Origin of the sequence: Ectopseudomonas khazarica (assembly GCF_004521985.1) — a bacterium.
GTDB lineage: Bacteria > Pseudomonadota > Gammaproteobacteria > Pseudomonadales > Pseudomonadaceae > Aquipseudomonas > Aquipseudomonas khazarica.
The window spans coordinates 113,227-170,897 of record NZ_SBHZ01000003.1; the positions used below are offsets into that span (position 1 = coordinate 113,227).

The 57,671-nt window shown below is 64.7% G+C and carries 47 protein-coding genes (2 of these 47 only partly in view); 32 read left to right on the plus strand and 15 right to left on the minus strand.

What is annotated here, in order from left to right:
- The 4 genes from crcB to ftsK form a co-directional block, all read right to left on the minus strand.
- Positions 1-250, minus strand: partial view of a fluoride efflux transporter CrcB gene (gene crcB, locus EPK82_RS04310; protein WP_037055922.1) — the 5' portion only. It extends 131 nt beyond the left edge of the window; 250 of the gene's 381 nt are visible here — the first part of the coding sequence; the start codon lies at positions 248-250; the stop codon falls past the left edge of the window.
- Positions 247-1,572, minus strand: coding sequence for a replication-associated recombination protein A (locus EPK82_RS04315; protein WP_134675871.1), 1,326 nt, complete (start codon positions 1,570-1,572; stop codon positions 247-249). Before EPK82_RS04315 ends, crcB begins: the two co-directional genes overlap by 4 nt.
- 3 nt (positions 1,573-1,575) lie before the next feature.
- Positions 1,576-2,202, minus strand: a complete 627-nt coding sequence (gene lolA, locus EPK82_RS04320) for an outer membrane lipoprotein chaperone LolA (protein WP_037055916.1) — start codon at positions 2,200-2,202, stop codon at positions 1,576-1,578.
- 124 nt (positions 2,203-2,326) lie between these two features.
- Positions 2,327-4,735, minus strand: a complete 2,409-nt coding sequence (gene ftsK / locus EPK82_RS04325) for a DNA translocase FtsK (protein WP_371923254.1) — start codon at positions 4,733-4,735, stop codon at positions 2,327-2,329.
- Between the two features lie 194 nt (positions 4,736-4,929).
- Here ftsK and trxB point away from each other — a divergent pair, with 194 nt between their 5' ends.
- The 4 genes from trxB to infA all read left to right on the plus strand — a co-directional run bounded on the left by trxB (position 4,930) and on the right by infA (position 7,734).
- A complete protein-coding gene (gene trxB, locus EPK82_RS04330) occupies positions 4,930-5,880 on the plus strand; it encodes a thioredoxin-disulfide reductase (protein WP_037055914.1) in 951 nt (316 codons plus the stop codon).
- A gap of 54 nt (positions 5,881-5,934) precedes the next feature.
- Positions 5,935-6,615, plus strand: coding sequence for a leucyl/phenylalanyl-tRNA--protein transferase (gene aat, locus EPK82_RS04335; protein ID WP_134675872.1), 681 nt, complete (start codon positions 5,935-5,937; stop codon positions 6,613-6,615).
- 54 nt (positions 6,616-6,669) lie between these two features.
- Positions 6,670-7,377, plus strand: a complete 708-nt coding sequence (locus EPK82_RS04340; protein WP_037055910.1) for an arginyltransferase — start codon at positions 6,670-6,672, stop codon at positions 7,375-7,377.
- A 138-nt stretch (positions 7,378-7,515) separates the two neighbouring features.
- The gene (gene infA / locus EPK82_RS04345; RefSeq protein WP_002553999.1) at positions 7,516-7,734 is read left to right on the plus strand and encodes a translation initiation factor IF-1; all 219 of its coding nucleotides are present in this window, start codon (positions 7,516-7,518) and stop codon (positions 7,732-7,734) included.
- A 93-nt stretch (positions 7,735-7,827) separates the two neighbouring features.
- Here the strand turns inward: infA and clpA are convergent, their stop codons facing one another.
- Positions 7,828-10,098: an ATP-dependent Clp protease ATP-binding subunit ClpA gene (gene clpA, locus EPK82_RS04350; RefSeq protein WP_037055908.1), complete on the minus strand. Its 2,271-nt coding sequence runs from the start codon at positions 10,096-10,098 to the stop codon at positions 7,828-7,830.
- A gap of 29 nt (positions 10,099-10,127) precedes the next feature.
- Positions 10,128-10,490 carry an ATP-dependent Clp protease adapter ClpS gene (gene clpS, locus EPK82_RS04355; RefSeq protein ID WP_037055907.1) on the minus strand — a complete coding sequence of 121 codons (363 nt, stop codon included), beginning with the start codon at positions 10,488-10,490 and terminating at the stop codon, positions 10,128-10,130.
- A gap of 231 nt (positions 10,491-10,721) precedes the next feature.
- Between clpS and cspD the strand changes: the two genes are divergently transcribed.
- Positions 10,722-10,991 carry a cold shock domain-containing protein CspD gene (gene cspD, locus EPK82_RS04360; protein WP_037055906.1) on the plus strand — a complete coding sequence of 90 codons (270 nt, stop codon included), beginning with the start codon at positions 10,722-10,724 and terminating at the stop codon, positions 10,989-10,991.
- A 74-nt stretch (positions 10,992-11,065) separates the two neighbouring features.
- Here the strand turns inward: cspD and icd are convergent, their stop codons facing one another.
- Entirely contained in the window at positions 11,066-12,322 is a 1,257-nt protein-coding gene (icd, locus tag EPK82_RS04365; protein WP_134675873.1) for an NADP-dependent isocitrate dehydrogenase, read from the minus strand.
- 360 nt (positions 12,323-12,682) lie between these two features.
- Between icd and EPK82_RS04370 the strand changes: the two genes are divergently transcribed.
- The 13 genes from EPK82_RS04370 (at position 12,683) to EPK82_RS04430 (ending at position 27,956) form a co-directional block, all read left to right on the plus strand.
- Positions 12,683-14,911: an NADP-dependent isocitrate dehydrogenase gene (locus EPK82_RS04370; RefSeq protein WP_134675874.1), complete on the plus strand. Its 2,229-nt coding sequence runs from the start codon at positions 12,683-12,685 to the stop codon at positions 14,909-14,911.
- 96 nt (positions 14,912-15,007) lie between these two features.
- Positions 15,008-15,448: an NUDIX hydrolase gene (locus EPK82_RS04375; protein ID WP_134675875.1), complete on the plus strand. Its 441-nt coding sequence runs from the start codon at positions 15,008-15,010 to the stop codon at positions 15,446-15,448.
- Between the two features lie 109 nt (positions 15,449-15,557).
- Positions 15,558-16,670 (plus strand): tRNA 2-thiouridine(34) synthase MnmA, encoded by a 1,113-nt coding sequence (gene mnmA / locus EPK82_RS04380; protein ID WP_134675876.1) that lies wholly within the window; start codon positions 15,558-15,560, stop codon positions 16,668-16,670.
- Positions 16,667-17,287, plus strand: coding sequence for a high frequency lysogenization protein HflD (gene hflD, locus EPK82_RS04385; RefSeq protein ID WP_134675877.1), 621 nt, complete (start codon positions 16,667-16,669; stop codon positions 17,285-17,287). Before mnmA ends, hflD begins: the two co-directional genes overlap by 4 nt.
- A gap of 2 nt (positions 17,288-17,289) precedes the next feature.
- Complete coding sequence (locus EPK82_RS04390) at positions 17,290-18,153, plus strand: DMT family transporter (RefSeq protein ID WP_134675878.1); 864 nt, start codon at positions 17,290-17,292, stop codon at positions 18,151-18,153.
- Between the two features lie 149 nt (positions 18,154-18,302).
- On the plus strand, positions 18,303-19,673 hold the full coding sequence (gene purB / locus EPK82_RS04395; RefSeq protein ID WP_134675879.1) for an adenylosuccinate lyase: 1,371 nt from the start codon (positions 18,303-18,305) through the stop codon (positions 19,671-19,673).
- Between the two features lie 78 nt (positions 19,674-19,751).
- Positions 19,752-20,918 (plus strand): ribosomal protein uL16 3-hydroxylase, encoded by a 1,167-nt coding sequence (locus EPK82_RS04400; protein ID WP_134675880.1) that lies wholly within the window; start codon positions 19,752-19,754, stop codon positions 20,916-20,918.
- Entirely contained in the window at positions 20,911-21,336 is a 426-nt protein-coding gene (locus EPK82_RS04405; RefSeq protein ID WP_037055889.1) for a GNAT family N-acetyltransferase, read from the plus strand. Before EPK82_RS04400 ends, EPK82_RS04405 begins: the two co-directional genes overlap by 8 nt.
- Positions 21,337-21,344: 8 nt before the next feature.
- On the plus strand, positions 21,345-21,986 hold the full coding sequence (locus EPK82_RS04410; protein ID WP_037055887.1) for a DUF7931 domain-containing protein: 642 nt from the start codon (positions 21,345-21,347) through the stop codon (positions 21,984-21,986).
- The gene (locus tag EPK82_RS04415) at positions 21,983-22,792 is read left to right on the plus strand and encodes a secretin N-terminal domain-containing protein (protein WP_134675881.1); all 810 of its coding nucleotides are present in this window, start codon (positions 21,983-21,985) and stop codon (positions 22,790-22,792) included. Before EPK82_RS04410 ends, EPK82_RS04415 begins: the two co-directional genes overlap by 4 nt.
- A gap of 559 nt (positions 22,793-23,351) precedes the next feature.
- Positions 23,352-24,947 carry an isocitrate lyase gene (locus tag EPK82_RS04420; protein WP_037055884.1) on the plus strand — a complete coding sequence of 532 codons (1,596 nt, stop codon included), beginning with the start codon at positions 23,352-23,354 and terminating at the stop codon, positions 24,945-24,947.
- 226 nt (positions 24,948-25,173) lie between these two features.
- A complete protein-coding gene (locus EPK82_RS04425) occupies positions 25,174-27,177 on the plus strand; it encodes a PhoX family protein (RefSeq protein ID WP_134675882.1) in 2,004 nt (667 codons plus the stop codon).
- A gap of 122 nt (positions 27,178-27,299) precedes the next feature.
- Complete coding sequence (locus tag EPK82_RS04430) at positions 27,300-27,956, plus strand: hypothetical protein (RefSeq protein ID WP_134675883.1); 657 nt, start codon at positions 27,300-27,302, stop codon at positions 27,954-27,956.
- Between the two features lie 26 nt (positions 27,957-27,982).
- Here EPK82_RS04430 and EPK82_RS04435 read toward each other — a convergent pair whose 3' ends face one another.
- Positions 27,983-29,380 (minus strand): pectin acetylesterase-family hydrolase, encoded by a 1,398-nt coding sequence (locus tag EPK82_RS04435; protein WP_037055878.1) that lies wholly within the window; start codon positions 29,378-29,380, stop codon positions 27,983-27,985.
- Between the two features lie 585 nt (positions 29,381-29,965).
- Here EPK82_RS04435 and EPK82_RS04440 point away from each other — a divergent pair.
- The 13 genes from EPK82_RS04440 (at position 29,966) to nuoN (ending at position 44,840) form a co-directional block, all read left to right on the plus strand.
- Positions 29,966-30,379 (plus strand): NADH-quinone oxidoreductase subunit A, encoded by a 414-nt coding sequence (locus tag EPK82_RS04440; RefSeq protein ID WP_037055877.1) that lies wholly within the window; start codon positions 29,966-29,968, stop codon positions 30,377-30,379.
- A 10-nt stretch (positions 30,380-30,389) separates the two neighbouring features.
- The gene (locus tag EPK82_RS04445; RefSeq protein WP_036999426.1) at positions 30,390-31,067 is read left to right on the plus strand and encodes a NuoB/complex I 20 kDa subunit family protein; all 678 of its coding nucleotides are present in this window, start codon (positions 30,390-30,392) and stop codon (positions 31,065-31,067) included.
- A gap of 63 nt (positions 31,068-31,130) precedes the next feature.
- The gene (nuoC, locus tag EPK82_RS04450) at positions 31,131-32,912 is read left to right on the plus strand and encodes an NADH-quinone oxidoreductase subunit C/D (protein ID WP_037055874.1); all 1,782 of its coding nucleotides are present in this window, start codon (positions 31,131-31,133) and stop codon (positions 32,910-32,912) included.
- On the plus strand, positions 32,909-33,409 hold the full coding sequence (gene nuoE, locus EPK82_RS04455) for an NADH-quinone oxidoreductase subunit NuoE (RefSeq protein ID WP_175252955.1): 501 nt from the start codon (positions 32,909-32,911) through the stop codon (positions 33,407-33,409). Before nuoC ends, nuoE begins: the two co-directional genes overlap by 4 nt.
- Positions 33,406-34,752 carry an NADH-quinone oxidoreductase subunit NuoF gene (nuoF, locus tag EPK82_RS04460; protein ID WP_134675884.1) on the plus strand — a complete coding sequence of 449 codons (1,347 nt, stop codon included), beginning with the start codon at positions 33,406-33,408 and terminating at the stop codon, positions 34,750-34,752. Before nuoE ends, nuoF begins: the two co-directional genes overlap by 4 nt.
- A 58-nt stretch (positions 34,753-34,810) precedes the next feature.
- A complete protein-coding gene (gene nuoG / locus EPK82_RS04465; protein WP_134675885.1) occupies positions 34,811-37,519 on the plus strand; it encodes an NADH-quinone oxidoreductase subunit NuoG in 2,709 nt (902 codons plus the stop codon).
- A complete protein-coding gene (nuoH, locus tag EPK82_RS04470; protein ID WP_037055871.1) occupies positions 37,516-38,508 on the plus strand; it encodes an NADH-quinone oxidoreductase subunit NuoH in 993 nt (330 codons plus the stop codon). Before nuoG ends, nuoH begins: the two co-directional genes overlap by 4 nt.
- Positions 38,509-38,519: 11 nt before the next feature.
- Positions 38,520-39,068: an NADH-quinone oxidoreductase subunit NuoI gene (nuoI, locus tag EPK82_RS04475; protein ID WP_037055870.1), complete on the plus strand. Its 549-nt coding sequence runs from the start codon at positions 38,520-38,522 to the stop codon at positions 39,066-39,068.
- Between the two features lie 64 nt (positions 39,069-39,132).
- Positions 39,133-39,642 carry an NADH-quinone oxidoreductase subunit J gene (gene nuoJ, locus EPK82_RS04480; protein WP_037055868.1) on the plus strand — a complete coding sequence of 170 codons (510 nt, stop codon included), beginning with the start codon at positions 39,133-39,135 and terminating at the stop codon, positions 39,640-39,642.
- Entirely contained in the window at positions 39,639-39,947 is a 309-nt protein-coding gene (gene nuoK / locus EPK82_RS04485; protein WP_037055867.1) for an NADH-quinone oxidoreductase subunit NuoK, read from the plus strand. The genes nuoJ and nuoK overlap by 4 nt, the downstream gene beginning before the upstream one ends.
- Positions 39,944-41,794 carry an NADH-quinone oxidoreductase subunit L gene (gene nuoL / locus EPK82_RS04490; protein ID WP_134675886.1) on the plus strand — a complete coding sequence of 617 codons (1,851 nt, stop codon included), beginning with the start codon at positions 39,944-39,946 and terminating at the stop codon, positions 41,792-41,794. The genes nuoK and nuoL overlap by 4 nt, the downstream gene beginning before the upstream one ends.
- A 13-nt stretch (positions 41,795-41,807) precedes the next feature.
- Positions 41,808-43,337 carry an NADH-quinone oxidoreductase subunit M gene (gene nuoM / locus EPK82_RS04495; RefSeq protein WP_037055864.1) on the plus strand — a complete coding sequence of 510 codons (1,530 nt, stop codon included), beginning with the start codon at positions 41,808-41,810 and terminating at the stop codon, positions 43,335-43,337.
- Positions 43,338-43,355: 18 nt separating this feature from the next.
- On the plus strand, positions 43,356-44,840 hold the full coding sequence (nuoN, locus tag EPK82_RS04500) for an NADH-quinone oxidoreductase subunit NuoN (protein WP_047590452.1): 1,485 nt from the start codon (positions 43,356-43,358) through the stop codon (positions 44,838-44,840).
- Positions 44,841-44,933: 93 nt separating this feature from the next.
- Here the strand turns inward: nuoN and tam are convergent, their stop codons facing one another.
- On the minus strand, positions 44,934-45,695 hold the full coding sequence (tam, locus tag EPK82_RS04505; RefSeq protein WP_134675887.1) for a trans-aconitate 2-methyltransferase: 762 nt from the start codon (positions 45,693-45,695) through the stop codon (positions 44,934-44,936).
- A 321-nt stretch (positions 45,696-46,016) separates the two neighbouring features.
- Here tam and EPK82_RS04510 point away from each other — a divergent pair, with 321 nt between their 5' ends.
- Positions 46,017-47,024 carry a TRAP transporter substrate-binding protein gene (locus tag EPK82_RS04510; RefSeq protein ID WP_037055859.1) on the plus strand — a complete coding sequence of 336 codons (1,008 nt, stop codon included), beginning with the start codon at positions 46,017-46,019 and terminating at the stop codon, positions 47,022-47,024.
- Positions 47,025-47,072: 48 nt separating this feature from the next.
- Here the strand turns inward: EPK82_RS04510 and EPK82_RS04515 are convergent, their stop codons facing one another.
- The 6 genes from EPK82_RS04515 to EPK82_RS04540 all read right to left on the minus strand — a co-directional run.
- Positions 47,073-48,566 (minus strand): efflux transporter outer membrane subunit, encoded by a 1,494-nt coding sequence (locus EPK82_RS04515; RefSeq protein ID WP_279634966.1) that lies wholly within the window; start codon positions 48,564-48,566, stop codon positions 47,073-47,075.
- A complete protein-coding gene (locus EPK82_RS04520; RefSeq protein ID WP_134675888.1) occupies positions 48,563-51,667 on the minus strand; it encodes a multidrug efflux RND transporter permease subunit in 3,105 nt (1,034 codons plus the stop codon). The genes EPK82_RS04515 and EPK82_RS04520 overlap by 4 nt, the downstream gene beginning before the upstream one ends.
- Positions 51,668-51,800: 133 nt before the next feature.
- The gene (locus EPK82_RS04525; protein ID WP_134675889.1) at positions 51,801-54,893 is read right to left on the minus strand and encodes an MdtB/MuxB family multidrug efflux RND transporter permease subunit; all 3,093 of its coding nucleotides are present in this window, start codon (positions 54,891-54,893) and stop codon (positions 51,801-51,803) included.
- On the minus strand, positions 54,890-56,119 hold the full coding sequence (locus tag EPK82_RS04530) for an MdtA/MuxA family multidrug efflux RND transporter periplasmic adaptor subunit (RefSeq protein WP_134675890.1): 1,230 nt from the start codon (positions 56,117-56,119) through the stop codon (positions 54,890-54,892). The genes EPK82_RS04525 and EPK82_RS04530 overlap by 4 nt, the downstream gene beginning before the upstream one ends.
- Positions 56,120-56,331: 212 nt before the next feature.
- A complete protein-coding gene (tpx, locus tag EPK82_RS04535; protein ID WP_134675891.1) occupies positions 56,332-56,832 on the minus strand; it encodes a thiol peroxidase in 501 nt (166 codons plus the stop codon).
- 163 nt (positions 56,833-56,995) lie between these two features.
- Positions 56,996-57,671, minus strand: the final stretch of a protein-coding gene (locus tag EPK82_RS04540; RefSeq protein WP_134675892.1) for a translocation/assembly module TamB domain-containing protein. 3,002 nt of this gene lie beyond the right edge of the window; only the last 676 of its 3,678 coding nucleotides appear in the window; its start codon lies off the right edge, out of view — the gene reads right to left on this strand; the stop codon is at positions 56,996-56,998.

Here is a 57,671-nt window from a genome sequence, read left to right on the forward strand (position 1 = left end):
AGGACGAAAACGTGGTGAAGCCACCCAGCACGCCGGTGATCAGCCCGGTGCGCAGCTCCAGTGGCAGATCGGTACGGGTGAGGAACAGGCCGGACAGCAGACCGATCAACAGGCAACCCAGCACGTTGACGGTGAGCGTGGCCAGGTAGAAGTGCCGCGGCCAGTTGCCGGCGACCCAGCTGGCCACCAGAAAGCGCATCAGCGAACCGACAGCCCCCCCTGCCGCCACGGCAAGCGCCACACGAATCATCTCTTTCTCCTTTGTCGGGTGCTGCTGGAATCCAGGCTGCGCAGGTGCTTGAGCTTCTCGCGAATCTTCGACTCCAGGCCTCGCGGCACCGGCTGGTAATACTCGCGCGGCTCCATTTCATCCGGGAAATACACTTCGCCAGCGGCGTAGGCATTGGGCTCATCGTGGGCGTAGCGATATTCCTCGCCATAACCGAGCTGCTGCATCAGCTTGGTCGGCGCATTGCGCAGGTGCAGTGGCACCTCCAGCGAGCCGAACTCGGCGACATCCTGCTTGGCTGCCTTGATCCCCAGATACACCGCGTTGCTCTTGGCTGCGCAGGCGAGGTAAGTCACCGCCTGCGCCAGCGCCAGGTCGCCCTCGGGACTGCCCAGGCGCTTGACCGCATCCCAGGCGGCCAGACACAACGGCAACGCACGCGGGTCGGCATTCCCGATGTCTTCGCTGGCCATGGCGACAATGCGCCGGCAGATGTAGGCCGGGTCGCAGCCGCCGTCGAGCATGCGCGCCAACCAATACAGCGCGCCATCGGGGCTGGAGCCGCGGACGGACTTGTGCAGCGCGCTGATCTGGTCGTAGAAGGCTTCGCCGCCCTTGTCGAAACGCCGGCGGGTATCGCCCAGCAGGTTGTGCAGCGAGACCACGGCGATCTCGCCACCATCCTCGGCCAGGTCGGCGGCGTTCTCGAGGAAGTTGAGCAGGCGCCGACCATCGCCATCGGCGGCGGCCATGAGCATGGCGAAGCTTTCCTCGGGCAGGCTCAGGTGACGCTCGCCCAGGCCTTTCGGGTCGCTCAGCGCACGCGTCACCAACTTGCGCATGGCTGCCTCGTCGAGGCTCTTGAGCACGTAGACGCGGGCGCGCGACAGCAGCGCGTTGTTCAGTTCGAACGAAGGGTTCTCGGTGGTGGCGCCGATGAAGATCAGCGTGCCGTCTTCGACGTAGGGCAGGAAGGCATCCTGCTGGCTCTTGTTGAAACGGTGCACCTCATCGACGAAAAGGATGGTGCGACGGCCATATTGCGCGGCATGCTGCTGCGCCACCTCGACCGCCTGGCGAATCTCCTTGACCCCGGAGAGCACCGCCGAGATGGTCTCGAAATGAGCATCGCTGACCTTGGCCAGCAGGCGCGCCAGGGTGGTCTTGCCTACCCCCGGCGGCCCCCAGAAGATCATCGAATGCAAGGCACCCTGTTCCAGCGCTTCACGCAGCGGCTTGCCAGGCCCCAGCACATGCTCCTGGCCGACGTATTCATCCAGGCTGGTAGCACGCAAACGCGCAGCCAGGGGCTGCGCGACGGGTTGGCGAGCGAACAGGTCCACCACTTACTCCTGGATGACGTCCGCACCTTGCGGGATGTCGAAGCTGAACAGACCGTCGTCGACCGGCTCGTTCATCTTCACATTGAGGAACAGGATATTGGTGCGCTGACCAATGCTGTCGATCAGTTGCATGTCGTTGAGCACGCGGTTGCGGAACGACAGGCGCAGGCTGTCGAACAGGCTGTCCTTGGCCTTGGGCTTGAGGATGAAGTCGACCACGTTGCCGCCTTCCTTGTAGTCGATATCGAAGTTCTCGCGAATCTGCGACACGTCACCTGAGAGCAGCAGCGCCGGGGTGTGGGTCAGGCGCTGGTCGAGGGTCTGCACGGTCACCTGCTCCAGGTCCGGGTCGTACAGCCAGACCTTCTTGCCGTTGGACACCAGCAGCTGCTCCATCGGCTGGTCGGTATGCCAGCGGAACAGCCCCGGGCGCTTGAGCACCAGTTGCCCGGCGGTTTCCTGCAGCTGGGTGCCGCTGGCATCGAGCGTCAGTTGCGAAAAGCGCGCACTGATGGTCTGTGCCTGGTTGAGCAGCTCGGTCAGGCGCTGGGTGGCCGCCTCTTCGTCAGCCTGGGCAGTCAGTAGGGTAAAACTCAGAACAGCCAGCATCAGCAGGCGAATAACACGCATAGGAACCCCTTTAGTCCGTGTGAGGATGGCGAGGTGACTCCGCACCTCGCATTGCTCGGCCGCATGAACGACCGTGGAATCTTGTAGACCGCGAATCGGGCGGTTTGTCCGTGAGATGCCGAAGTCAGTCGCGCGACGGTCCGGGCGCGATGACCTCGCGCGAGCCGTTGGTGTTCATCGAGCTGACCACGCCGGCCATCTCCATCGCCTCGATCATCCGCGCGGCGCGGTTGTAGCCGATCTTCAGCTTGCGCTGCACTGCAGAGATGGAAGCACGACGGCTTTCCAGCACGAAGTTGACGGCTTCGTCGTACAGCGGATCTTCCTCGCTGCCCTCACCGCCTTCGCCACCACCGCCTTCGAAGCCGCTGCCACCGCCCTCCTCGACGCCCGCGAGGATGTCCTCGATGTAGTCGGGCGAGCCGCGCTGCTTCCAGGCCTCGACCACACGGTGCACTTCATCGTCGGAGACGAAGGCGCCATGCACGCGGATCGGCAGGCCGGTGCCGGGCGGCAGATAGAGCATGTCACCATGCCCCAGCAGCTGCTCGGCGCCACCCTGGTCGAGAATGGTGCGCGAGTCGATCTTGCTCGACACCTGGAACGCCATGCGGGTCGGAATGTTGGCCTTGATCAGACCGGTGATCACGTCCACCGAAGGGCGCTGGGTCGCCAGGATCAGGTGAATGCCCGCGGCCCGCGCCTTCTGGGCGATACGCGCGATCAGCTCTTCCACCTTCTTGCCGACGATCATCATCATGTCGGCGAATTCGTCGACCACCACCACGATGGTGGGCAGCGGCTTGAGCAGCGGCGGCTCGTCTTCCATGCTTTCGCGACGGAACAGTGGATCGGTCAGCGGCGTGCCGGCTTCGATGCCGTCCTTGACCTTGCGGTTGAAGCCCGCCAGGTTGCGCACGCCCATCGCCGCCATCAGCTTGTAACGGCGCTCCATCTCGGCCACCGACCAGCGCAGCGCATTGGCGGCCTCCTTCATGTCGGTCACGACCGGGCACAGCAGGTGCGGAATGCCTTCGTAGATCGACAGCTCGAGCATCTTCGGGTCGATCATGATCATCCGCGCCTCTTCCGGCGTGGACTTGAACAGGACCGACAGGATCATCGCGTTGACCCCCACCGACTTACCGGAACCCGTGGTACCGGCCACCAGCAGGTGCGGCATCTTGGCCAGGTCGGCGATCACCGGACGTCCGCCGATGTCGTGCCCGAGGGCCAGGGTGACCGGCGACTTGGCATCGTCGTACTCGCTCGACGACAGCACTTCGGAGAAGCGCACGATCTGCCGGTCTTCATTGGGTATCTCGATGCCCACGGTGGTCTTGCCGGGAATCACCTCGACCACGCGTACGCTGACCATGGCCATCGAGCGCGCCAGGTCCTTGGCCAGGTTGGAGATGCGGCTGACCTTGACGCCGGCAGCGGGCTGAATTTCGAAACGGGTGATCACCGGGCCCGGATGCACGGACTCCACCACCACCTCGACGCCGAATTCCTTGAGCTTGATTTCCAGCAGGCGCGACATGGCCTCGAGCGACTCGGGCGAATACTGCTTCTGCTTCTTCTCGGCGACATCGAGGATGGAAATCGGCGGCAGGCTACCCTCGATGGCGCTATCGACGAACAGCGGCGCCTGTTTCTCCTTGAGCACGCGCTTGCTCGGCTCCGCCGCCTTGGGCGGCGCAGGCGGCGTGATCACCGGTGCCGGGCGCTTGTCGCGCTCGCTCATGTGCTTGCTCAGCGACTCTTCGCGTTCGAGCAGGCGCTCCTTGACCTTGGCCTGTTCGCGGCGGTCAGCGACCACGGGCGCGGCCACCTCGATGACGCGGTCGTCCAGTTCACGCAGTTGCGCGACCATCTGCTTGCGCTCGCTGCGGGCATTCCACCAGCCGGTGATGGCGCCATGGATGAGTTCGATCAGATCGAGGGTGATCTTGCCGGTCAGGTCCATCACGCGGAACCAGGACAGGTCGGTGAACACCGTCAGGCCGAAGAGGAACAGGGCCAGGAATACCAGGGTGCTGCCTTGCACGTTCAGCGCATGCACGGCCAGATCGCCCAGGCTGGCGCCCAGCATGCCGCCACCGGAGCCCTGCATGCCGGCATCCGCCGCGAAATGGATGTCACCGAGCGCGGCGCCAGAGAGAATCAGGAACACCAGGCCGATGCTGTGCCAAGAAAACAGCCAGCCATTCCAGTGCCAGGGTTGGTTACGGGTGCGGAACACCTGCCAGGTCTTGGCCGCCAGCAGCAACGGGAAGATGTAGGCGAAATAGCCCAGCGCACCGAACAGCGCACTGGAGAGCCAGGCGCCAATGCTGCCACCTGCGTTGATGATGCGCTCGACCTGCACGCTGTTGTCCCAGGCCGGATCGGCGGCGTTGTAGGTCAACAGTGCCATCAGCAGGTACAGGCACATAGCGCCCAGGGCGATCAAGGCGCCTTCCTTCAGTCGATACTGAAGTTTCTGACGCCAATCGATAGTCTGGGTGGTGGAATTCTTCAAAACAGCCATTTCCTGCGCCCTGGGCGCGTCCATCTGATGATTGATCGCGGAAGCGGCCTATTGTAGGGCCTGCCTGGCGCTCAGGCCAATTGCCAAGCTCCCGCACTTGCCCTGCTTCGGTGTAGCATAGCCGCCAGCAGCTTCCATGCGGCTCAATTGGAGCACGCATTCTCTTTTGTGACAAAGGCTTATGGGGTTTTTTTATGAGCGAAGTCAAGCATTCACGCGTGATCATCCTGGGTTCCGGCCCTGCCGGTTATAGCGCCGCCGTGTACGCCGCGCGCGCCAATCTCAAACCCGTGGTCATTACCGGCATCCAGCCTGGCGGTCAGCTCACCACCACCACCGAAGTGGACAACTGGCCGGGTGACGTCGAAGGCCTTACCGGCCCGGCCCTGATGGAGCGCATGCAGAAGCATGCCGAGCGCTTCGACACCGAGATCATCTACGACCATATCCACACCGCAGAGTTGCAGAGCCGTCCCTTCGTTCTCAAGGGTGACAGCGGCACCTATAGCTGCGACGCGCTGATCATCGCCACCGGCGCCAGCGCCCAGTACCTCGGCCTGCCGTCGGAAGAGGCATTCTCCGGCAAGGGCGTTTCCGCCTGCGCGACCTGCGACGGCTTCTTCTACCGCAACCAGGTGGTCGCAGTGATCGGCGGCGGCAACACCGCTGTGGAAGAGGCACTGTACCTGTCGAACATCGCCAAGGAAGTGCACCTGGTGCACCGCCGTGACAAGCTGCGCTCGGAGAAGATCCTGCAGGACAAGCTGTTCGACAAGGTCGAGAACGGCAACATGCGCCTGCACTGGAACCACACCCTCGACGAAGTGCTGGGCGACCAGACCGGCGTGACCGGCGTACGCCTGAAGAGCACCCAGGACGGCAGCACCCAGGACCTGGCCCTGGCCGGCGTGTTCATCGCCATCGGCCACAAGCCGAACACCGAGCTGTTCGTCGGCCAGCTGGACATGCATGACGGCTACCTGAAGATCAAGGGCGGCAGCGAGGGCAACGCCACTGCCACCAGCATCGAGGGCGTGTTCGCCGCCGGCGACGTGGCCGACCACGTCTACCGCCAGGCCATCACTTCGGCCGGTGCTGGCTGCATGGCCGCGCTGGACGTCGAGAAGTTCCTCGACAGCAACTGATGGCACCAGGGCGAGCACCCCGCTCGCCCTCCCCTGCCCCGCGGACGGACGCGCATGCTGACCTGGCTGCAACGTGATTCCCTGCAGTTCCCGCCACTGGCCAAGGCCATGCGCGAACCGAACGGCCTGCTGGCTGCGGGCGGCGACCTCAGCGCCGACCGCTTGATCAGCGCCTATCGCCACGGCTGCTTCCCCTGGTTCCAGGACGGCCAGCCGATCCTCTGGTGGTCACCGGACCCGCGCACCGCGCTGTTCCCCAACGAACTGCATGTTTCGCGCAGCCTGGCCAAGTTGCTGCGTCAGCAACGCTACCGCGTCAGCTTCGACCAGGATTTCGCCGCTGTGATCAACGCCTGCGCAGGGCCACGCAGCTACGCCGACGGCACCTGGATCACCCAGGGCATGCAGGATGCCTACCTGCAGTTGCATCAGCGCGGCATCGCCCACTCGGTCGAGGTCTGGCTCGACGACGAGCTGGTCGGCGGCCTCTATGGCCTGGCCATGGGACAACTGTTCTTTGGCGAATCCATGTTCAGCCGCGCCGACAACGCCTCGAAAGTCGGTTTCGCCACCCTGGTGGGCAAGTTGCATGAATGGGGCTTCGCGCTCATCGACTGCCAGATGCCCACGCAGCACCTGCACAACTTCGGCGCCAGGGCCATACCGCGCGCCACGTTCGCCGAATACCTGCAGCGCCACCTCGACCTGCCCAGTGCAGCGGACTGGCTCGCCTAGTCGACTGGCCAACCCTGACATACACTCTTAGTCAGGTTTTCCCGAGACACCGCCATGACCGAGCTGGCCCGCCTGAAGTTCTATGCCACTCAGCCACATCCATGCAGCTACCTGCCGGAAGAACAGGCGACGACCCTGTTTCTCGACCCCAGTCAGCCCATGGACGTGCTCGTCTACGCCGAACTTTCGGAAATGGGCTTTCGCCGCAGCGGCGATCACCTGTACCGCCCGCACTGCCAGCAGTGCACCGCCTGCATCCCGGCACGCATCCCGGCAGCGCTGTTCACGCCGAACCGCCAGCAGCGGCGCATCCTCAAGCGCAACGAGGACGTCAGCGTGCGCTCGGTGCGCCCGGCATTCACCGAAGAGTATTACGCGCTCTACGTTCGCTACATCGAGCAGCGCCATGCCGATGGTGACATGTACCCGCCCAGTCGCGACCAGTTCTCGACCTTTCTCGTCCGGGACCTGCCATTTTCTCGTTTCTATGAGTTCCGCCTGCGCGGCAAGCTGGTCGCCATCGCGGTCACCGACGTGCTGCCGAACGGCCTGTCGGCGGTCTACACCTTCTATGATCCGGATGAGGAGCGCCGCAGCCTCGGGCGCTTCGCCATTCTCTGGCAGATCGGCGAGACCGCACGTCTGGGCCTTGAAGCCGTCTATCTGGGCTACTGGATCAAGAACTGCCGGAAGATGAACTACAAGACCCAGTACCGGCCCATCGAGCTGTTCGTCAATCAGCGCTGGACACGGCTGACCTAGCGCACCTCCCGCCCCTTCAGCCCCGGGCAAAGCACCAAGCCACTTGGCGCAGCCCCCTGTTTTCGGGCACAATGCACGCCGCTTTTGCCTGGGGCCAGTCGCGCCGGGCCATTTCCTGGATACCGAGGGCTTTACTGCATGTCGAAAGAAGACAGCTTCGAAATGGAAGGCACTGTCGTCGACACCCTGCCCAACACCATGTTCCGCGTGGAGTTGGAAAACGGGCACGTCGTTACCGCGCACATCTCCGGCAAGATGCGCAAGAACTACATCCGCATTCTCACTGGTGACAAGGTGCGCGTCGAGCTGACACCTTATGACTTGAGCAAGGGCCGCATCACCTACCGCGCCCGCTAAGCCAAGCACCAAACGAAAACGCCCGGCGACTGCCGGGCGTTTTCGTTTGCGCGTGCAGCGCGGGCCTCCCTGGCCTGCACCGCCGCATCCCGATCAGGCGACTTCCGCCGTCGTCTCGAACTCGAAGCTTGGCTCGCCATCGCGAATGTCGATGTGCACCACACCGCCATGCTCGGCCAGCTCGCCAAACAGGATTTCCTCCGCCAGCGGACGCTTGATCTTGTCCTGGATCAGTCGCGCCATCGGCCTGGCCCCCATCATCACGTCGTAGCCACGTTCGGCCAGCCAGCTGCGCGCCGCGTCGCTGACTTCGAGCGTGACCCGCTTGTCCTCCAGCTGCGCCTGCAGTTCGGTGAGGAACTTGTCGACGATGCTCTTGATCACTTCGTGGCTCAGGCGGCCGAACTGGATGATGGTATCCAGGCGGTTGCGGAACTCCGGCGTGAAGCTCTTCTTGATGACTTCCATGGCATCGGTGGAGTGATCCTGCTGCGTGAAGCCGATCGACGCACGCGATGCGGTTTCCGCACCGGCATTGGTGGTCATGATCAGGATCACGTTGCGGAAATCCGCCTTGCGCCCATTGTTGTCGGTCAGCGTACCGTGATCCATCACCTGCAGCAGCAGGTTGAAGACTTCCGGATGCGCCTTCTCGATCTCGTCGAGCAGCAGCACGCAATGCGGCTGCTTGGTGATCGCCTCGGTCAGCAGGCCACCCTGATCGAAACCGACGTAACCGGGCGGCGCGCCAATCAGGCGCGACACGGTATGCCGCTCCATGTACTCGGACATGTCGAAGCGCACCAGCTCGATCCCCATGGCCTTGGCCAGCTGCCGCGCGGCCTCGGTCTTGCCCACCCCGGTGGGGCCGGCAAACAGGAAGGAGCCGACCGGCTTGTCCGGTGCCTTGAGGCCGGCCCGCGACAGCTTGATCGCGGTGGCCAGCGAGTCGATGGCGGCATCCTGACCGAATACGGTGAGCTTGAGGTCGCGCTCCAGGTTGCGCAGCAGCTCCTTGTCGGAGCTGGACACGTGCTTTGGCGGAATCCGCGCGATCTTGGCGACGATGTCCTCGACCTGCGCCACGTCGATGCGGGCCAGACGCTTGTCTTCCGGCTGCAGGCGCTGGTAGGCGCCCGCCTCGTCGATCACGTCGATGGCCTTGTCCGGCATGTGGCGGTCGTTGATGTAGCGCGCCGCCAGCTCGGCCGCCGCACGCAGCGCCTCATCGCTGTATTCGATGTGGTGATGCTGCTCGAAGCGGGCCTTGAGCCCCTTGAGGATGCCGTAGGTGTCATCCACCGAGGGCTCGACCACGTCGACCTTCTGGAAACGCCGCGCCAGTGCGCGATCCTTCTCGAAGATGCCGCGAAATTCCTGGAAGGTGGTCGAACCGATGCAGCGGATCTCGCCGGAGGACAGCAGCGGCTTGAGCAGGTTGGAAGCATCCATCACCCCGCCGGATGCGGCCCCGGCACCGATGATGGTGTGGATCTCATCGATGAAGAGGATGGCGTGCGGACGCTTGCGCAGCTCGTTGAGCAGCGATTTGAAGCGCTTCTCGAAGTCGCCACGGTACTTGGTGCCCGCGAGCAAGGCGCCCAGGTCCAGCGAGTAGACCACGCTGTCGGCAAGCAGGTCAGGCACCTGTTCGTCGACGATGCGCTTGGCCAGGCCCTCGGCGATGGCGGTCTTGCCGACACCGGCCTCACCGACCAGCAGCGGGTTGTTCTTGCGCCGACGCGCGAGGATCTGCGCCACGCGCTCGACCTCGTGCTCGCGCCCCACCAGCGGATCGATCCGCCCCTGGCGCGCAAGCTCGTTGAGGTTGCTGGCATAGGCATCGAGCGGATTGCCGGAGGTGGCGGAGTCACCGCCCTCCTCATCCTGCATGTCCTGATCGCTTTCGTGGTGATCACCATGCCCCGGCACCTTGGAGATGCCATGGGCGATGTAGTTGACCACGTCGATACGGGCCACGCTCTGCTGCTTGAGCAGGAACACCGCCTGGCTTTCCTGCTCGCTGAAAATCGCCACCAGCACATTGGCACCGGTGACTTCACGCTTGCCGGAGCTCTGCACGTGGAACACCGCGCGCTGCAGCACGCGCTGGAAGCCCAGGGTCGGCTGAGTCTCGCGCTCCTCGTCGTGCTGGGGAATCAACGGAGTGGTGGAGTCGATGAATTCCTGCAGGTCATGGCGCAGCTTGTCGAGGTTGGCCCCACAGGCCCTTAGAACACTGGCGGCGGCCTCGTTATCCAGCAGGGCCAGCAGCAGGTGCTCGACCGTCATGAACTCATGACGTTTTGCACGGGCCTCCTTGAAAGCCAGATTGAGGGTGACTTCGAGCTCTCGATTCAACATAGCTTCACCTCATACCCAAGTGGCCGGCGTTAACCGTCCTTCTCTATTTCACAGAGTAGCGGATGCTGGCTCTCACGCGCATATTGGTTGACCTGCATGGCCTTGGTCTCCGCAATGTCGCGCGTGTAAACCCCACACACCGCACGCCCTTCTGTATGGACGGTCAGCATGATCTTGGTCGCCAGCTCCCGGTTCATGCCGAAAAAGGTTTCAAGTATTTCGACGACGAAGTCCATCGGTGTGTAGTCGTCATTGAATAGGACCACCTTGTACATCGGTGGTGCCTGCAGTGCTGGCTTGGATTCCTGAACAGCGATACCAGAGGAGTCATCCTCATGCTCTGCCGGGTGATCCTGATTGAATGTTAGTCGAATCTGGCTACTTGCATGCATGCTGAATTCAGAGGTTCAGGGCTGGGCGAACTGGGATGCTAGAGGGAGTTTGACTGAGTTCTCAGCCATCCGCCGTATAGCCTTGACTATCGGCAAAAGGGTGTTACAACCAATGAATACCCACTAGTGGGTATCAGGGGTTCCACGCCTTCGCCCAGCCTGGTCGGTTATCGCGCGGAATCGAAGTGGATGATACTCCAGAGATGGAGTCCTTTGCAGAGGGATATCAGCATGCTCAGCGGTAAGGTCAAGTGGTTCAACAACGCCAAAGGCTATGGATTCATCCTGGCCGACGGCCGAGATGAGGACCTGTTCGCCCACTACTCGGCCATCCAGATGGACGGTTATAAAACGCTCAAGGCCGGCCAGCCGGTCCGCTTCGAGATCGTGCAGGGTCCCAAAGGACTGCATGCCATCAATATCAGCGCGGTGACCGCCACTCAGGACGCCCCAGCGGCCGTACCCCAGGCGCAAGATATCGCGAGCACTGTCGAAGTCTGAGCATCCTGGCAAATCGCCACAAGAAGGCCGGTCATGTGACCGGCCTTTTTTTCATGCGCTGATCGAGTATCCGATCACATGTGACTGATCATCGCGTCACCGAACTCGGAGCACGACAGCAGGGTCGCACCCTCCATCAGGCGCTCGAAGTCATAAGTGACAGTCCTGGCCGCGATCGCGCCATTGGTGCCCTTGATGATCAGGTCGGCGGCCTCGCCCCAGCCCATGTGGCGCAGCATCATCTCAGCCGAGAGGATGACCGAACCCGGGTTGACCTTGTCCTGGCCGGCGTACTTCGGCGCAGTGCCGTGGGTCGCCTCGAACATTGCCACCGAATCCGACAGGTTGGCCCCCGGCGCGATGCCGATGCCCCCGACCTCGGCCGCCAGGGCGTCGGACAGGTAGTCACCGTTGAGGTTGAGCGTGGCGATCACGTCATACTCGGCCGGGCGCAGCAGGATCTGCTGCAGCATGGCGTCGGCAATCACGTCCTTGACCACGATGTTCTTGCCGGTCTTCGGATTCTTGAACTGCATCCACGGGCCGCCATCGAGCAGTTCGGCGCCGAACTCCTCACGGGCAATCTCGTAGCCCCACTCCTTGAAGGCACCTTCGGTGAACTTCATGATGTTGCCCTTGTGCACCAGGGTCACCGAACCACGACCATTGTCGACCGCATACTGCAGCGCCTTGCGCACCAGACGCTTGGTGCCCGCCTCGGAAACCGGCTTGATGCCGATGCCGCACATGTCGGTGAAGCGGATCTTCTTGACGCCCATTTCCTCGGTGAGGAACTTGATGACCTTCTCCGCCTCGGCGCTGCCGGCCTTCCACTCGACACCGGCATAGATGTCTTCGGAGTTCTCGCGGAAGATCACCATGTCCACGTCGCCCGGCTTCTTCACCGGGCTGGGCACGCCCTCGAACCAGCGCACCGGGCGCAGGCAGACGTACAGGTCGAGCTCCTGACGCAGGGCCACGTTGAGCGAACGGATGCCGCCACCGACAGGCGTGGTCAGCGGCCCCTTGATCGAGACCACGTAATCACGCACGGCCTCCAGGGTTTCTTTCGGCAGCCAGGTGTCCTGGTCGTAGACCTGGGTGGCCTTCTCGCCGGCGTAAACTTCCATCCAGGAGATCTTGCGGGTGCCGCCATAGGCTTTCTCGACGGCCGCGTCGACGACCTTGATCATCACCGGAGAAATATCGACGCCGATGCCATCACCCTCAATGAACGGGATGATGGGGTTGTTCGGTACATTCAGTGACATATCGGCGTTGACGGTGATTTTGTCACCGCTGGCTGGCACCTGGATCTTTTGGTATCCCATGCTGGACTCCATCTTGTGGTTAGACAGTGTGCATCCCCGAGAGTAGCGCAAACCGCTTGGCGAGACACATGTGCGAAGGTCTTATTCAACTGGGCATTCTGCGGCGAGGTGCCGCAGTGGTATACTGCTTAGGTGACTAACGAGTCATAAGGGGCGACCTGACTGGAACCAGACAGCAGCCTCTTGCAACCGGTAGACGGCCACCACTGCCTGCCGGTTCGAAATGCTCGACACTCTACGGGTGCATCCAACATCACCGCGGCGAGTCCTCGACCCGGCCCCACCATCCTGGGGCTCAAGCGCCTACCCGCGCAGGTCGAGTTTCTATGCGCGCTCAGCAAAGAAGAGAGTTAACCCTAAATGTCCACCCCTTCGAAGATCATCTACACCTTCACCGACGAAGCTCCAGCCCTTGCCACCTACTCGCTTCTGCCCATTGTGGAAGCCTTTGCCGCCTCGGCTGACATCTCCGTTGAAACCCGCGACATCTCTCTTGCTGGACGGATCCTGGCAAGCTTTGCCGACCGCCTGGACGCCGACAAGCGCATCGACGACGACCTCGCCAAACTGGCCGAGCTGACCCTGCAGGCCGACGCCAACATCATCAAGCTGCCGAACATCAGCGCCTCCGTGCCGCAGCTCAAAGCTGCCATCGCCGAACTGCAGGCGCAGGGCTACGCCATCCCCAATTTCCCGGAAGACCCGCAGAGCGAAGAAGACAAAGAAGTTCGCGCGCGTTACGCCAAGGTCCTGGGCAGCGCCGTGAACCCGGTCCTGCGTGAAGGCAACTCCGACCGCCGCGCCCCGGCCGCCGTCAAGGCCTACGCCCGCAAGCACCCGCACAGCATGGGCAAGTGGAGCATGGCCTCGCAGTCCCACGCCGACTACATGCGCGGCGGCGACTTCTTCTCCAGCGAGCAATCGATCACCATGGCCAAGGCCGGTGACGTGCGCATCGAGTTCGTCGGCAAGGACGGCAAGGTCGAAGTCAAGAAGCAACTCGCCCTGCAGGAAGGCGAAGTGTTCGACAGCATGTTCATGAGCTGCCGCAAGCTGCGTGACTTCTTCGAGAAGACCCTGCAGGACTGCAAGGAGACCGGCGTGATGTGGTCCCTGCACGTCAAGGCGACCATGATGAAGGTCTCCCACCCGATCGTCTTCGGCCATGCCGTCAGCGTCTACTACAAGGACGTGTTCGACAAGTACGGCGACCTGTTCAAGGAACTGGGCGTCAACCCGAACAACGGCATCAGCAGCGTCTACGACAAGATCAAGTCGCTGCCGGCCTCGCAGCAGGAAGAAATCCTCCACGACATCCACGAGGTCTACGCCCATCGCCCGGAAATGGCCATGGTCGACTCGGTCAAGGGCATCACCAACCTGCACATCCCGAGCGACGTGATCGTCGACGCCTCGATGCCGGCGATGATCCGCAACTCCGGTCAGATGTGGGGCAAGGACGGCAAGCAGAAAGACACCAAGGCCGTCATGCCGGAGAGCACCTACGCGCGCATCTACCAGGAGATGATCAATTTCTGCAAAACCAACGGCGCGTTCGACCCGACCACCATGGGCACCGTACCGAACGTCGGCCTGATGGCGCAGAAAGCCGAAGAATACGGCTCTCACGACAAGACCTTCGAAATGACCGCCGACGGCACCATGCGCGTCGTCGCTGCCGACGGCAGCGTGCTGATGCAGCACGAAGTCGAAGCCGGTGACATCTGGCGTGCCTGCCAGACCAAGGACGCGCCGATCCGCGACTGGGTCAAGCTGGCCGTCACCCGCGCCCGTCAATCCGCCACCCCGGCCATCTTCTGGCTGGACCCGGAGCGCGCCCACGACTGCGAACTGCGCAAGAAGGTCGAGCTGTACCTGCAGGACCACGACCTGACCGGCCTGGACATCAGCATCATGGGCTACAACGAAGCCATCCGTGCCAGCATGGAGCGCCAGATTCGCGGCCAGGACACCATCTCGGTGACCGGCAACGTCCTGCGTGACTACCTGACCGACCTGTTCCCGATCATGGAGCTGGGCACCTCGGCCAAGATGCTGTCCATCGTTCCGCTGATGGCGGGCGGCGGCATGTACGAAACCGGCGCCGGCGGCTCGGCACCCAAGCACGTGCAGCAGCTGGTCGAAGAGAACTACCTGCGCTGGGATTCGCTCGGCGAGTTCCTGGCCCTGGCCGTGTCCCTGGAAGAAACCGGGATCAAGACCAGCAACGCCAAGGCCAAGGTTCTCGGCAAGACCCTGGACCAGGCCACCGGCAAGCTGCTGGACAACAACAAGTCCCCGGCGCGCAAGGTCGGTGAAATCGACAACCGCGGCAGCCACTTCTACCTGGCCCTGTACTGGGCCCAGGCCCTGGCCGCCCAGGACGACGACGCAGCCCTGAAGGCTCACTTCGCACCGCTGGCCAAGCAGCTCACCGAGCAGGAAGCCACCATCGTTGCCGAACTGGCTGCCGTACAGGGCAAGCCGGCCGACATCGGCGGCTACTACCGCTCCAACCCCGAGCTGACCAGCAAGGTGATGCGCCCCAGCAACACCTTCAACGCCGCTCTGGCCTCGCTGAACGCCTGATAAGGCTTGAGCGTGAAAAGAACCCCGGCCCCGTGCCGGGGTTCTTTTTTACAGCGCCCCCCCTGCCCCTCAACACTTCCCTGCGGAGCCAACGACATGCAGTGGCAACCCCATATCACCGTGGCCACGGTCATCGAAGACCAGGGCCGCTTCCTCTTCGTCGAAGAGTTCAAGGCCGGGCGCCTGGTACTCAACCAGCCTGCCGGACACCTGGAAGCCAACGAATCGCTGCGCGAAGCCGCACTACGTGAAACGCTCGAGGAAACCGGCTGGGACGTGGAGCTGACCGGCCTTCTGGGCATCTACCTCTACACCGCGCCAAGCAACGGCGTGACCTACCAGCGTGTGTGCTTCAGCGCCCGCCCGCTACACCATGACCCCGCGCGCGAACTGGACAGCGACATCAGCGGCATCACCTGGCTGAGCCGTGACGAACTGGCCGCGCAACCCGAACGCTGGCGCAGCGAGCTGGTACTGCGCTGCGTGGATGATTATCTGCAGGGTGTCAGCGGCTCACTGGAGCTGCTCCGTGACTGACCGTCGCGGCGGCAACGCCGATCCCGCGCACGCGGCGCGTCGTCGTGTGGGGCGGACCAAGGCTTTCTGGTAGACTCGGCAGCTTTTCAGGCTTCACTCGCAGATTCCCATGCAAGCACCTAGCACCCAACGCGTGATCGTCGGCATGTCCGGCGGCGTCGATTCGTCCGTTTCCGCCCTGCTGCTGATGGAACAGGGCTATCAGGTCGAAGGCCTGTTCATGAAGAACTGGGACGAAGACGACGGTACCGAGTACTGCACCGCCATGGACGACCTGGCCGACGCCCAGGCCGTATGCGAGCGCATCGGCATCAAGCTGCACACCGCCAACTTCGCCGCCGAGTACTGGGACAACGTGTTCGAGCATTTCCTCGCCGAATACAAGGCCGGACGCACGCCGAACCCGGACATCCTGTGCAACCGCGAGATCAAGTTCAAGGCCTTCCTCGACTACGCCCTGTCGCTCGGCGCCGACCTGATCGCCACCGGGCACTATGTGCGCCGCCGCGATATCGACGGCCGCACCGAGCTGCTCAAGGGACTGGACCCGAACAAGGACCAGAGCTATTTCCTGCATGCCGTCGGCGGCGAGCAGATCGCCAAGACCCTGTTCCCGGTTGGCGAGCTGGAAAAGCCGCAGGTACGCGCCATTGCCGAGAAATACGAACTGGCCACGGCGAAGAAAAAGGACTCCACCGGCATCTGCTTCATCGGTGAACGTCGTTTCAGCGACTTCCTCAAGCAGTACCTGCCTGCCCAGCCGGGCGACATCGAAACCACCGACGGCCAGGTGATCGGGCGCCATCACGGCCTGATGTACCACACCATCGGCCAGCGTCAGGGCCTCGGCATCGGCGGCATGAAGGACGCCGGCGATGACCCCTGGTACGTGCTGCGCAAGGACCTGACGCGCAACGTGCTGATCGTCGGCCAGGGCAACGAACACCCCTGGCTGTTCTCCCGCGCCCTGCTCGCCTCGGAAATCTACTGGGTCAACCCGGTGGACCTGAGCAGCCCGCGTCGCCTGACCGCCAAGGTGCGCTATCGCCAGCGCGACCAGCTCTGCACCCTGGAGCAGAGCGAGAACGGCTACCGCGCCGTCTTCGACGAGCCGCAGCGCGCCGTCACCCCGGGGCAGTCCGTGGTGTTCTACGACGGCGAGGTGTGCCTCGGCGGCGGCGTGATCGAAAGCGCAGAAGCCTGGCACGAGGACGCCCGATGACCCCGCTTCAGGAGCAACTGGTTGCACTCGGCGCCGTGTTCGAAGCGGCCGTGCTGGCGGACAAGATCGCCCGCACCGGCCAGGTCAGCGAAGCCTCGATGAGCTGCATGCTCGGCAGTCTGCTGGTACGCGACCCGAAGAGCACGCTGGACGTGTATGGCGGCGACGACCTCAACCTGCGTGACGGCTATCGCGCCCTGATCAGCTCCCTGGAGCGCAATCCGGCCGCCTTGCAGCGCGAACCGCTGCGCTATTCCCTGGCCCTCATCGGCCTGGAGCGGCAACTCGACAAGCGCGACGACATGCTGCAGATGATGGGCAGCCGTCTCGATCAGATCCAGCAGCAGGTGGAACATTTCGGCCTGGTGCACGACAACGTCATCGCGGCCTGCGGCGGCCTGTATCAGGACACCATCAGCACCTTCCGCCAGCGCATTCAGGTGCATGGTGACATGCGCTTCCTGCAGCAGCCGAACAATGCCGCGAAGATTCGCTCCCTGCTGCTGGCCGGCATCCGTTCGGCACGCCTGTGGCGACAACTGGGCGGACACCGCTGGCAGCTGGTATTCAGCCGCGGCAAGCTGCTCAAAGAACTCTATGAACTGATGCGCACCTGACCATGAGCCCAGCCAGCCGCAGCGTCAAACCCCTCCAGGGTGCCCTGCTGCTGGCGCTCTCGGCCCTGTTGTTCGCCTTTACCGGCGTTGGTATTCGCGAGATATCCGTCAGCGTCAACAACGAGTCGGTGGTGTTCTTCCGCAACCTGGTCGGCGTGCTGTTCTTCCTGCCCCTGGTCCTGGTCCGCGGCGTCGCGCCGATGCGCACCACTCGCCTCAAGTCGCACCTGTGGCGCACCACCTACGGCCTGGCGGCGATGTACTGCTTCTTCTACGCCATCGCCCACCTGCCCCTGGCTGACGCCATGCTGTTCACCTACTCGGCGCCGGTCTTCACCCCGCTGATCGCCCATCTCTGGCTGAAAGAGCCGCTGACCCGGCGCATGCTGGTCAGCAGCCTCGTCGGCCTGTGCGGCGTGCTGCTGGTGGCCAAGCCCAGTGCCGCACTGTTCGAGGGTGCCGCCCTGATCGGCCTGGCCGCCAGCCTGCTGGCAGCCTTCGCCTTCGTTTCCATCCGTGAAATGAGCGACAGCGAGCCGGCCACCCGCATCGTTTTCTACTTCTCGCTGTTCAGCGCGCTGTTTTCCGCCATTCCGCTGACCTGGAGCTGGCAGCCGCTGGACGCCACCCAGCTGGGCTGGCTCGTCGGCATCGGCCTGCTGGCCACCGCCAGCCAGATCATCATGTCCCGCGCCTACGGCCTCGCGCCGCCGGGGCTGATCGGCCCCTTCGCCTACCTGGCCATCGTCTTCGGCGGCATCATCGCCTGGCTGCTCTGGGACGAGACACCGGACACCCTGTCGCTGCTCGGCGCGGCGCTGATTTTCGCCGCCAGCCTGCTATCGGTCGCCAGACGCAGCGCATAGGCGGCGAAGCGTTGGTTTTCATGTATGATATGCGCCCTTTTCTTCAGAGGTCGTCCTGGCGCGCGAGCCAAGGCCCGTTTCACCCAAGCAGGCCCGACGCAACGCGGCACCCGAACGACTGATCAGCCCGACAGCCCGAGAACGCCCACATGCAGCTTTCCTCGCTCACCGCGGTTTCCCCCGTCGACGGCCGCTACGCCGGCAAAACCAGCGCCCTGCGCCCCATCTTCAGCGAATACGGTCTGATCCGTAGCCGCGTACTGGTCGAAGTGCGCTGGCTGCAGCGCCTGGCCGCGCACGAAGGCATCCCGGAAGTGGCGCCCTTCTCCGCCGAAGCCAACGCCCTGCTCAACGAGCTGGCGGAAAACTTCGCCGTCGAGCACGCCGAGCGCGTGAAGGAAATCGAGCGCACCACCAACCACGACGTCAAGGCCGTGGAATACCTGCTCAAGGAGCAGGCCGCCAAGCTGCCGGAGCTGGACAAGGTCAGCGAGTTCATCCACTTCGCCTGCACCAGCGAGGACATCAACAACCTGTCCCACGCGCTGATGCTGCGTGAAGGTCGCGACGACGTGCTGCTGCCGCTGATGAAGCAGCTGGCAGGCGCCATTCGCGAACTGTCGGTGAAGTTCGCCGACGTGCCGATGCTGTCGCGCACCCACGGCCAGCCGGCCTCGCCGACCACCCTGGGCAAGGAACTGGCCAACGTCGTCTACCGCCTCGAGCGGCAGATCGCGCAAGTCACCGCCGTGCCGCTGCTGGGCAAGATCAACGGCGCCGTGGGCAACTACAACGCGCACCTGTCGGCCTACCCGAGCATCGACTGGGAAGCCAACGCCCGCCAGTTCATCGAAGGTGACCTGGGCCTGACCTGGAACCCCTACACCACCCAGATCGAGCCGCACGACTACATCGCCGAACTGTTCGACGCCATTGCCCGCTTCAACACCATCCTGATCGACTTCGATCGCGACGTGTGGGGCTACATCTCCCTCGGTTACTTCAAGCAGAAGACCATCGCGGGCGAAATCGGCTCCTCGACCATGCCGCACAAGGTCAACCCGATCGACTTCGAGAACTCCGAAGGCAACCTGGGCATCGCCAATGCAATCTTCCAGCACCTGGCCAGCAAGCTGCCGATCTCCCGCTGGCAGCGTGACCTGACCGACTCCACCGTGCTGCGCAACCTCGGCGTCGGTTTCGCCCACAGCGTCATCGCCTATGAAGCAAGCCTCAAGGGAATCAGCAAGTTGGAGCTCAATGCTCAACGTATTGCTGAAGACCTGGATGCCTGCTGGGAAGTGCTCGCCGAGCCGATCCAGACCGTGATGCGCCGTTACGCCATCGAGAACCCCTACGAGAAGCTCAAGGAGCTGACCCGCGGCAAGGGCATCAGCCCCGAGGCCCTGCTGGCCTTCATCGACGGCCTGGACATGCCGACCGCCGCCAAGGAAGAGCTCAAGCAACTGACCCCGGCGCGCTACATCGGTAACGCCGTGGCCCAGGCCAAGCGCATCTGAGCGACACCAGCCTCGAGGACGCCCGGCTGAGCCGGGCGTTTTTGTTTAAAGGTTTTTATCTATTTCAAGGGCTTACCGATGAATCCTGATACTCCGCTGCAATTGCTGGGTGGCCTCACAGCCCGTGAGTTCCTGCGCGACTACTGGCAGAAGAAACCGCTGCTGGTGCGCCAGGCCATCCCCGATTTCGAGAGTCCGATCAGCCCGGACGAACTGGCGGGGCTGGCGCTGGAAGAGGAAGTCGAATCGCGCCTGGTGATCGAGCATGGCGAGCGCCCCTGGGAACTGCAGCGCGGCCCGTTCAACGAGGACACCTTCCAGGACCTGCCGGAGCGTGACTGGACCCTGCTGATTCAGGCGGTCGACCAGTTCGTGCCCGAGGTCGCCGAGCTGCTGGAGGACTTCAAGTTCCTGCCCAAGTGGCGCATCGACGACCTGATGATCAGCTTCGCCGCCCCCGGTGGCGGCGTCGGCCCGCATTTCGACAACTACGACGTATTCCTGCTGCAGGCCCATGGCCATCGCCGCTGGCAAGTGGGCCAGATGTGCGATTCCGACAGCCCGCTGCTCCCCCACGCCGATCTGAAGATCCTGGCCGAATTCGAACCAACTGAAGAGTGGGTGCTGGAGCCCGGCGATATGCTTTATCTGCCGCCGTGCCTGGCCCACAACGGCATTGCCGAGGATGATTGCATGACCTATTCCGTGGGCTTCCGCGCGCCAAGCGCTGCCGAAGTACTGACCCATTTCACCGACTTCCTCGGCCAGTTCCTGCCCGACGAGGAGCGCTACAGCGACGCCGACATCCAGCCGAGCGAAGATCCGCACCAGATCCAGCGCGACGCCCTGGAGCGCCTAAAGGCCCTGCTCAACGAGCACATGAGTGACGAGCGCCTGCTGATGACCTGGTTCGGCCAGTTCATGACCGAGCCCAAGTACCCGGAGCTGGTCGCCGGCATCGAGATCGGTGAAGAGGATTTCCTCGGCGCCCTGGAAGATGGCGCGATCATCATCCGCAATCCCAGCGCCCGCATGGCCTGGTCGGAAGTCGGCGACGACCTGGTGCTGTTCGCCAGCGGCCAGAGCCGCCTGGTCACGGCTCGCCTGCGCGAACTGCTGAAGCTGATCTGCAGCGCCGACGCGCTGCATGTCGAGAACCTCGGCGCCTGGCTGGCCGACGACGAAGGGCGTACCCTGCTCTGGGAACTGGTCAAACAGGGAAGCCTGGGGTTCGCCGATGAGTGAGATCACTGTCCGCGTGGCGGACTGGCATAAGGACAATGCCGAGCTGCGGCGGATTCGGGACACCGTTTTCGTCGCCGAACAGTCCGTTCCGCCGGAACTGGAGTGGGACGCCGAGGACGCCGATGCCGTGCATTTTCTCGTCGAGGAAGGCGACTACGCGGTCGGCACGGCGCGCCTGCTGCCCGACGGCCATATCGGCCGCGTCTCGGTGCTCAAGGACTGGCGCGGCCTCAAGGTGGGCGAGACGCTGATGCAAGCGGTGATCGCCGAGGCGGAAAAGCGCGGCCTGCGTCAGCAAATGCTCACCGCTCAGGTGCATGCCACGCCGTTCTATGAAAGGCTAGGCTTCAGGATAGTCAGCGACGAATATCTCGACGCCGGCATCCCGCACGTGGACATGGTGCGCACCAGCCAGTAGAGGAAGCGATGGACAACGAAGACGCCCCGGTCGATACGGACGATACGCAAGCGCCCAGCGAGCTGGCGGCTATCGAATTCGAGTCGCCGGGGCGTTTTGCCGTGCACAATCCCGAGCCCGTCACGCCAGATGCCGCGCAGTGGGAGCCGGCGCCCTTCATCCTCGGCCAGCACGAGCGCCTGGAGCGCTTCAGCCAGCCGCAGGAGGCCCGCGCCCACGTCCTGGCGCTGATCCAGCAGGCGCAGCGCAGCCTGTGCCTGTACAGCGACGATCTGGAGCCATGGCTGTATCACCACAGCAGCGTGCAGCAGGCCTGCACCCGCTTCCTGCTCTCCAGTCCGCGCGCTCGTCTGCGCATCCTGTTGCGCGATCCGACACGCGCGGTGAAGGATGGCCATCGCCTGCTCACCCTGTCACGGCGGCTGTCGTCCAATCTGCATATCCGCAAGCTCAACCCCGATTACCCCAGTGACGAACTGGCCTACCTGATCGCCGACGACAGAGGCCTGCTGCTGCGCCCCGAGCTCGACCAGCAGGCCGGCTACGCGCTGTATGCCGACCCGGCGCGCGTGCGCCAGCGTCAGGCCCAGTTCGATCAGGCCTGGGATACCAGCATCACCGATCCTGACCTGCGGAGCTTTCTGCTATGACCCTGCGCACGCTGCTCGCCACCCTGCTCCTTGGTCTGTGCCTGCCCCTGCATGCGGCGACGGAAGTGATACCACTGAACTACCGCACCGCCGACGACGTGCTCGGCGTGGTGCAGTCGATGCTGGGCAACGAAGGCCGGGTCAGCGCCTATGGCAATCAACTGATCGTCAACGCATCGCCGGGCAAGATCGGCGAAGTTCGCCTGCTTCTGCAGCAGCTCGACACCCAGCCACGCCGGCTGCTGATCACCGTGGAGAGCAGCGACAGCAATTACCAGAACGATCGCGGCTACCGCGTCGACGGCACGCTCAGCGCCGGCAACGCCGAGGTCCAGGTGGGGCGCGGCGAGGTGAATGGTCGTGACCAGGTGCACATCATCCGCCGCAGCACCGACAGCCGTGGTGGCGGCACCCAGCAGGTGCAGGCGACCGAAGGCTATCCGGCATTGATCCAGGTGGGCCAGAGCGTGCCGCTGACCACCACCAGCACCGGCCCCTACGGCCAGGTCTATCAGGACACCCAGTATCGCGACGTGACGCGCGGCTTCTACGTGACGGCCAGCCTGTCCGGCGAACTGGTGCACGTGACCATCAGCAGCCAGCGTGACCGCGTCAGCAGCAACCGCTCCAACGTGATCGACGTGCAGAGCACCGACACCCGCGTCAGTGGTCGGCTCGGCGAGTGGATCACCCTGGGTGGCGTCAGCGAGCAAACCAGCTCCGACGGCCGCGACGTGCTGCGCCGTCACACCACGCAAGGCCGCGAAGACATGTCGCTGCGCCTCAAGGTCGAAGCCCTCGACTGACCCCCGACCAAAGTCGCATGCCCCTTTCGCCCTGCGCAGCATGGACAGTGCGCGCAGCCCGCGAAATGCCTGAAACGCCCGCCCCATGGGCTGCCATCAATGACCAACCGGTCATCTACTGAATATGTAGTAGTTTTAAAAAACCACTACAAAACGTTTGACGAAGCATTTCACCAGAGGCATGATGGCCTCGCTCCCGCTAGCCAGGGGTCCTGAAAAGGATCTCCAGATCGCCCGCGAAGTACTTCGCGACGATCCGTGTCCCAACAGCCCACAAGGCCGTACGACGAGGTTGCGACTGGAACGTAGTTGTCCTGAGGGACGGGGAAGCGTTTAGCGTCAGACAGATCGAAAGCCCAGCAGGTGCCCAAGGTTTCCACGAGCCGACCCGCACCGGCGACGTCACCGAACTGTTAGCTGCATCTCCCCTCCTCGCGGTACATCCTCGCCCCAGCCGTTTTCTCGCCGTTCAAGTGGAAGCCTCCCGCAGCCGCCGCATCCGTGCGCGCATTGAGTGGGTAGTCGGTGCTCAACCAACACATTTTCTGAAGGATTGACCATGTCCGCATATCAAAACGACATCAAGGCTGTAGCCGCTCTGAAAGAGAAATTCGGCAGCAGCTGGAGCGCTATCAACCCAGAGTCCGTCGCCCGTATGCGCGCTCAGAACCGCTTCAAGACCGGTCTGGAAATCGCTCAGTACACCGCTGACATCATGCGCAAGGACATGGCCGAGTACGACGCCGATTCGTCCGTCTACACCCAGTCCCTGGGCTGCTGGCACGGCTTCATCGGTCAGCAGAAGCTGATCTCGATCAAGAAGCACCTGAAGACCACCAACAAGCGCTACCTGTACCTGTCCGGCTGGATGGTCGCGGCCCTGCGTTCCGACTTCGGCCCGCTGCCGGACCAGTCGATGCACGAGAAGACCGCCGTCTCCGACCTGATCGAAGAGCTGTACACCTTCCTGCGTCAGGCTGACAGCCGCGAGCTGGACCTGCTGTTCACCGCCCTGGACGCCGCCCGTGAGGCTGGCGACCACGCCAAGGCTGCCGAGATCCAGGCGCAGATCGACAACCACGAGACCCACATCGTCCCGATCATCGCCGACATCGACGCTGGCTTCGGTAACCCGGAAGCCACCTACCTGCTGGCCAAGCGCATGATCGAAGCCGGTGCCTGCTGCATCCAGATCGAGAACCAGGTTTCCGACGAGAAGCAGTGCGGCCACCAGGACGGCAAAGTGACCGTTCCGCACGCCGACTTCCTCGCCAAGATCGCTGCCGTTCGCTACGCGTTCCTCGAGCTGGGCATCGACAACGGCGTGATCGTCGCTCGTACCGACTCCCTGGGTGCCGGCCTGACCAAGCAGATCGCCGTGACCAAAGAGCCGGGCGACCTGGGCGACCTGTACAACTCCTTCCTCGACTGCGACGAAATCTCCGACGCCGAGCTGGGCAACGGTGATGTCGTGATCAAGCGCGAAGGCAAGCTGCTGCGTCCGAAGCGTCTGCCGTCCAACCTGTTCCAGTTCCGCAAGGGCACTGGCGAAGACCGCTGCGTACTGGACTGCATCACCAGCCTGCAGAACGGCGCCGACATGCTGTGGATCGAAACCGAGAAGCCGCACGTTGGCCAGATCAAGGGCATGGTTGACCGCATCCGCGAAGTCATCCCGAACGCCAAGCTGGTTTACAACAACAGCCCGTCCTTCAACTGGACCCTGAACTTCCGCCAGCAGGTGTTCGACGCCATGGCCGCCGAAGGCAAGGATGTTTCCGCCTACGACCGCGCCAAGCTGATGAGCGTCGAGTACGACGAGACCGAACTGGCTCAGGTTGCCGACGAGAAGATCCGCACCTTCCAGCGCGATGGTTCCGCTCAGGCCGGTATCTTCCACCACCTGATCACCCTGCCGACCTACCACACCGCTGCGCTGTCCACCGACAACCTGGCCAAGGGCTACTTCGCCGACCAGGGCATGCTGGCCTACGTGAAAGGCGTTCAGCGTCAGGAACTGCGTCAGGGCATCGCCTGCGTCAAGCACCAGAACATGGCTGGCTCCGACATCGGCGACAACCACAAGGAGTACTTCGCTGGCGAAGCTGCTCTGAAGGCAAGCGGTAAAGACAACACCATGAACCAGTTCCACTAAGAACGGTTCTCTGCTGCGGACCACGCATCCGCAGCAGTTCTTTTGCCTAATCCGCCCCGGCCCTGCCGGGGCTTTTTTTTATCCCCTGCGTTCAACCTGCCGGGCAGGCGCATGAGCGCCCTTTTCTGGCCGATTTGTGCGGCAGTGCGCAGGCACTGTCACGATTCCGTCGTTTTCCTTGATTAGCGTCATAGCTCCGTCGATCAGCCCAATCAAGGAGCCCACCGTGCGTATCGAACAAGAGCAAGACGTGCTATTCGGCAATGGCGATGAACCCCTCAGCAACGCCTCCAGCAACCCCCATATCAATGACCTGATCGAGGCCGGACTGAGCCGCCGCCAGGTGGTTGCAGGCGGTGCGGCACTCGGTGTCATGGGCTTCCTCGGCGTCGCCCTGCCCGGCAGTGCCGAAGCCGCCGGGAATCCGCTCAAGGACCTGCTCGAACGCCTGAAGAAACGCGGCAAGCGTCTGCCGTTCACGGCGGTGGCGGCCGGCCGTGCCGATACCATCAGCGTACCGGCCGGCTACAAGGCCACACCCTTCATTCCCTGGGGCACGCCTATTCGCGGCAGCTTCCCGGCATTCCTCGACAATGCCGGCAACAGCGCCGCCGATCAGGCCGATCAGGTGGGCATGCACCACGACGGCATGCACTTCTTCCCCATCGATGGTCAGCGCGGTGGCGGCCACAAGAGCGACCACGGCCTGCTGGTCCTCAACCACGAGTACATCGACGCCCCGCTGCTGCACCCCAACGGCCCGACGCTGGTCGACGGCAAGCGCAGCAGCGCCGACGAGGTCCGCAAGGAAATCAACGCCCACGGGGTTTCGGTGGTGGAAGTTCGTCGCAACCGCGGCCAGTGGGAGGTACTGCCCAGCGCCCGCAATCGCCGCATCACCGGCGCGACACCGATGCAGATCAGCGGCCCGGCGCGCGGCCACGCCCTGCTCAGCACCCGCTACAGCCCGGACGGCACCGCCACGCGCGGCACGCTGAACAACTGCTCCAACGGCTTCACACCCTGGGGCACCTACCTGACCTGCGAGGAAAACTGGGCCGGCTACTTCGCCAGCGGCGACGCCGAGCGTCCGCGCGAAATGACGCGTTACGGAGTCGGCAGTGCCAGCCGCTACGGCTGGGATCACCTGGCCGGTGACGAATTTCAGCGCTTCAACGCCACCCGCCTGGCCGCCAACGCCAGTGGCGACTATCGCAACGAACCCAACCACTTCGGCTGGATCGTCGAGATCGATCCCTTCGCCCCCGAAGCCGCACCGGTCAAACGCACCGCCCTGGGCCGCTTCGCCCACGAGGGCCTGGTGTTCGCCCCGACCAAGCCGGGGCGCCCGGTGGTCTGCTACTCCGGCGACGACTCGCAGAACGAGTACATCTACAAGTTCGTCAGCCGTGGCAAGTACGTTCCGGGGCGTAGCAACGGCAGCCTGCTCGACGAGGGCACGCTCTACGTGGCGCGCTTCAAGGCCAATGGCAAGGGCGAATGGCTGGCCCTGGACATCCGCAACAAGGCCTTCCAGGCGGCCTGCAGGGCTGCCGGGGTCAGCTTCGCCGACCAGGGCGAGGTGCTGATCAACACCCGCCTGGCGGCCGACATCGTGGGCGCCACCAAGATGGACCGGCCGGAATGGGGGGCGATGAACCCGCAGAACGGCGACATCTATTTCACCCTGACCAACAACACCTCGCGCACCGTCGTGGACGCAGCCAACCCGCGCCCGGCCAACGCCTATGGTCACATCATCCGCTGGCGCGAGCAGAGCCGCGATCATGCCGGCCGCGAGTTCGTCTGGAGCCTGTTCCTGCTGGCCGGGCCGGAAGGCGACAGTCTCGACCCCAACGGCAGACCGCTGACCGCCGACAATCGCCTGGCCAGCCCGGACGGCCTCTGGTTCGATAACGACGGTCGCCTGTGGATCCAGACCGACATGAGCGGCAGCCAGCTGGCCAGCGGCCCGTTCGGCAACAACCAGATGCTGGTGGCCGAACCCGTCACCGGCGAGGTCAAGCGCTTCCTGGTCGGCCCGGTTGGTTGCGAGGTCACCGGCATCACCGCCACGCCGGACTTCCGCACGCTATTCGTCAACATCCAGCACCCGGGTGAAGGCTCGACCTCGACGAACTTCCGCAGTACCTGGCCGGACGGTGCCGGTCGCCGCCCACGCTCGGCCACCGTGATCGTCACCCGCGACGACGGCAAGCCGCTGCTCTGACCCAGCCGCGCCCCTCTCGCGCCACCGCGCGAGGGGCGGCGCATGCAATCGACGCATGGAACAGGCAAGGCGCAGCCGCGGCTTCTAAGCTGGAACACACTCGACTCGTGCAAGGACCGCCAATGCCTCGCTCTTCCCTGCTGTTCGGCAGCTGCCTCGTATTGGGCAGCGTGACACTCGCCTGGTACTGGCAGCGTCCTGATACCCCGCATTCCGCCACCCCGCAGCCCGTGCAGGCGCGCGCAGCACAAGCCGCGCAAGGCAGCCCCGCGCCAGCCCCCGCCGACCTCAGCGAGGAGCAGCTGCAACTGCTGGCGAAACCCGAAGTTCAGCAGCAGGAACGGCGTCTGGAGTTCCATCGGCGTTACCGAGGCTTCATCGAGCACGCCAGCGAACTCGACGCTGACGGCCGCGAGGCGCAAGCGCAGCAACTGAGTGAAGGCGTCGACGCACTGGAACGCCGGGGCGAGCTGGCGCTGAGCGAAGCCTTGCTGCTGCAGATCGGCCTGATCAAGGCCGTCAGCACAGACGAGCAGGAACAGAAGCGCCGCGCCGAAGCCCTGATCAGGCGTTACCAGGCCCTCAGTGCAGAGCGCGAGGCCAGGCAGGCGCAACGGGTCGACCCGAACTTCGCACGCTACAAGGCCGAGGAGAAGCGCATCGTCGAGGAAGTGCTGGCCCTGCAGAGCATTCCCGACGGCCTGTCCCGCGATCAGTACCTGCGCCAGCGTCTGCAGGAGGCGCGCGAACGCAACTATCGACAGCGCCCCGACAGCTAGCGCCGCAGCGCTAGCCGATCATCCGTTCAGAGCAGTTGGTCGAGCAGGTAATACAGCAGATTGAACGGCTTGTTGCGGTCGGCCACATCACTGCTTTCCGATGCTTCCAGCACTTGCCCGCTGCCGTCGAGCACGCTGCTGACGAAGTTGTCCAGTTGCAGGTTCTGCTCCTGGATATCGGCATTGGCGAACTCGATGATGCTGGTGCAGTGGCTTTCGTTGACGTCACGAAACTGCGGGAAGTAGCCCCCGACATTCCCCAGGCTGGCCAACTGGCTGCGCAGGCGCGACGTATCGGTCGCCCAGCGTTGCTTGATCAGCGCTTCCTTGGTCGCCTGGTCCGGCGCGTTGACGATCTCCGGGTAGAAGCGCTCGTAGGAATAGGCGGAGTAGTTCAGGTCCTGCCAGAAGTGTGTATGGCCCATGCGATCACCCGGCAGGTTGCTCGAGAGCGCCGGGTAGAGGCTGCCCAGGTCGCTCCTGTCGAAGCCCGGCAGGCGCGCCTGCAGGTACTGCAGTGGTCCCTGCTCGGCATCCAGGCCCCAGGCCTGACGAATGAAGGCTTGCAGCGGATAGGACGGGTAGCGCTGGTTGTCCCCCGCCAGGGCGGTGTAGACCGGCCCGGAGTCGTTGATCAGGTAGCCGCGACTGGGCGCCATGTCCTGGCGCAGGTTGGCATAGTTGGTCAGGCTGCCGGCGCCGCCGGCGCTGCACCCTGTGGTCAGCATCTGCGTGGGGCGCGGCAGGTTGTCCTTGAGCCACCCCACCACGGCGCGCATGTTGCGCAGGCCGTTGTGATGCCAGACCAGGGGCTGCTGCTGCCCCTGCGGGTCGTCATACACCGCCACCTTGTCGCCGGAATAGATGTCACCGGTGCAGTACGGCACGTAGACCATGTTCCAGTTCTGCGTCTTCACCCGCGTCCAGGGGTGCAGGCGCACCACGAACGGGCTGACCAGGCTCGCCCCCGGATTGAGCAGCGACATGTAGTCGTCGGCGATCCCGTCGGGGTTGCGCGCGCCGCGAATGCCGGCCTGCCCGCTGCAACTGGCGTAGTCCCAGCAGGCACCGCCACCCTCCAGGTAGACGATGGTGTTACGGGTATTCGGCACCCGGTTGATGAAGAACTTGTAGGGCGAGCCATTGCCGCACACCGCGCCGGTTTCCGGCGCCATCTGGATGGTCTGCCAGCCGTAGTAGTTGCCAGCATTGAAGCCACTGTTGAAGCCGCTCGGATTGGCCAGCAGCGGATAAGGCCCGACGCGCTGCGCCGGCGTGACCGGATTGTCGGCCCCAGGTGGGGAAACCAGATTGCTCAAGGTCTGCCAGAAGCTGTAGTCGCCCTGCTCGGCGCTGGCAGGCGCACTCAGGGCGAGTAGCAGAACGACAGGAACGACACGCGACAGGGACTGGGCGACAGGCATGGCAAAACCCCTCATCTTGTTATTCGTACGAAGGGTCGGCATACCCAGGCAGGGGCAACAGCGCAGACCCAGCGGTTGGTGGGCACTGCTCGATCAATGATGCATCGCGCTCCGGCGATTCATGCACGCTAGTACAAGATCGCGGGCGCAACACCCGAGAAGGCATATCGTTTAGTGATAATCGCGGCTTCCGCTTATACCTTTGCCCATGACACGGGCCTGCACCTGCTGCTTTCGCCCCAACACCAAAGTGGCAATGAATTGCTCATTTCGCGGCGGCTCATCCGGGACGGAAATAAGGCAGATTAGTCAGCTGAATTTGCGGCGCAAAGTTGCCAGCGAGGGGTTGCCAGCTATAGTTGCGGGGACGACGGGACGAGCGAAAGGCTCAAGAACGGCACTGCGGGCGCCTGTCAATCACAAGCTCGACAGAAATGATCAAACTGCGAGAATAATTTTTCTCTGAAAAATTTACTTACAGTTGGCGTGCACATAGTATTGTATACACACTTTGCGTCAGCGCCCTCGATGGCGTTAGGCGACTACTAAATTAAAAGCCGTTCCTTAATTTCAAGGAGTACCGGCATGCCTGATGCGGTAACGACCATGTCCCAGAACTGGGCTTTCGCTGTTTTCTTGCTGGGTGTCTGTGGGCTCATCGCCTTCATGCTCGGCGTCTCCAGCCTGCTTGGCAGCAAGGCGTGGGGCCGCAGCAAGAACGAGCCGTTCGAGTCGGGCATGCTTCCCACCGGCAGCGCGCGTCTGCGCCTGTCAGCCAAGTTCTATCTGGTCGCGATGCTCTTCGTGATCTTCGACGTTGAAGCCCTCTATCTCTTCGCTTGGGCTGTCTCGGTGCGCGAAAGCGGCTGGGCGGGCCTGATCGAAGCTACAGTTTTCATAGCAATTCTGTTGGCAGGTCTTGTCTATCTTTGGCGTATCGGCGCGCTCGATTGGGCACCGCAGGGACGTCGTGAACGGCAGGCGAAGCTAAAACAATGAGGCTTTGGCGATGCAATACAAACTTACTCGGGTCGACCCCGATGCGCCCAATGAGGCGTATCCGATCGGCCAGCGGGAGGTCGTCTCCGACCCGCTGCTAGAGGACCAGGTTCACAAGAACATCTACATGGGCAAGCTCTCGGACGCGCTGAACGGCGCGGTCAACTGGGGGCGCAAGAATTCCCTGTGGCCGTACAACTTCGGCCTCTCTTGCTGCTATGTGGAAATGACCACCGCCTTCACCGCGCCGCACGACGTCGCGCGCTTCGGCGCTGAAGTCATTCGTGCGTCACCGCGTCAGGCCGACTTCATGGTCATCGCCGGCACCTGCTTCATCAAGATGGCGCCGGTCATCCAGCGTCTCTACGAGCAGATGCTGGAGCCCAAGTGGGTCATCTCCATGGGTTCATGCGCCAACTCCGGCGGCATGTACGACATCTACTCGGTCGTTCAGGGCGTGGACAAGTTCCTCCCCGTGGACGTCTACATTCCCGGCTGCCCGCCCCGTCCGGAGGCGTTCCTGCAAGGCTTGATGCTGCTGCAGGAATCCATCGGCCAGGAGCGCCGCCCGCTATCCTGGGTCGTAGGCGACCAAGGCATCTACCGTGCCGAAATGCCTTCGCAAAAGGAACAGCGCCGCGAGCAGCGAATCGCCGTTACCAACCTGCGTAGCCCTGACGAAGTCTGAGCCGATGCTTGCCTGCGCAAGCCTCACGCCCACTTTCTACGTTGTTCGATAGCGACCGAGACCATGACTGCAGACACCGTTGTGTCCATACCGCCATACAAGGCTGACGACCAGGACGTCGTCGCCGAACTGCGCGCCCAATTCGGCGACGACAGTTTCACCCTGCAAAGCACCCGCACCGGCATGCCGGTTCTCTGGGTCGCCCGCGAGCGCCTGATCGAGGTGCTCACCTGCCTGCGCAAGCTGCCGCGCCCCTACGTGATGCTCTATGACCTGCACGGCGTCGACGAGCGCCTGCGCACCCAGCGTCGCGGCCTGCCGGATGCCGACTTCACTGTGTTCTACCACCTGATGTCGCTGGAGCGTAACAGTGACGTGATGATCAAGGTGGCGCTGCGCGAGGGCGACCTCAACCTGCCGAGCGCCACCGGCATCTGGCCTAACGCCAACTGGTACGAGCGTGAGGTCTGGGACCTGTACGGCATCACCTTCACCGGCCACCCGCACCTGAGCCGCATCATGATGCCGCCGACCTGGGAAGGCCACCCGCTGCGCAAGGACTATCCGGCGCGCGCCACCGAGTTCGATCCCTTCAGCCTGACCCTGGCCAAGCAGCAGCTCGAGGAAGAAGCCGCGCGCTTCCGCCCGGAGGACTGGGGCATGAAACGCGGCGGCGAGCACGAGGACTACATGTTCCTCAACCTCGGCCCCAACCACCCTTCCGCGCACGGTGCCTTCCGCATCATCCTGCAGCTCGACGGTGAAGAGATCGTCGACTGCGTGCCGGAGATCGGCTACCACCACCGTGGCGCCGAGAAGATGGCCGAGCGCCAGAGCTGGCACAGCTTCATCCCCTACACCGACCGCATCGACTACCTCGGCGGGGTGATGAACAACCTGCCCTACGTGCTGGCCGTGGAGAAGCTGGCCGGCATCAAGGTGCCGCAGAAGGTCGACACCATCCGCGTGATGCTCGCCGAGTTCTTCCGCATCACCAGCCACCTGCTGTTCCTGGGTACCTACATCCAGGACGTCGGCGCCATGACCCCGGTGTTCTTCACCTTCACCGACCGCCAGCGCGCCTACAAGGTGATCGAAGCCATCACCGGCTTCCGCCTGCATCCGGCCTGGTACCGCATCGGCGGCGTCGCCCACGACCTGCCTCGTGGCTGGGACAAGCTGGTCAAGGAGTTCGTCGACTGGCTGCCCAAGCGCCTCGACGAGTACGAGAAGGCGGCACTGAAGAACAGCATCCTCAAGGCGCGCACCATCGGCGTGGCGCAGTACAACACCAGGGAAGCGCTGGAATGGGGCACCACCGGTGCCGGTCTGCGCGCCACCGGCTGCGACTTCGACCTGCGCAAGGCGCGCCCCTACTCCGGCTACGAGAACTTCGAGTTCGAGGTGCCGCTGGCCGCCAATGGCGACGCCTACGACCGCTGCATGGTCCGCGTGGAAGAGATGCGTCAGAGCATCCGCATCATCGACCAGTGCCTGAAGAACATGCCGGAAGGCCCGTACAAGGCGGACCACCCGCTGACCACACCGCCACCGAAAGAGCGCACGCTGCAGCACATCGAGACCCTGATCACGCACTTCCTGCAGGTTTCCTGGGGCCCGGTCATGCCGGCCAACGAAGCCTTCCAGATGATCGAGGCGACCAAGGGCATCAACAGCTATTACCTGACGAGCGACGGCAGCACCATGAGCTACCGCACCCGGATTCGCACCCCCAGCTTCGCCCACCTGCAGCAGATCCCCGCAGTGATTCGCGGCAGCATGGTGGCGGACCTGATTGCCTATCTGGGCAGTATCGACTTCGTCATGGCCGACGTGGACCGCTGATCATGAGCACGCTAATCCAGACAGACCGTTTCGTCCTCAGCGAAACCGAACGCTCGGCCATCGAGCACGAGATGCATCACTACGAAGACCCGCGCGCCGCCAGCATCGAGGCGCTGAAGATCGTGCAGAAGGAGCGCGGCTGGGTGCCGGACGGCGCCGCCGATGCCATTGGCGCGATCCTCGGCATCCCCGCCAGCGACGTCGAGGGCGTCGCCACCTTCTACAGCCAGATCTTCCGTCAGCCGGTCGGCCGCCACGTCATCCGCGTATGCGACAGCATGACCTGCTACATCGGTGGCCATGAGTCGGTGCTCGCCGAGATGCAGCAACAGCTCGGCATCGGCCTCGGCCAGACCACCGCCGACGAGCGTTTCACCCTGCTGCCGGTGTGCTGCCTGGGCAATTGCGACAAGGCCCCGGCCGTGATGATCGACGACGACACCTTCGGCGACGTTCGAGCGGACGGCGTAGCCAAGCTGCTGGAGGACTACAAATGAAGACCCTCACCTCCAGCGGCCCGGCCAACCGCATCGCCCGCAGCGAAGAGACCCACCCGCTGACCTGGCGCCTGCGCGACGACGCCCAGCCGGTATGGCTGGCCGAGTACCAGGCGAAGAACGGCTATGCCGCCGCACGCAAGGCGCTGACCGAGATGGCCCAGGCCGACATCGTGCAGACCGTCAAGGAATCCGGTCTCAAGGGCCGCGGCGGTGCAGGCTTCCCCACGGGCGTGAAGTGGGGCCTGATGCCGGCCGACGAATCCCTGAACATCCGCTACCTGCTGTGCAACGCGGACGAGATGGAGCCCAACACCTGGAAGGACCGCATGCTCATGGAGCAGCTGCCGCACCTGCTGGTGGAAGGCATGCTGATCTCGGCTCGCGCGCTCAAGGCCTACCGTGGCTACATCTTCCTGCGCGGCGAATACGTCGACGCCGCCGCCAACCTCAACCGCGCCATCGAGGAAGCCAAGGCTGCCGGTCTGCTGGGCAAGAACATCTTCGGCTCCGGTTTCGATTTCGAGCTGTTCGTGCATACCGGCGCCGGGCGCTACATCTGTGGCGAAGAAACCGCGCTGATCAACTCGCTCGAAGGCCGCCGCGCCAACCCGCGCGCCAAACCGCCCTTCCCCGCTGCCGTCGGCGTGTGGGGCAAGCCGACCTGCGTCAACAACGTCGAGACCCTGTGCAACGTGCCCGCCATCGTTTCTGGCGGTGTCGACTGGTACAAGAGCCTCGCCCGTCCGGGCAGCGAAGACCATGGCACCAAGCTGATGGGCTTCTCCGGCAAGGTGAAGAACCCCGGCCTGTGGGAGCTGCCGTTCGGCGTCAGCGCGCGCGAACTGTTCGAGGAGCATGCCGGCGGCATGCGCGACGGCTACCGGCTCAAGTGCTGGCAGCCGGGCGGCGCCGGTACCGGTTTCCTGCTGCCCGAGCACCTCGAGGCGCAGATGTACGCTGGCGGCATCGCCAAGGTCGGTACGCGCATGGGCACCGGCCTGGCGCTGGCGGTGGACGACTCGATCAACATGGTCTCCCTGCTGCGCAACATGGAAGAGTTCTTCGCCCGCGAGTCCTGTGGCTGGTGCACGCCGTGCCGCGATGGTCTGCCGTGGAGCGTGAAGATTCTCCGCGCCCTGGAGCGCAAGCAGGGTACCGCCGAAGACATCCAGACCCTGCTCGGGCTGGTCAACTTCCTCGGCCCGGGCAAGACCTTCTGCGCCCACGCACCCGGTGCGGTGGAGCCGCTGGGCAGCGCCATCAAGTATTTCCGTGAAGAGTTCGAGGCCGGTGTGGCGCAGGTGGCGAGCACGCCCCGCACGCCGGCGACCGCGAGCTGAACAGACGAATTCCCTTAGCCAGCCGCTTTAGCAAGCGGGTAAACGAAGACTCAAAGAAATGGCCACTATCCACGTAGACGGCAAAGATTTCGAAGTCGATGGAGCGGACAACCTGCTGCAGGCCTGCCTGTCCCTCGGCCTCGATATCCCCTACTTCTGCTGGCACCCCGCGCTTGGCAGCGTCGGGGCCTGCCGGCAGTGTGCGGTCAAGCAGTACAACGACGAGAACGACACCCGTGGTCGTATCGTCATGTCCTGCATGACGCCTGCCACCGACAACACCTGGATCAGCATCGACGACGAGGAATCCAAGGCGTTCCGCGCCAGCGTCGTCGAGTGGCTGATGACCAACCACCCGCACGACTGTCCGGTGTGCGAGGAAGGCGGTCACTGCCACCTGCAGGACATGACGGTGATGACCGGGCACAACGCCCGTCGCTATCGCTTCACCAAGCGCACCCACCAGAACCAGGAGCTTGGCCCGTTCATCGCCCATGAGATGAACCGCTGCATCGCCTGCTACCGCTGCGTGCGCTACTACAAGGACTACGCCGGCGGCACCGACCTGGGCGTGTATGGCGCGCACGACAACGTGTACTTCGGTCGCGTCGAGGACGGCACGCTGGAAAGCGAGTTCTCCGGCAACCTGGTCGAGGTCTGCCCGACCGGCGTGTTCACCGACAAGACCCATTCCGAGCGCTACAACCGCAAGTGGGACATGCAGTTCGCCCCAAGCATCTGCCATGGCTGCTCCAGCGGCTGCAACATCAGTCCCGGCGAGCGCTACGGCGAACTGCGCCGGATCGAGAACCGCTTCAACGGCTCGGTCAACCAGTACTTCCTCTGCGACCGTGGCCGTTTCGGCTACGGCTACGTCAACCGCGAGGATCGCCCGCGCCAGCCACTGCTGGGGAGCCAGCCGCTGGGCATCGATGCCGCGCTGGACAAGGCCGCCGAGCTGCTCAAGGGCAAGCGCGTGATCGGCATCGGCTCGCCGCGCGCCAGCCTCGAAGCCAACTTCGCCCTGCGCGAACTGGTCGGCGCCGAGCACTACTACAGTGGCATCGCGGCCGCCGAGCTGGACAACATTCGCCTGATCCGCGACATCCTGCGCAACGGCCCGCTGCCGACGCCGACGCTGCGCGATGTCGAGCTGCACGACGCCATCTTCGTCCTCGGCGAAGACCTGACCCAGACCGCTGCGCGCCTGGCCCTGGCCCTGCGCCAGGCGGTCAAGGGCAAGGCCACCGAGATCGCCGCCGGCGCACGCATCCAGGACTGGCACATGGCAGCCGTGCAGAACGTCGCCCAGCACGCCCGGCATCCCCTGTTCATCGCCAGCGTCGGCGAGACCCGCCTGGATGACGTCGCCGCCGAGAGCGTGCATGCCGCGCCGGCCGATCTGGCCCGTATCGGTTTCGCCGTGGCCCACGCCATCGACCCCAGCGCTCCGGCCGTGGACGGCCTGGAAACGGAGGCGCGCGAGCTGGTACAGCGCATCGCCGCTGCGCTGACCAATGCCAGTCGCCCGCTGATCGTGTCCGGCGCCTCGCTGGGCGACAAGGCCCTGATCGAAGCGGCCGCCAACATCGCCAGCGCCCTGAAGAACCGTGAGAAGAACGGCTCGCTGAGCCTGGTGGTGCCCGAGGCCAACAGCCTGGGCCTGGCCCTGCTCGGCGGCGAATCCGTCGACGCCGCGCTGCAGGCCCTGAGTAGCAGCCAGGCCGATGCCGTGATCGTGCTGGAGAACGACCTGTACCGCCGCGCCGATGCTGCCAAGGTCGATGCCGCGCTGGCTGCCGCGCAGAGCGTGATCGTCGCCGACCACCAGCGCACCGCGACCAGCGAACGCGCTCACCTGCTGCTGCCGGTGGCCAGCTTCGCCGAGGGCGACGGCACCCTGGTCAGCCTCGAGGGCCGCGCCCAGCGTTTCTTCCAGGTCTATGAGCCGAGCTACTACGACAGCAACATCCTGATCCGCGAGGGCTGGCGCTGGCTGCACGCGCTGCACAGCACCCTGCAGGGCAAGGCCGTGGACTGGACGCAGCTGGACCAGGTCACCGACGCCTGCGCCGCCAGCAACCCGCTGCTGGCCGGCATCAGGGACGCCGCGCCGAGCGCCGCGTTCCGCATCAAGGGCCTCAAGCTGGCGCGCGAACCGCATCGCTACAGCGGTCGCACCGCCATGCGCGCCAACATCAGCGTGCACGAGCCGCGCCAGCCGCAGGATCAGGATTCGGCCTTCGCCTTCTCCATGGAAGGCTACGCCGGCAGCAAGGAAGACCGGCAGCAGATTCCGTTCGCCTGGTCGCCGGGCTGGAACTCGCCGCAGGCCTGGAACAAGTTCCAGGACGAGGTCGGTGGTCACCTGCGCGCCGGCGACCCCGGCGTGCGTCTGCTCGAGGCCGCTGGCAACGCGCTGCCCTGGTTCGCGGTGAACGCTGCGTTCAACCCGGCGGCTGGCACCTGGCAGGTGGCGCCGCTGCACCACCTGTTCGGCAGCGAGGAAAACTCCGCGCGTGCCAAACCCATCCAGGAACGCATGCCCGAGCCCTATGTGGCCCTGGCCCGCGACGAGGCGGCTCGCCTGGGGGTGAACGATGGTGCGCTGCTGGCCCTGCGCGTCAACGGCCAGGCCCTGCGCCTGCCGCTGCAGGTGCGTGACGACCTGGGCGTCGGCCTGGTCGGCCTGCCGCTCGGCTTGCCGGGCATTCCGGCGACGCTCGCCGGTGCCAGCGTGACCCTGCTGCAGGAGGCCGCACAATGAGCTGGTTGACGCCCGAACTGATCGAGATCGTCATCGCCGTACTCAAGGCCATCGTCATCCTGCTGGTGGTGGTGGTCTGCGGTGCGCTGCTGAGCTTCATCGAGCGGCGCCTGCTCGGCTGGTGGCAGGACCGCTACGGCCCCAACCGCGTCGGGCCGTTCGGCATGTTCCAGATCGCCGCCGACATGATCAAGATGTTCTTCAAGGAGGACTGGACGCCGCCGTTCGCCGACAGGTTCATCTTCATCCTGGCACCGATGATCGCCTTCTCGGCGATGCTGATGGCCTTCGCCATCATCCCCATCACCCCGACCTGGGGGGTGGCGGACCTGAACATCGGCATCCTGTTCTTCTTCGCCATGGCCGGCCTTTCGGTCTACGCGGTGCTGTTCGCCGGCTGGTCGAGCAACAACAAGTTCGCCCTGCTCGGCAGCCTGCGCGCGTCGGCCCAGACCATCTCCTACGAGGTGTTCCTGGCCCTGGCGCTGATGGGTGTGGTGGCGCAGGTCGGCTCGTTCAACATGCGCGACATCGTCGATTACCAGGCGCAGAACCTGTGGTTCATCATTCCGCAGTTCTTCGGCTTTTGTACCTTCTTCATCGCTGCCGTCGCCGTGACCCACCGTCACCCGTTCGACCAGCCGGAAGCCGAACAGGAGCTGGCCGACGGTTACCACATCGAATACGCCGGGATGAAGTGGGGCATGTTCTTCGTTGGCGAGTACGTCGCCATCGTCACCGTCTCGGCCCTGCTGGTGACGCTGTTCTTCGGTGGCTGGCATGGCCCGTTCGGCATCCTGCCGCAGATCCCGTTCTTCTGGTTCGCGCTGAAGACGGCGTTCTTCATCATGATCTTCATCCTGCTGCGCGCGTCGATCCCACGCCCGCGCTATGACCAGGTCATGGCCTTCAGCTGGAAGTTCTGCCTGCCGCTGACCCTGATCAACCTGCTGGTGACCGGCGCATTCGTGCTGGCCGCGGCCCAGTAAGGAGAAACGCAATGTTCAAATACATCTGGGACGTGCTGGTCGGCACCGCCACCCAGCTACGCAGCCTGGCCATGGTCTTCAGCCATGGTTTTCGCAAGCGTGACACCCTGCAATACCCGGAAGAGCCGGTCTACCTGCCGCCGCGCTACCGGGGCCGCATCGTCCTCACCCGCGACCCCGACGGCGAAGAGCGCTGCGTGGCGTGCAACCTGTGCGCCGTGGCCTGCCCGGTAGGCTGCATCTCGCTGCAGAAGGCCGAGACCGATGACGGTCGCTGGTACCCGGAGTTCTTCCGCATCAACTTCTCGCGCTGCATCTTCTGTGGCCTGTGCGAGGAAGCCTGCCCGACCACGGCGATCCAGCTCACTCCCGACTTCGAGATGGGCGAGTTCAAGCGCCAGGATCTGGTGTACGAGAAGGAAGACCTGCTGATCAGCGGCCCCGGCAAGAACCCGGACTACAACTTCTACCGCGTCGCCGGCATGGCCATCGCCGGCAAGCCCAAGGGCGCCGCGCAGGACGAGGCCGAGCCGATCAACGTCAAGGGACTGCTGCCATGATGCTGATATCACTTTCCCTGCCCCTCGCCCGCCACCGTGCGCGGGCTACCGTGAGGAGCCTGTAATGGAATTCGCGTTCTACTTCGCCGCCGGCGTGGCGGTGGCATCGACGGTGGGGGTGATCACCAACACCAACCCGGTGCATGCCCTGCTCTACCTGATCGTCTCGCTGCTGGCGGTGTCGATGGTGTTCTTCGCCCTTGGCGCGCCCTTCGCCGGCGCACTGGAAATCATCGTCTACGCCGGCGCCATCATGGTGCTGTTCGTCTTCGTGGTGATGATGCTCAACCTCGGCCCGGCCGCTGCCGATCAGGAACGCAGGTGGCTGACGCCCGGCATCTGGGTCGGTCCGGCCATTCTCAGCGCCCTGCTGCTCGGGCAGTTGCTCTACGTGCTGCTCAGCCATGTCAGCGATGCACAGATCGGCCATACCACGGTCGAAGCCAAGGCCGTCGGCATCAGCCTGTTCGGCCCCTACCTGCTGGTGGTTGAGCTGGCCTCGATGCTGCTGCTCGCCGCCCTGGTCGCCGCCTACCACCTGGGCCGCCATGACGCCAAGGAGCCCACAGCATGACCGGTATACCCCTGGAGCACGGCCTGGCCCTGGCCGGCGTGCTGTTCTGCATCGGCCTGGTCGGCCTGATGGTGCGGCGCAACATCCTGTTCATCCTGATGAGCCTGGAAGTGATGATGAACGCCGCAGCGCTCGCCTTCATCGTCGCCGGCGCCCGCTGGGGTGCGGCTGACGGCCAGGTGATGTTCATTCTGGTGATCACCCTGGCAGCCGCCGAGGCCAGCATCGGCCTGGCGATCCTGCTGCAGCTGTATCGCCGCTTCAACACCCTGGATATCGACGCTGCCAGCGAGATGCGCGGATGAACCTTCTAGCCCTGACTCTATTCTTTCCGCTGCTCGGCTGGCTGCTGCTGGCCTTCTCGCGCGGACGCCTGTCGGAAAATACCAGCGCAGTGATCGGCGTCGGCTCCATCGGCCTGGCGGCTGCCAGCGCCGCCTGGGTGATCGCCGCCTTCCTCGGCAACCCACCGGCTTCGGGCGCCTTCAGCCTGACCCTGTGGCAGTGGATGAGCATCGAAGGCCTGGCGCCGAGCTTCACCCTGTACCTGGACGGCCTGTCCGTGACCATGCTCGGCGTGGTCACCGGCGTGGGTTTTCTGATCCACCTGTTCGCCAGCTGGTACATGCGTGGCGAGGAAGGCTACTCGCGCTTCTTCGCCTACACCAACCTGTTTATCTTCAGCATGCTGCTGCTGGTGCTCGGCGACAACCTGCTGGTGCTGTTCTTCGGCTGGGAAGGCGTGGGTCTGTGCTCGTACCTGCTGATCGGTTTCTACTACAAGCACGTGCCCAACGGTAACGCCGCGCTCAAGGCCTTCATCGTCACCCGCATCGGCGACGTGTTCCTGATGATCGGCCTGTTCCTGCTGTTCCTCAACCTCGGCACCCTGAACATCCAGGAGCTGATGGTGCTGGCACCGCAGCGCTACGTCGCGGGCGACACCTGGCTGTGGCTGGCCACGCTGATGCTGCTCGGCGGCGCGGCGGGCAAGTCGGCGCAGTTGCCGCTGCAGACCTGGCTGGCCGATGCCATGGCCGGTCCGACCCCGGTGTCGGCGCTGATCCACGCGGCGACCATGGTCACCGCCGGCGTCTACCTGATCGCGCGCACCCACGGCCTGTTCCTGCTGACCCCGGAGATTCTCGAACTGGTCGGCATCGTTGGCGGCGTGACCCTGGTGTTGGCCGGTTTCGCCGCACTGGTGCAGACCGACATCAAGCGCATCCTCGCCTACTCGACCATGAGCCAGATCGGCTACATGTTCCTCGCCCTGGGCGTCGGTGCCTGGGACGCGGCGATCTTCCACCTGATGACCCATGCCTTCTTCAAGGCCCTGCTGTTCCTGGCGTCCGGTGCGGTGATCCATGCCTGCCACCACGAGCAGAACATCTTCAGGATGGGCGGCCTGTGGAAGAAACTGCCACTGGCCTACGCCAGCTTCGTCGTTGGCGGCGCAGCCCTGGCCGCGCTGCCGCTGCTGACGGCCGGTTTCTACTCCAAGGACGAGATCCTCTGGGAAGCCTTCGCCAGTGGCCACGGCGGCCTGCTCTACGCGGGGCTGACCGGCGCTTTCCTGACTTCGATCTACACCTTCCGCCTGATCTTCATCGCCTTCCACGGCGAGCAGAAGACCGAGGCCCATGCCGGCCATGGCATCGCCCACAACCTGCCGCTGCTGGTGCTGATCGTGCTGTCGACCTTCATCGGCGCCTGGATCACCCCGCCGCTGGCCGGCGTCCTGCCGGAAAGCGCCGGGCATGCCGGTGGCGAGGCCAAGCACAGCCTGGAGCTGCTGTCCGGGCTGATCGCGGTCAGCGGCATCGTCATCGCTGCCCTGCTCTTCCTCGGTCAGCGCCGCTTCGCCAGTGCCGTGGCGCAGAGCGCGCCGGGTCGCCTGCTGAGCGCCTGGTGGTTCGCCGCCTGGGGCTTCGACTGGCTCTACGACAAGCTGTTCGTGCGTCCCTACCTGCTGCTCTGCCACCTGCTGCGCCGCGACCCGATCGACCGCAGCATCGGCCTGATCCCGCTGCTCGCGCGCGGCGGCAATGCCGCGCTGGTACGCAGCGAAACCGGTCAGGTGCGCTGGTACGCCGCCTCGATCGCCGGGGGCGCCGTGCTGGTGCTCGCCGCCATCCTATTTTTGAGTTAAGGAAAACAGCCTGATGATTCTGCCCTGGCTAATCCTGATCCCCTTCATCGGCGGCCTGCTGTGCTGGCAAGGCGAGCGCTTCGGCCACGTCCTGCCGCGCTGGATCGCCCTGATCACCATGGGCCTGCTGTTCGGCCTGAGCCTGTGGCTGTGGGTCAGCGGTGATTTCACCCTGGCGCCAGCCCCGGACGGCGGCCCACGCTGGGCCCACGAATTCGTCATCGACTGGATCCCGCGTCTGGGGATAACCATCCACCTGGCGATGGACGGCCTGTCGGTGCTGATGGTGACGCTCACCGGCCTGCTCGGCGTGCTCTCGGTGCTCTGCTCGTGGAACGAGATCCAGAACCGCGTCGGCTTCTTCCACCTCAACCTGATGTGGATTCTCGGCGGCGTGGTCGGCGTGTTCCTCGCCGTCGACCTGTTCCTGTTCTTCTTCTTCTGGGAAATGATGCTGGTGCCGATGTACTTCCTCATCGCGCTCTGGGGTCACAGCGGCAGCGACGGCCGCACCCGCATCACCGCCGCCACCAAGTTCTTCATCTTCACTCAGGCCAGCGGCCTGGTCATGCTGGTGTCGATCCTCGCCCTGGTGTTCGTGCACTTCAACCAGACCGGCGTGCTCAGCTTCAACTACGCCGACCTGCTGCAGACCGAACTGGCGCCAGGCACCGAATACCTGCTGATGCTCGGCTTCTTCGTCGCCTTCGCGGTGAAGTTCCCGGTGGTACCGGTGCATTCCTGGCTGCCCGACGCCCACGCCCAGGCACCGACCGCAGGCTCCGTGGACCTCGCCGGCATCCTGCTGAAAACCGCCGCCTACGGCCTGCTGCGCTTCGCCCTGCCGCTGTTCCCCAACGCCTCGGCGGAGTTCGCGCCGATCGCTCAGTGGCTCGGCGTGTTCGCCATCGTCTACGGCGCCCTGCTGTCCTTCGCGCAGACCGACATCAAGCGCCTGGTGGCCTACTCCAGCGTCTCACACATGGGCTTCGTGCTCATCGCCATCTACTCCGGCAGCCAGATCGCGCTGCAGGGCGCGGTGGTGCAGATGGTCGCTCATGGCCTGTCCGCCGCGGCGCTGTTCATCCTCTGCGGCCAGCTCTACGAGCGCCTGCATACCCGTGACCTGAGCCAGATGGGCGGCATCTGGGCGCGCATGCCCTGGCTGCCGGCCATCAGCCTGTTCTTCGCCGCCGCGGCGCTGGGCCTGCCGGGCACCGGCAACTTCGTCGGCGAGTTCCTCATCCTGATCGGCAGTTTCCCGAGTGCGCCCTGGGTCGTGGTACTGGCCGCCTGCGGCCTGGTGCTCGGCTCGGTGTATGCCCTGGCGATGATTCACCGCGCGTATTTCGGCCCGGTGCGGCAGGAGGCGGCATTGCCCGGCCTGAAAGCCCGCGAACTGTCCATGGTGCTTGGCCTCGGGGCACTGCTGATTCTGCTTGGCGTCTACCCGCAACCGGTGCTCGATACCTCCGCTGCCAGCATGCATGGCGTGCAGCAGTGGCTGGCTGGCGCCCTCGATCAACTCGCCTCGGGCCGGTAGGGTAAGGATTAGAGACTCATGGAACATCACGCTGTCGAATTCACCCTGCAACACCTGATTGCCCTGCTGCCACTGCTGGTGACCAGCCTCACCGTGGTGGTGGTGATGCTGGCCATCGCCGCCAAACGCAATCACACCCTGACCTTCATCCTCTCGGTGGCGGGCCTGAACCTGGCGCTGCTGTCGCTGATTCCGACCCTGGAAGTCACGCCGCTGGCGGTCACCCCCCTGCTGCTGGTCGACAACTTCGCCTGCTACTACATGGCGCTGGTGCTGGCCGCCAGCCTGGCCTGCATCACGCTGATCCACGCCTACCTGGGCGGCGAGTCGGGCAAGGGTTACCCGGGCAACCGCGAGGAGCTGTACCTGCTGGTGCTGCTGTCCGCTGCCGGCGGCCTGGTGCTGGTCAGCGCGCAACACCTGGCCGGGCTGTTCATCGGCCTGGAGCTGCTGTCGGTGCCGACCTACGGCATGATCGCCTACGCCTTCTTCAACAAGCGCTCGCTGGAAGCCGGGATCAAGTACATGGTGCTGTCGGCGGCAGGCAGCGCCTTCCTGCTGTTCGGCATGGCACTGCTGTACGCCGAGTCCGGCAACCTGGCCTTCGCCGACCTCGGCGTCAGCCTGGCACGGGAAAGCACCCTGCTGGTCCAGATCGGCATCGGCATGATGCTCATCGGCCTGGCGTTCAAGCTGTCGCTGGTGCCCTTCCACCTGTGGACGCCGGACGTCTACGAAGGCGCGCCGGCGCCGGTAGCGGCGTTCCTCGCCACCGCCAGCAAGGTGGCGGTGTTCGCCGTGCTGCTGCGCCTGTACCAGATCTCGCCGGCCACCGCTGGCGGCTGGCTGAACGAACTGCTGACGCTGATCGCCATCGCCTCGATCCTGTTCGGCAACCTGCTGGCGCTGCTGCAGAACAACCTCAAGCGTCTGCTCGGTTATTCCTCCATCGCCCACTTCGGCTACCTGCTGGTGGCGCTGGTCGCCAGCCAGGGTCTGGCCGTGGAAGCCATCGGCGTGTACCTGGCCACCTATGTGCTGACCAGCCTCGGCGCGTTCGGCGTGATCACCCTGATGTCCACGCCCTACAGCGGCCGCGATGCCGATGCGCTGTACGAGTACCGGGGCCTGTTCTGGCGCCGTCCGTACCTGACCGCCGTGCTCACGGTGATGATGCTGTCACTGGCCGGCATTCCGCTGACCGCCGGCTTCATCGGCAAGTTCTACGTCATCGCCGCCGGTGTCGAGGCGCAGCTGTGGTGGCTGCTCGGTGCCATGGTGCTGGGCAGTGCCATCGGCGTGTTCTACTACCTGCGGGTGATGGTCACGCTGTTCATGCGCGAACCCAACCTGCATCGCCACGACGCCCCCTTCGACTGGGGCCAGCGCGCCGGCGGCATCATGCTGCTGGTGGTCGCACTGCTCGCCTTCTTCCTCGGCGTGTATCCGCAGCCGTTGCTGGAACTGGTGCAACAGGCCGGACTGGTCGCCCTCGCGCAGTAAGCCAAAGCCCCGCAGATGCGGGGCTTTTTCTTCTCAGGCTCGCCGGGAAAAGTCACTGCGACACTGCGGGCTTAATCGCGACAGCCTGTAGCGCTAGCGCCGGGCCACCAGAAACAGACGCGGGAACGGCAACAGCACGCGCCCATCGGCCTGCTGCGGGTAGGCCTCGGCAATCGCCGCCTGGTAACGCTGCAGGAAGGCGGCCTGCTGCTCGGCATCCAGCGGCTGCAGGAACGGCCGCAGCGCAGTGGACTTGAACCACTCGACCACCGCCCTGGCGTCGTCCAGCACATGGAAGTAGGTGGTGCGCCAGATATCCAGCTCGCTGGCATGCGCGCCGAGGATGTCGTAATAGGCCTGCGCAGTGTGCCGCTCGGGGTGCTGCACATGACCGATACGCGCTGCCCATGGACCATCGGCCGCCACTTCCCTGGCCAGGCGATGCGCCGGTTCCTGCAGGTTGTCCGGCGTCTGGATCGCCAGCCAGCCGCCCGGTGCCAGCTGGGCCAGCAGACGCGGGTAGAGCTGCGCGTGATCGTCCAGCCACTGCAGCGAGGCGTTGGCCAGGATCAGCTGCGGCGCGATGTCGGCCTGCCAGTGCTGGATATCCGCCAGCTGCACGCTGACCTGCGGCAGCCGTTCACGCGCCGCGCGCAGCATGTCCTCGCTGCTGTCGATGGCGACGATGCGCGCCTCGGGGGCATGCGCCTGCAGCACCGCGGTGGAATTGCCGGGGCCGCAGCCCAGGTCCACCGCCTGCTCGATGCCCTCGCGGGGCACAGCCGCCAGGAGATCCTGGACAGGACGGGTACGCTGGCGTTCGAACAGGGAATACTGCGTGGCGGACCAACTCATCGGGGCGCTCCTGGATGACAGAGGGAGCGGCACAGGATAGCAGGGCTGCTGGATACGTTGCGCACCGGCAAGTTTCCGCTGTGTCTTCCCGGGCACATGGCGGTTATCCGCCACCTAATGTGCGCTGGATCACAGCCTTTTCACCATCCCAGGCACTCTGGCGGATATTCGCCACACTGGCATAAGCCTTGCCATGCAGGACTTCAACTCTGGTCGGGTATCGGGTACTGCCGCACCCCTTGCCGTCATTGCGTGCCAGAGTCGACCAACACAGGGCTGCCGAAACGAGCGCCCAAACCGACAAGAAGAAAAGGAAGCAGTATGTTCAATCCAGTCCGCGCCCTGGCCACCTGCGCCCTGGCGTTAGCCGCCTTCAGTGCCAACCCGGCACTGGCCGATGAACCTATCCTGATCAAGTTCTCCCACGTCGTTGCCGATGGCACGCCCAAAGGCCAGGGCGCCCTGCTGTTCAAGCAACTGGTCGAGGAACGCCTGGCTGGCAAGGTAACGGTCGAGGTCTACCCCAATTCCAGCCTCTATGGAGACGCCAACGAGCTCGAAGCCCTGCAGAAGGACGAAGTCCAGCTGCTGGCACCGTCGCTGGCCAAGTTCGAGCAATACACCAAGCAACTGCAGGTCTTCGATCTGCCGTTCCTGTTCGACGACATCGAGGCGGTCAACCGCTTCCAGAAGCGCTCCAAGGGCCGCCAGCTACTGCGCTCCATGGAAGATCACAACATCGTCGGCCTGGCCTACTGGCACAACGGCATGAAGCAGCTCTCGGCAACCCGCGCGCTGCACACGCCAGGCGATGCCAACGGCCTGAGCTTCCGCATTCAGCCTTCGGCGGTGCTGGAGGCGCAGTTCCGCCAGATCGGCGCGAGCAGCCAGAAACTGCCCTTCGCCGAAGTCTTCAACGCGCTCAAGAGTGGCCAGGTACAAGGCGCCGAGAACCCCTGGTCGAACATCTACAGCAAGCAGCTGCACGAGGTGCAACCCTTCATCAGCGAAACCAACCATGGTGTGCTGGACTACATGCTGGTGAGCAACTCGCGCTTCTGGTACAGCATTCCGCACCACATCCGCACCGAACTGGAAGCCATCATCGACGAAGTGACCTACGTGGTGAACCAGCAGGCGGAGGCCGCCAACCAGACCGATCGCCAGCGCATCATCGACTCCGGCCGCAGCCAGGTGATCACCCTCACCGGCGAGGAACGCGAAGCCTGGCGCAACGCCATGCGCCCGGTGTGGCAGCAGTTCGAATCGGTGATCGGCAGCGACGTGATCAAGGCCGCACAGACCGTGAATCGCAAGCAGCACAAGTGATGCGAAAGTGGCGTGGCGGATTCCCGCCACGTCCGCTACTGCGCCTCGTCAGTCAGTCGAGGACGTCTGCTCCTGCAACTGTTCGACCTGCCAGCCGCCGCCCAGTGCCGCGATCAGCTGCACGCTGGCCAGCAGGCGATTGCCCAGTAGCGTCAGGTTCGAGCGTTCGTTGCTCAATGCCGTCGCCTGCACGGTGACCACGCTGTTGTAGTCCACGGTACCGGCACGGTACTGGTTCTCGATCAGGCGCAGCGCTTCGCGCGCCGCATCCAGCGCTTCCTGCTGCACCCCGCTCTCCTGCTCCAGCACGCGCAGCTGCACCAGGTAGTCCTCCACTTCGCGGAAGCTGTCCAGCACGGCCTGGCGGTACTCGGCCACGGTCTGGTCGTAGGCGGCCTCGCTGCGTTCCAGCTCGGCCCGTCGTGCGCCACCGTCGAACAGGGTCAGTGCCAGCTGTGGGCCAAGCGACCAGAAGCGGTTGGGCACCTCGATCCAGTCGGCGAAGCTGCTACCGCGATAACCGCCCGTGGCGGAGAGGCTGAGATCGGGAAACCAGGCTGCTTCGGCCACGCCGATCTGTGCGTTGGCGGCCATCACCCGGCGCTCGGCGGCCGCCACGTCCGGACGTCGCTCCAGCAGTTGCGAGGGCAGCGCCAGCGGTATCGCCGGCAAGGCCGGCAGGCTTTCGCGTGGCGCGATCGACAGCTGCGCCGGGCTGACACCCACCAGTACGGCGATCGCATGCTCCAGCTGAGCGCGTTGCCATTGCAGGTCGATGGCCTGGGCCTGGGTACTCTTGAGCTGGGTGGTGGCCTGGCTCACGTCGGATTTCGGCACGATGCCGGCGCGGTACTGGTTCTCGGTCAGACGCAACGAGCGCGCATAGGCGGCGACCGTGGCATCGAGCAGGCGCGACTGCTCGTCGAGCACCCGCAGTTGCAGGTAGTTCTGCACCAGTTCGCTCTGCAGGCTCAGGCGCGCGGCGGCGAGATCTGCGGCACTGGCCTCGAACTCGGCACGGCTGGCCTCCAGGCCACGGCGCAGCTTGCCCCAGATATCCAGCTCCCACGCCGCGCTGAGGCTCAGGTCATAGCTCTTGCTGATGCCCGATGTGCTGGTGCTGCTGTTCGTCCCCGAGGCGCCCTGTCCCGAACGCGTGACCCCGGCGCTACCGGACAGTGTCGGGTAGAAGCTGGCCCGGGCGCCGCGCACCAGCGCGCGCGCCTGGCGGTACTGAGCCTCGGCGGCCGCCAGGTTCTGGTTGGACAGCTGCAGGCGCTCGACCAGCGCGTTCAGCTCGGCATCGCCGTACAGGGCCCACCAGTTGCCGCGCGCCAGGGCATCGGCCGGGGCCGCCGAGGTCCAGCCCTCGACCTGCTTGAACTGTACCGGCGTGGTCAGTTCGGGGCGCTGATAGTCCGGGCCGAGGGCGCAGCCCGCCAGCAGCCCGAGCAGCAGGATCAGGCTGCAGGAACGCGGCAGGCGCCCGGCCCGGAGCGCACGAGCAGGAGGAAAAACATCTGGGAACTGGACGGGTTTCATAGCGGATTATCCAACGAAGCATCGGTACGCACGCCGCGCCAGCGATTGACGCGATGGCGCAGGCGGTCGAAATAGAGGTAAACCACCGGGGTGGTGTAGAGCGTCAGCAACTGGCTGAGAACCAGGCCGCCGACGATGGTGATGCCCAGCGGCTGGCGCATCTCCGAGCCTTCGGCGCTGCCGAGCACCAGGGGCAAGGCACCGAGAATGGCGGCGAGCGTGGTCATCAGGATCGGCCTGAAGCGCAGCAGGCAGGCCTGGCGGATGGATTCCTGCGGGCCGAGCCGTTCGCCGCGCTCGAGTTGCAGCGCCAGGTCGACCATCAGAATGGCATTCTTCTTGACGATACCGATCAGCAGGAACAGCCCCAGCAGGGAGATCAGGCTGAATTCCATCCCCACCAGCTGCAACGCCAGCAAGGCCCCGACACCGGCCGAAGGCAGCGTGGAGAGGATGGTCAGCGGATGCACGTAGCTCTCGTAGAGCACGCCGAGGACGATGTACACCACCACCAGCGCCAGCAGGATCATCAACGGCTGGTTGCCCTGGGTCTGCTGGAAGGCGGCGCCCGTACCACCCATGGTGCCCTGCACCTCGGTGGGCAGGCCGAGCCGCGCCACCGCATCGTCGATCGCCCGGCTGGCCTGGTCCAGGCTCACGCCTTCGCTCAGGGCGAAACCGATGTTCTCGGAGGCGAACTGCCCCTGGTGGTTGACCCGGTCTTCCTCCAGGCTGCGTTCCCAGTGGGCGAAGGTGGACAACGGCACGCGCGCGCCGTCGGCGGTGATCAGCTGGATCTGATCCAGCGCCTCGGGGTACTGCGCATAGCGCGGGTCGATTTCCATGACCACGCTGTACTGGTTGAGCGCTTCGTAGATGGTCGACACCTGGCGCTGGCTGAAGGCATTGTTGAGCACCGAGGTGATCATGACCATGTCCACGCCCAGGCGTTTCGCCGTCTCACGGTCGACCACCAGGCGTATCTGCTGCGCGCCGTCGTTCTCGCTGGCATCGATGTCGGTCAGCTCGGGCAGCGCCCGCAATGCATCGCGCACCTTGGGCAGCCACTCGCGCAGCGCATCGAGGTCATCGGAGAGGAGCATGTATTCGGTCTCCGAACTGCGCCCTTCGCGCCCGCCGATCTGCAGGTCCTGATCCGGCATGAGGAACATGCGGCCACCGGGCACCTTGGGCACTTCCCTGCGCAGGCGGTTGATCACCTCCTGCGACGACAACCCGCGTTCACCGATGGCCTTGAGCCGCACGATCATGAACGCATTGTTGATGCCACCGCTGCCGCCGATGAAGCCCGCCACGCTGTCCACCGCCGGGTCGGCCAGCACGGCCTTGCGGAAGGCCTCCATCTTCGGCTGCATGACCTGGAACGACAGGCCGTCGTCGCCACGGATGAAACCGATCAGCTGGCCGGTGTCCTGCTGCGGCATGAAGGTCTTGGGAATGCTGACGAACAGGTAGACGTTGAGCGCGATGGTGGCGATGAAGCTCAGCAGCATCAGCAGCGAATGGCGCAGGGCCCAGTCCAGCGTACGCCCGTAGACGGCCAGCACCCGGCTCTGCACGCGGTCGCCCCATTGCTGCAGGCGGCTGCGCGACTGTTCGTCCTCGGCCCTGAGCCAGCGCGCGCAGAGCATCGGCGTCAGGGTCAGCGACACCAGCAGGGAGATCACCACCGCCACCGCGAGGGTGATGGAGAACTCGCGGAACAGGCGCTCGACGATGCCGCCCATGAACAGGATGGAAATGAACACCGCCACCAACGACAGGTTCATCGACAGCAGGGTGAAACCGACCTCGCGCGTGCCCTTCAGGGCCGCCGCCATGGGTGTTTCGCCATCGTGGATGTGGCGGGCGATGTTCTCCAGCACCACGATGGCATCGTCCACCACCAGGCCGGTGGCGATGATCAGCGCCATCAGCGACAGGTTGTTGAGCGAGAACCCCAACAGGTACATCGCGGCGAAACTGCCGATCAGCGAAACCGGTACCGCCAGCGCCGGGATCAGCGCCGCCCGCCAGCGCCCGAGAAACGCCAGCACCACCAGGATCACCAGGCCGACGGCGATCAGCAGGGTCTGCTCGGCTTCATGCAGGGTCGCGCGAATCACCGGCGAACGGTCCATCGCCACCTGCAGCTCGACACTGGCGGGGATCACCTCGCGCAACGCCGGCAGTTGCTCGCGGATATCGCTGATGGTCTGCAGGATGTTCGCCCCGCTCTGCCGGTTGATCACCAGCAGCACGGACTCGCGGTCATTGTAGAAGCCGCTGTTGTAACGGTCCTCGACGCCATCGGTCACCGTGGCCACGTCGCCGAGGCGCACGGCGGCACCATCCTGATAGCGAATGATCATCGGGATGTAGTCGGCGGCCTTGGCCAGCTGGTCGCTGGCCTGCACCTGCCAGCGACGCTGCTCGTCCTCCACCGCCCCCTTGGGACGCAGCGCGTTGCTGGAGGCGATGGTCTGGCGCACCTCGTCGAGGGCGATGCCGTAGTGATCGAGCAGGCGCGGCTCCAGCGACACGCGCACGGCAGGCAGGGAGCTGCCGCCGACCTGGACTTCACCCACGCCACCGACCTGCGCCAGCTTCTGCGCGAGGATGGTCGAGGCCACATCGTACAGCTGCCCCTTGTCGAGGTTCGGGCTGGTCAGCGAAAGCACCATGATCGGTGCCTGCGACGGGTTGATCTTGCGGTAGGTGGGCATGGTGCGCATGCCGCTGGGCAGCAGGTCACGGGCCGCGTTGATCGCTGCCTGTACTTCGCGGGCCGCGGTATTGATGTCCTTGTCCAGGTCGAACTGCACCATGATCCGCGTGCTGCCCTGGCTGCTGCGGCTGTTCATCTGGCTGATGCCGGAAATGCTGCCGAGCGAGCGTTCCAGCGGCGTGGCCACGGTGGAGGCCATGATCTGCGGGCTGGCGCCAGGCAGGCTGGCCTGCACGGTGATGGTCGGAAAGTCCATCTGCGGCAGCGGCGCCACCGGCAGCAGGCCGAAGCTGACGCCACCGAGCAGCATGATCGCCAGGCTCAGCAGCAAGGTCGCCACCGGGCGACGGATGAAGGGGGCAGAAAGATTCATGGGCGCACGCTCTGCTCCCTCTCCCATTCATGGGAGAGGGCTGGGGAGAGGGTCACCAACGCGACGCGATACCCACCCTCTCCCCCGGCCCCTCTCCCGCAAGCGAGAAAGGGGAGGAAAAGCCCGGCACCGCTCATACCGACACCCCGGCGCCGCTGCGCCCGCTGAAGCGGCGCGACAGCCGATCGAAGTACAGATAGATCACCGGCGTGGTGAACAGCGTCAGCACCTGGCTGAGCAGCAGGCCGCCGACCATCACCAGACCCAGCGGCTGGCGCAGCTCGGCACCGGAGCCCGAGGCCAGCATCAGCGGAATGGCACCGAACAGCGCCGCCAGGGTGGTCATCAGGATCGGCCGGAAACGCAGCAGGGCCGCCTGGTAGATGGCGTCCTGCGGCGCCATGCCCTGATTGCGTTCGGCCTCCAGGGCGAAGTCGATCATCATGATCGCGTTCTTCTTGACGATGCCGATCAGCAGGATGATGCCGATGATCGCGATCAGCCCCAGGTCGTTGCCGGTGAGCAGCAGGGCCAGCAAGGCGCCGACCCCGGCCGACGGCAGCGTGGAGAGAATGGTGATCGGGTGGATGTAGCTCTCGTAGAGCACGCCGAGCACGATGTACATGGTGACGATGGCCGCCAGGATCAGCAGCAGGGTCGATGACAGCGACGCACGGAATGCCTCGGCCGCCCCCTGGAACTGGGTGTTGATGCCACCCGGCAGGCCGATGTCCTGCTCGACGCGCTCGATCACCGCCACGGCTTCACCGAGCGAAACGCCGGGCGCCAGGTTGAACGACAGGGTCACGGCGGGGAACTGACCGATGTGGTTGATCAGCAGGCTGGCCGGGCGCTCCTCGATGTGCGCCAGGGACGACAGCGGCACCTGCAGGCCATCCGTGGTAGGTACATGGATCTGGCGCAGCGCGGCCAGACCGATACGCCCGCCGTCACGGCTTTCCAGAACCACGCGGTATTGACTGGCCTGGGTATAGATGGTGCTGATCTGGCGCTGGCCGAAGGCGTCGTACAGCGCATCGTCGATATCGCCGACGCTGATGCCGAGGCGCGCGGCGGCGTCGCGGTCGATGTCCAGGTACACCTGCAGGCCACGGTTCTGCAGGTCGCTGGCGACGTCGGTCAGCGCTTCCTGTTCACGCAGCGCCTCGACCAGGCGCGGTGTCCAGGTTTCCAGCAGGTCGTTGTCCGGCGACTCCAGGGTGAACTGGAACTGGGTCCGGCTGATGCGATCCTCGATGGTCAGGTCCTGCACCGGCTGCATGTACAGCTCGATACCGGGGACCTTCGCCAGCTCCGGACGCAGCCGCTCGATCACCTCGCTGGCGGTGACATCGCGCTCGGCATGGGTCTTCAGGTTGATCAGCAGGCGCCCGCTGTTGAGCGTCGGGTTGTCGCCGTCCACGCCGATCGACGACGACAGGCTGGCCACCGCCGGATCACGCAGGATCACATCGGCCAGGCGCTGCTGGCGCTCGCTCATGGCAGTGAAGGACACCGACTGCGGCGCCTCGGAGATGCCCTGGATCACGCCGGTGTCCTGCACCGGGAAGAAGCCCTTGGGCACCGCCAGGTAGAGCAGCACGGTCAGGCCCAGGGTCGCCACGGCCACCAGCAGGGTCAGCGCCTGATGCCGCAAGACCCAGGACAGACCCACCCCGTAGCGCTCGATCATGGCATCGATGAAGCCACCCGCCAGGTGGTAGAAGCGCCCTTCCTGCTCGGGCCGTTCCACCTTGAGCAGGCGTGCGCACATCATCGGCGTCAGGGTCAGCGACACCACCAGGGAAATCAGGATCGCCACCGCCAGGGTGATGGCGAACTCGCGGAACAGGCGGCCGACGACATCGGCCATGAACAGCAGCGGAATCAGCACGGCGATCAGCGACAGGGTCAGCGAGACCAGGGTGAAACCGATCTGCCGGGCGCCCTTGAGCGCGGCGTTCAGCGGCGTCTCGCCCTCCTCCAGATGGCGGGCGATGTTCTCCAGCATGACGATGGCATCGTCGACCACGAAACCGGTGGCGATGGTCAGCGCCATCAGCGTCAGGTTGTTGATGGTGAAACCGGCCAGGTACATCACCGCGAAGGTGCCGATCAGCGACAGCGGCACGACGATGGACGGGATGATGGTCGCCGACAGCTTGCGCAGGAACAGGAAGGTCACCATCACCACCAGAGCGATGGCCAGCAGCAGTTCGTGCTGCACGTCGCGCACGGCGGCGCGGATGGTTTGCGTGCGGTCGGTGAGCACCTTGACCTCGACGCTTGCCGGCAGGCCTTCGGTGAGGTGTGGCAGCAGCGTCTGGATACGGTCGACCACGTCGATCACGTTCGCGCCGGGCTGGCGCTGGACGTTGACCAGCACCGCCTGGTTGCGATTGGCCCAGGCCGCCAGGCGCTCGTTCTCGGCGCCATCGACGATCTCGGCGACGTCCTTCAGGCGCAGCGCGGCGCCGTCCTGGTAGGTGAGGATCAACTCGCGGTACTCGTCCACCGACTTCAGCTGGTCGTTGGCATCGAGCTGCGAAACCCGCGTCGGCCCGTCGAAGTTGCCCTTGGGCTGGTTGACGTTGCTGGCGGTGATCAGCGTGCGCACGTCGGCCAGGCTCAGGCCATAGGCCGCCAGCGCCTCGGGATTGACCCGGATGCGCACCGCCGGACGCTGCCCGCCGGCCAGGGTCACCAGGCCCACGCCGCTGGTCTGCGCCAGTTTCTGCGCCAGGCGGGTATCGACCAGGTCGTTGATCTGCGGCAACGGCAGCGTGGTCGAACTGACCGCCAGAGTCAGTACCGGGGTATCGGCCGGGTTGACCTTGTTGTACACCGGAGGCGCCGGCAGATCGCTGGGCAGCAGATTGCTCGCCGCGTTGATCGCCGCCTGCACCTCCTGCTCCGCCACCGCCAGCGACACTTCCAGATTGAAGCGCAGGGTGATCACCGAGGCGCCGCCGGAGCTGGTCGAGGACATCTGCTTGAGGCCGGCCATCTGCCCGAACTGGCGCTCCAGCGGCGCCGTCACCGCGCTGGTCATCACGTCCGGGCTGGCGCCTGGATAGAGGGTCAGCACGCGGATGGTCGGGTAGTCCACTTCCGGCAGGGCCGACACCGGCAACAGGCGATAGGCGATCAGGCCGCTGAGGAAGATCGCCACCATCAGCAGCGTGGTGGCGACCGGCCGCAGGATGAACGGGCGCGAGATGTTCATGCGTCGTTCCGCGCTGCGGCCTTGCCCGGTTTGCCCTTGCCTGCCGCGTCGCCGGCCTGCGTGGCGCTGGCGTCGATCACCTCGACCTGGCTGCCGTCGCGCAGGCGGTCGGTGCCCTCGAGCACCAGGCGCTCACCGGGCTGAACGCCTCCGGCCACCATGCTGCGCTCGGCATCGCTGGCGGCGATCGTCACCTGGCGCACACTGACCTTGCTGTCGCTGTCGACCACGTAGACGAAGGTGCCCTGGGTACCGAATTGCACGGCAGCCGACGGAATGATGGTGGCGGCCTCGCGGGTTTCCACGCGCAGGCGCACGTTGACGAACTGGTTGGGGAACAGCATCTGCTCGGCGTTGGCGAAACGCGCCTTGAGCTTGACCGTGCCGGTGGCGGTGTCGATCTGGTTGTCCAGACTCTCCAGCACGCCCTCGGCCAGGCGCAGGCGCTCACCGCGATCCCAGGCTTCGACGGCCAGGGTCGCGCCTTCGTTGCGGCGCTTGAGCACCGCCGGCAGATCCCCTTCGGGAATGGTGAAGATCACCGCGATCGGATCGGCCTGGGTGATCACCACCAGCGGCGTGGTATCGCCGCTGCTGACCAGGTTGCCGAGGTCCAGCTGGCGCAACCCCAGGCGTCCAGCGATGGGCGCGCGGATCTGGGTGAAATCCAGGTTCAGCCTGGCCGTGGCCACGTCGGCCTGGTTGCTCTGCAGGCTGCCACGATACTGGTTGACCAGCGCCTGCTGGGTATCGAGGGTCTGCTTGGCGATGCTGTCTTCGGCGTAGAGCCCCTTGTAGCGCTGCAGGTCCAGTTCGGCATTCTTCAGTTGCGCCTGGTTTTCCTGCAACGCGCCTTGTGCCTGCTGCAGCGCCACCTGATAAGGACGCGGGTCGATCACTGCCAGCAGGTCGCCAGCCTTGACCTGCTGGCCCTCCTCGAACAGCACCTTGACCAGTTCGCCGTCGACGCGCGAACGCACGTTGACCGTGTTGTAAGAGGTCACCGTGCCGAGCGCCTTGAGTTCGATGGCGAAGTCACCCTGCACCACCGGCGCCACCCGCACCGGGACCGGGCCCGTGTCACCGAAGCGGCCCCGCCCCATCTGCTGCTTCTGTGGCTCGCTCGGCCAGAACCACCACAGCAGCACGAGCGACAAAGCGAGCAGTGCCAGGCCGATCAGCCACTGGCGAGAGGTATTCGAGGGGGATGGAGAAACGTTCGACATGGCAGGCGTGGGATCACTTTTTCTGGGAGTCGGCACGATAAGCACTCGCCCGCGTCAAGCAAAGCCCATTTACCGGCTATTTACGCTGCGCTTACGTAACCAACTGTTTGCGTCCGGCCTTGGCCGGAGATTGGCCAGCAAGGCGGACGCCTTATGCGGCAGCAACGAAAACGGCCTGCAGAGCAGGCCGTTTTCAGGTGACGCCTGGCGACTTACTTCAGCACGGCCAGGGCAGCGGCATAGTTCGGCTCGTCGGCGATCTCGCCAACCAGCTCGCTGTGCAGCACCTTGTCGTTCTCGTCGAGCACCACCACGGCGCGCGCGGCCAGGCCGGTCAGCGGGCCACTGGCGATGGCCACGCCGTAATCCTTGAGGAAACCGGCGCCGCGCAGGGTGGACAGGTTGACCACGCTTTCCAGGCCTTCCGCACCGCAGAAACGCGCCTGGGCGAACGGCAGGTCAGCGGAGATGCACAGCACCACGGTGTTGTTCAGCTGGCCGGCTTCGGCGTTGAAGGTGCGCACGGAGGTCGCACAGGTCGGCGTGTCGACACTCGGGAAGATGTTCAGCACCTTGCGTTTCCCGGCCAGGCTGGCCAGGGTGACGTCGCTCAGGTCGCCTGCGACCAGGCTGAAGGCCGGAGCCTGTTGGCCCGCTTGCGGCAGCTGGCCGTCGACCTGCACCGGGTTGCCTTTGAGAGTGACTTGCGCCATGGGAATTTTCCTTATCGTTCAGGGAGTTGAAGGGCGGATAGGTGACTTGGGCGGCACGCTGACGAGCGCCCTGTCGAATGGCAGGTCACGGCCCGACCATCCGTCCAGACTAGCGCAGAAGCGCGGCCGATACACCTGCGAGCATGTAGGGATATAGCAAAAATCAGAAGTCTCGCCGGTAGAACAGGTCCAGCGAACTGGCCAGGCCACTGGCCGCCTCGAGATACAGGCGGCGGGTCAGCTCGTAGCGCAGCGCGATGGTGTTGGCCGGCTCGAACACCCCCACGCCATAGCGCAGGCTGAGGCGGTCGGTGAGGTTGCCGCTGGCCACCACGCTGGTGGTCAGGCCGCTGCCCTCGGTATCCAGCTGGAAGTCCTTGATGCCCAGGCTGCCTGCCAGGCTGGTGGTCAGCGAACTGCTACCCGCCAGGCCCAGCGCCAGGGCCGCCTGACCAAGCATGTTGTTGTCGCCGCTGCCCTGCCCCATCGGCCGCCCCAGCACCAGATAGGACAACGCCTGCTCCTGGCTCATGGCCGGCTCGGCGAATACCGTGGTGCTGGGTTGTTCGGCACTGCCGGACAGGCGAATGCCGGCCACCACGTTGTCCACGCGGCGAATCGCCTCGACATCGAGGAACGGCTGATCGATCGGCCCGGTGAACAGCAGGCGCGCGCGGCGGATGGTCAGGCGCTGACCGTAGGCGCGGTAGCGACCATTGACCAGGTCCAGTTCACCACGGGTGTCGAGGTCGTCGCCGATGTGCATGCGGCCGTGCAGATCGGCGCTCAGGCCAAAGCCGCTGAAGGCCAGCTTGTCCTGGCCGACCTCGACGTCGACG

Bases quoted from the DNA above. Each gene is read 5' to 3' on its own strand.
- infA (WP_002553999.1), top strand. From the start codon at position 7,516: ATGTCGAAAGAAGACAGCTTCGAAATGGAAGGCACTGTCGTCGACACC.
- nuoI (WP_037055870.1), top strand. From the start codon at position 38,520: ATGTTCAAATACATCTGGGACGTGCTGGTCGGCACCGCCACCCAGCTA.
- tam (WP_134675887.1), bottom strand. From the start codon at position 45,695: ATGAGTTGGTCCGCCACGCAGTATTCCCTGTTCGAACGCCAGCGTACC.
- hflD (WP_134675877.1), top strand. From the start codon at position 16,667: ATGACCCCGCTTCAGGAGCAACTGGTTGCACTCGGCGCCGTGTTCGAA.
- nuoN (WP_047590452.1), top strand. From the start codon at position 43,356: ATGGAACATCACGCTGTCGAATTCACCCTGCAACACCTGATTGCCCTG.
- EPK82_RS04445 (WP_036999426.1), top strand. From the start codon at position 30,390: ATGCAATACAAACTTACTCGGGTCGACCCCGATGCGCCCAATGAGGCG.
- mnmA (WP_134675876.1), top strand. From the start codon at position 15,558: ATGCAAGCACCTAGCACCCAACGCGTGATCGTCGGCATGTCCGGCGGC.
- nuoG (WP_134675885.1), top strand. From the start codon at position 34,811: ATGGCCACTATCCACGTAGACGGCAAAGATTTCGAAGTCGATGGAGCG.
- EPK82_RS04370 (WP_134675874.1), top strand. From the start codon at position 12,683: ATGTCCACCCCTTCGAAGATCATCTACACCTTCACCGACGAAGCTCCA.
- ftsK (WP_371923254.1), bottom strand. From the start codon at position 4,735: ATGGCTGTTTTGAAGAATTCCACCACCCAGACTATCGATTGGCGTCAG.
- EPK82_RS04415 (WP_134675881.1), top strand. From the start codon at position 21,983: ATGACCCTGCGCACGCTGCTCGCCACCCTGCTCCTTGGTCTGTGCCTG.
- purB (WP_134675879.1), top strand. From the start codon at position 18,303: ATGCAGCTTTCCTCGCTCACCGCGGTTTCCCCCGTCGACGGCCGCTAC.
- nuoK (WP_037055867.1), top strand. From the start codon at position 39,639: ATGACCGGTATACCCCTGGAGCACGGCCTGGCCCTGGCCGGCGTGCTG.
- EPK82_RS04520 (WP_134675888.1), bottom strand. From the start codon at position 51,667: ATGAATCTTTCTGCCCCCTTCATCCGTCGCCCGGTGGCGACCTTGCTG.
- EPK82_RS04420 (WP_037055884.1), top strand. From the start codon at position 23,352: ATGTCCGCATATCAAAACGACATCAAGGCTGTAGCCGCTCTGAAAGAG.
- lolA (WP_037055916.1), bottom strand. From the start codon at position 2,202: ATGCGTGTTATTCGCCTGCTGATGCTGGCTGTTCTGAGTTTTACCCTA.
- cspD (WP_037055906.1), top strand. From the start codon at position 10,722: ATGCTCAGCGGTAAGGTCAAGTGGTTCAACAACGCCAAAGGCTATGGA.
- EPK82_RS04400 (WP_134675880.1), top strand. From the start codon at position 19,752: ATGAATCCTGATACTCCGCTGCAATTGCTGGGTGGCCTCACAGCCCGT.
- EPK82_RS04410 (WP_037055887.1), top strand. From the start codon at position 21,345: ATGGACAACGAAGACGCCCCGGTCGATACGGACGATACGCAAGCGCCC.
- EPK82_RS04375 (WP_134675875.1), top strand. From the start codon at position 15,008: ATGCAGTGGCAACCCCATATCACCGTGGCCACGGTCATCGAAGACCAG.
- icd (WP_134675873.1), bottom strand. From the start codon at position 12,322: ATGGGATACCAAAAGATCCAGGTGCCAGCCAGCGGTGACAAAATCACC.
- tpx (WP_134675891.1), bottom strand. From the start codon at position 56,832: ATGGCGCAAGTCACTCTCAAAGGCAACCCGGTGCAGGTCGACGGCCAG.
- nuoJ (WP_037055868.1), top strand. From the start codon at position 39,133: ATGGAATTCGCGTTCTACTTCGCCGCCGGCGTGGCGGTGGCATCGACG.
- nuoH (WP_037055871.1), top strand. From the start codon at position 37,516: ATGAGCTGGTTGACGCCCGAACTGATCGAGATCGTCATCGCCGTACTC.
- EPK82_RS04510 (WP_037055859.1), top strand. From the start codon at position 46,017: ATGTTCAATCCAGTCCGCGCCCTGGCCACCTGCGCCCTGGCGTTAGCC.
- trxB (WP_037055914.1), top strand. From the start codon at position 4,930: ATGAGCGAAGTCAAGCATTCACGCGTGATCATCCTGGGTTCCGGCCCT.
- EPK82_RS04515 (WP_279634966.1), bottom strand. From the start codon at position 48,566: ATGAAACCCGTCCAGTTCCCAGATGTTTTTCCTCCTGCTCGTGCGCTC.
- nuoF (WP_134675884.1), top strand. From the start codon at position 33,406: ATGAAGACCCTCACCTCCAGCGGCCCGGCCAACCGCATCGCCCGCAGC.
- EPK82_RS04440 (WP_037055877.1), top strand. From the start codon at position 29,966: ATGCCTGATGCGGTAACGACCATGTCCCAGAACTGGGCTTTCGCTGTT.
- EPK82_RS04430 (WP_134675883.1), top strand. From the start codon at position 27,300: ATGCCTCGCTCTTCCCTGCTGTTCGGCAGCTGCCTCGTATTGGGCAGC.
- EPK82_RS04435 (WP_037055878.1), bottom strand. From the start codon at position 29,380: ATGCCTGTCGCCCAGTCCCTGTCGCGTGTCGTTCCTGTCGTTCTGCTA.
- clpA (WP_037055908.1), bottom strand. From the start codon at position 10,098: ATGTTGAATCGAGAGCTCGAAGTCACCCTCAATCTGGCTTTCAAGGAG.
- clpS (WP_037055907.1), bottom strand. From the start codon at position 10,490: ATGCATGCAAGTAGCCAGATTCGACTAACATTCAATCAGGATCACCCG.
- aat (WP_134675872.1), top strand. From the start codon at position 5,935: ATGCTGACCTGGCTGCAACGTGATTCCCTGCAGTTCCCGCCACTGGCC.
- EPK82_RS04340 (WP_037055910.1), top strand. From the start codon at position 6,670: ATGACCGAGCTGGCCCGCCTGAAGTTCTATGCCACTCAGCCACATCCA.
- EPK82_RS04390 (WP_134675878.1), top strand. From the start codon at position 17,290: ATGAGCCCAGCCAGCCGCAGCGTCAAACCCCTCCAGGGTGCCCTGCTG.
- nuoM (WP_037055864.1), top strand. From the start codon at position 41,808: ATGATTCTGCCCTGGCTAATCCTGATCCCCTTCATCGGCGGCCTGCTG.
- EPK82_RS04405 (WP_037055889.1), top strand. From the start codon at position 20,911: ATGAGTGAGATCACTGTCCGCGTGGCGGACTGGCATAAGGACAATGCC.
- nuoL (WP_134675886.1), top strand. From the start codon at position 39,944: ATGAACCTTCTAGCCCTGACTCTATTCTTTCCGCTGCTCGGCTGGCTG.
- EPK82_RS04525 (WP_134675889.1), bottom strand. From the start codon at position 54,893: ATGAACATCTCGCGCCCGTTCATCCTGCGGCCGGTCGCCACCACGCTG.
- EPK82_RS04530 (WP_134675890.1), bottom strand. From the start codon at position 56,119: ATGTCGAACGTTTCTCCATCCCCCTCGAATACCTCTCGCCAGTGGCTG.
- nuoC (WP_037055874.1), top strand. From the start codon at position 31,131: ATGACTGCAGACACCGTTGTGTCCATACCGCCATACAAGGCTGACGAC.